The sequence below is a fragment of the Vibrio xiamenensis genome (genome assembly GCF_900100015.1).
Classification (GTDB): domain Bacteria; phylum Pseudomonadota; class Gammaproteobacteria; order Enterobacterales; family Vibrionaceae; genus Vibrio; species Vibrio xiamenensis.
The window spans coordinates 1-57,262 of sequence record NZ_FNDD01000024.1 but is presented as its reverse complement, the minus strand read 5'-3'; the positions used below and the strand labels follow the sequence as shown (position 1 = coordinate 57,262).

Annotated in this window: 59 protein-coding genes (1 of these 59 cut by a window edge); 44 read left to right on the top strand and 15 right to left on the bottom strand. The window is 47.2% G+C overall.

The window, feature by feature from the left end:
• From frsA to pgpA, 12 genes are all read left to right on the top strand, one after another.
• A protein-coding gene (gene frsA / locus BLS03_RS17530) for an esterase FrsA (RefSeq protein ID WP_093276916.1) crosses the window boundary here: on the top strand, positions 1-349 show its 3' end. Its footprint begins 899 nt before the window's first position; 349 of the gene's 1,248 nt are visible here — the last part of the coding sequence; the start codon falls outside the window, past its left edge; it ends in the stop codon at positions 347-349.
• A gap of 102 nt (positions 350-451) precedes the next feature.
• The gene (gene crl / locus BLS03_RS17525) at positions 452-841 is read left to right on the top strand and encodes a sigma factor-binding protein Crl (protein WP_093276913.1); all 390 of its coding nucleotides are present in this window, start codon (positions 452-454) and stop codon (positions 839-841) included.
• Between the two features lie 130 nt (positions 842-971).
• Positions 972-2,105: a glutamate 5-kinase gene (gene proB, locus BLS03_RS17520; protein ID WP_093276911.1), complete on the top strand. Its 1,134-nt coding sequence runs from the start codon at positions 972-974 to the stop codon at positions 2,103-2,105.
• 23 nt (positions 2,106-2,128) lie between these two features.
• The gene (locus BLS03_RS17515) at positions 2,129-3,379 is read left to right on the top strand and encodes a glutamate-5-semialdehyde dehydrogenase (RefSeq protein ID WP_093276909.1); all 1,251 of its coding nucleotides are present in this window, start codon (positions 2,129-2,131) and stop codon (positions 3,377-3,379) included.
• Between the two features lie 124 nt (positions 3,380-3,503).
• The gene (gene nrdR / locus BLS03_RS17510; RefSeq protein ID WP_093276906.1) at positions 3,504-3,953 is read left to right on the top strand and encodes a transcriptional regulator NrdR; all 450 of its coding nucleotides are present in this window, start codon (positions 3,504-3,506) and stop codon (positions 3,951-3,953) included.
• Between the two features lie 20 nt (positions 3,954-3,973).
• A complete protein-coding gene (ribD, locus tag BLS03_RS17505) occupies positions 3,974-5,068 on the top strand; it encodes a bifunctional diaminohydroxyphosphoribosylaminopyrimidine deaminase/5-amino-6-(5-phosphoribosylamino)uracil reductase RibD (protein WP_093276905.1) in 1,095 nt (364 codons plus the stop codon).
• Between the two features lie 7 nt (positions 5,069-5,075).
• Complete coding sequence (locus BLS03_RS17500) at positions 5,076-5,732, top strand: riboflavin synthase (RefSeq protein ID WP_093276902.1); 657 nt, start codon at positions 5,076-5,078, stop codon at positions 5,730-5,732.
• Positions 5,733-5,784: 52 nt separating this feature from the next.
• Entirely contained in the window at positions 5,785-6,897 is a 1,113-nt protein-coding gene (ribBA, locus tag BLS03_RS17495) for a bifunctional 3,4-dihydroxy-2-butanone-4-phosphate synthase/GTP cyclohydrolase II (protein WP_093276900.1), read from the top strand.
• A gap of 147 nt (positions 6,898-7,044) precedes the next feature.
• Entirely contained in the window at positions 7,045-7,515 is a 471-nt protein-coding gene (ribH, locus tag BLS03_RS17490) for a 6,7-dimethyl-8-ribityllumazine synthase (protein ID WP_093276899.1), read from the top strand.
• Positions 7,515-7,982, top strand: a complete 468-nt coding sequence (gene nusB / locus BLS03_RS17485) for a transcription antitermination factor NusB (RefSeq protein WP_093276897.1) — start codon at positions 7,515-7,517, stop codon at positions 7,980-7,982. The genes ribH and nusB overlap by 1 nt, the downstream gene beginning before the upstream one ends.
• Before the next feature lie 130 nt (positions 7,983-8,112).
• Positions 8,113-9,084, top strand: coding sequence for a thiamine-phosphate kinase (gene thiL, locus BLS03_RS17480; RefSeq protein ID WP_093276895.1), 972 nt, complete (start codon positions 8,113-8,115; stop codon positions 9,082-9,084).
• Between the two features lie 59 nt (positions 9,085-9,143).
• Positions 9,144-9,659: a phosphatidylglycerophosphatase A gene (gene pgpA / locus BLS03_RS17475; protein WP_093276894.1), complete on the top strand. Its 516-nt coding sequence runs from the start codon at positions 9,144-9,146 to the stop codon at positions 9,657-9,659.
• 61 nt (positions 9,660-9,720) lie between these two features.
• On the opposite strand, the gene BLS03_RS17470 is transcribed toward pgpA, so the two are convergent.
• The 3 genes from BLS03_RS17470 to map form a co-directional block, all read right to left on the bottom strand.
• Positions 9,721-10,104: a DUF3461 family protein gene (locus BLS03_RS17470; RefSeq protein ID WP_093276891.1), complete on the bottom strand. Its 384-nt coding sequence runs from the start codon at positions 10,102-10,104 to the stop codon at positions 9,721-9,723.
• Positions 10,105-10,222: 118 nt separating this feature from the next.
• On the bottom strand, positions 10,223-12,847 hold the full coding sequence (gene glnD / locus BLS03_RS17465) for a bifunctional uridylyltransferase/uridylyl-removing protein GlnD (protein ID WP_093276997.1): 2,625 nt from the start codon (positions 12,845-12,847) through the stop codon (positions 10,223-10,225).
• A gap of 108 nt (positions 12,848-12,955) precedes the next feature.
• Positions 12,956-13,834, bottom strand: coding sequence for a type I methionyl aminopeptidase (gene map, locus BLS03_RS17460; protein ID WP_093276890.1), 879 nt, complete (start codon positions 13,832-13,834; stop codon positions 12,956-12,958).
• Positions 13,835-14,199: 365 nt separating this feature from the next.
• Here map and rpsB point away from each other — a divergent pair, with 365 nt between their 5' ends.
• The 21 genes from rpsB to BLS03_RS17355 all read left to right on the top strand — a co-directional run bounded on the left by rpsB (position 14,200) and on the right by BLS03_RS17355 (position 36,774).
• Positions 14,200-14,928: a 30S ribosomal protein S2 gene (rpsB, locus tag BLS03_RS17455; protein ID WP_093276889.1), complete on the top strand. Its 729-nt coding sequence runs from the start codon at positions 14,200-14,202 to the stop codon at positions 14,926-14,928.
• Between the two features lie 130 nt (positions 14,929-15,058).
• Positions 15,059-15,901 (top strand): translation elongation factor Ts, encoded by an 843-nt coding sequence (gene tsf / locus BLS03_RS17450; protein ID WP_093276887.1) that lies wholly within the window; start codon positions 15,059-15,061, stop codon positions 15,899-15,901.
• A gap of 201 nt (positions 15,902-16,102) precedes the next feature.
• The gene (gene pyrH / locus BLS03_RS17445; protein ID WP_093276886.1) at positions 16,103-16,834 is read left to right on the top strand and encodes a UMP kinase; all 732 of its coding nucleotides are present in this window, start codon (positions 16,103-16,105) and stop codon (positions 16,832-16,834) included.
• A gap of 102 nt (positions 16,835-16,936) precedes the next feature.
• Positions 16,937-17,494, top strand: coding sequence for a ribosome recycling factor (gene frr, locus BLS03_RS17440; RefSeq protein ID WP_093276884.1), 558 nt, complete (start codon positions 16,937-16,939; stop codon positions 17,492-17,494).
• A 99-nt stretch (positions 17,495-17,593) separates the two neighbouring features.
• The gene (locus tag BLS03_RS17435) at positions 17,594-18,346 is read left to right on the top strand and encodes an undecaprenyl pyrophosphate synthase (RefSeq protein ID WP_093276881.1); all 753 of its coding nucleotides are present in this window, start codon (positions 17,594-17,596) and stop codon (positions 18,344-18,346) included.
• A gap of 16 nt (positions 18,347-18,362) precedes the next feature.
• Positions 18,363-19,205: a phosphatidate cytidylyltransferase gene (locus BLS03_RS17430; RefSeq protein WP_093276878.1), complete on the top strand. Its 843-nt coding sequence runs from the start codon at positions 18,363-18,365 to the stop codon at positions 19,203-19,205.
• A gap of 50 nt (positions 19,206-19,255) precedes the next feature.
• On the top strand, positions 19,256-20,464 hold the full coding sequence (ispC, locus tag BLS03_RS17425) for a 1-deoxy-D-xylulose-5-phosphate reductoisomerase (RefSeq protein WP_093276994.1): 1,209 nt from the start codon (positions 19,256-19,258) through the stop codon (positions 20,462-20,464).
• Positions 20,461-21,819, top strand: coding sequence for a sigma E protease regulator RseP (rseP, locus tag BLS03_RS17420; protein WP_093276877.1), 1,359 nt, complete (start codon positions 20,461-20,463; stop codon positions 21,817-21,819). Before ispC ends, rseP begins: the two co-directional genes overlap by 4 nt.
• 39 nt (positions 21,820-21,858) lie before the next feature.
• A complete protein-coding gene (gene bamA, locus BLS03_RS17415) occupies positions 21,859-24,270 on the top strand; it encodes an outer membrane protein assembly factor BamA (RefSeq protein WP_093276874.1) in 2,412 nt (803 codons plus the stop codon).
• Positions 24,271-24,284: 14 nt separating this feature from the next.
• Positions 24,285-24,794, top strand: coding sequence for an OmpH/Skp family outer membrane protein (locus BLS03_RS17410; protein WP_093276871.1), 510 nt, complete (start codon positions 24,285-24,287; stop codon positions 24,792-24,794).
• 3 nt (positions 24,795-24,797) lie between these two features.
• Positions 24,798-25,829 carry a UDP-3-O-(3-hydroxymyristoyl)glucosamine N-acyltransferase gene (gene lpxD, locus BLS03_RS17405; RefSeq protein WP_093276868.1) on the top strand — a complete coding sequence of 344 codons (1,032 nt, stop codon included), beginning with the start codon at positions 24,798-24,800 and terminating at the stop codon, positions 25,827-25,829.
• A 100-nt stretch (positions 25,830-25,929) separates the two neighbouring features.
• Positions 25,930-26,382 carry a 3-hydroxyacyl-ACP dehydratase FabZ gene (gene fabZ, locus BLS03_RS17400; protein ID WP_093276866.1) on the top strand — a complete coding sequence of 151 codons (453 nt, stop codon included), beginning with the start codon at positions 25,930-25,932 and terminating at the stop codon, positions 26,380-26,382.
• A gap of 1 nt (position 26,383) precedes the next feature.
• Positions 26,384-27,172 carry an acyl-ACP--UDP-N-acetylglucosamine O-acyltransferase gene (lpxA, locus tag BLS03_RS17395; protein WP_093276864.1) on the top strand — a complete coding sequence of 263 codons (789 nt, stop codon included), beginning with the start codon at positions 26,384-26,386 and terminating at the stop codon, positions 27,170-27,172.
• A 110-nt stretch (positions 27,173-27,282) separates the two neighbouring features.
• Positions 27,283-28,422: a lipid-A-disaccharide synthase gene (lpxB, locus tag BLS03_RS17390; RefSeq protein ID WP_093276862.1), complete on the top strand. Its 1,140-nt coding sequence runs from the start codon at positions 27,283-27,285 to the stop codon at positions 28,420-28,422.
• A gap of 7 nt (positions 28,423-28,429) precedes the next feature.
• Positions 28,430-29,047: a ribonuclease HII gene (gene rnhB, locus BLS03_RS17385; protein ID WP_093276859.1), complete on the top strand. Its 618-nt coding sequence runs from the start codon at positions 28,430-28,432 to the stop codon at positions 29,045-29,047.
• Positions 29,048-29,127: 80 nt separating this feature from the next.
• Positions 29,128-32,604, top strand: coding sequence for a DNA polymerase III subunit alpha (gene dnaE / locus BLS03_RS17380; protein WP_093276856.1), 3,477 nt, complete (start codon positions 29,128-29,130; stop codon positions 32,602-32,604).
• Positions 32,605-32,647: 43 nt separating this feature from the next.
• The gene (accA, locus tag BLS03_RS17375) at positions 32,648-33,607 is read left to right on the top strand and encodes an acetyl-CoA carboxylase carboxyl transferase subunit alpha (protein WP_093276853.1); all 960 of its coding nucleotides are present in this window, start codon (positions 32,648-32,650) and stop codon (positions 33,605-33,607) included.
• Between the two features lie 117 nt (positions 33,608-33,724).
• Positions 33,725-35,056 (top strand): tRNA lysidine(34) synthetase TilS, encoded by a 1,332-nt coding sequence (tilS, locus tag BLS03_RS17370; RefSeq protein WP_093276850.1) that lies wholly within the window; start codon positions 33,725-33,727, stop codon positions 35,054-35,056.
• Positions 35,057-35,095: 39 nt separating this feature from the next.
• Positions 35,096-35,410, top strand: coding sequence for a c-type cytochrome (locus tag BLS03_RS17365; protein WP_093276847.1), 315 nt, complete (start codon positions 35,096-35,098; stop codon positions 35,408-35,410).
• Between the two features lie 115 nt (positions 35,411-35,525).
• Positions 35,526-35,864, top strand: a complete 339-nt coding sequence (gene glnB, locus BLS03_RS17360) for a nitrogen regulatory protein P-II (protein WP_093276845.1) — start codon at positions 35,526-35,528, stop codon at positions 35,862-35,864.
• Between the two features lie 58 nt (positions 35,865-35,922).
• Complete coding sequence (locus BLS03_RS17355; protein WP_093276842.1) at positions 35,923-36,774, top strand: endonuclease/exonuclease/phosphatase family protein; 852 nt, start codon at positions 35,923-35,925, stop codon at positions 36,772-36,774.
• On the opposite strand, the gene BLS03_RS17350 is transcribed toward BLS03_RS17355, so the two are convergent.
• The 3 genes from BLS03_RS17350 to gloB all read right to left on the bottom strand — a co-directional run bounded on the left by BLS03_RS17350 (position 36,756) and on the right by gloB (position 39,845).
• A complete protein-coding gene (locus tag BLS03_RS17350) occupies positions 36,756-37,442 on the bottom strand; it encodes a YIP1 family protein (protein ID WP_093276990.1) in 687 nt (228 codons plus the stop codon). The genes BLS03_RS17355 and BLS03_RS17350 overlap by 19 nt on opposite strands.
• Positions 37,443-37,444: 2 nt before the next feature.
• Positions 37,445-39,016 carry a LysM peptidoglycan-binding domain-containing protein gene (locus BLS03_RS17345; protein WP_093276840.1) on the bottom strand — a complete coding sequence of 524 codons (1,572 nt, stop codon included), beginning with the start codon at positions 39,014-39,016 and terminating at the stop codon, positions 37,445-37,447.
• Positions 39,017-39,086: 70 nt separating this feature from the next.
• Entirely contained in the window at positions 39,087-39,845 is a 759-nt protein-coding gene (gloB, locus tag BLS03_RS17340) for a hydroxyacylglutathione hydrolase (protein WP_093276838.1), read from the bottom strand.
• Positions 39,846-39,897: 52 nt separating this feature from the next.
• Between gloB and BLS03_RS17335 the strand changes: the two genes are divergently transcribed.
• Entirely contained in the window at positions 39,898-40,635 is a 738-nt protein-coding gene (locus BLS03_RS17335; RefSeq protein WP_093276836.1) for a class I SAM-dependent methyltransferase, read from the top strand.
• Here the strand turns inward: BLS03_RS17335 and rnhA are convergent.
• Positions 40,632-41,099 (bottom strand): ribonuclease HI, encoded by a 468-nt coding sequence (gene rnhA, locus BLS03_RS17330; protein WP_093276834.1) that lies wholly within the window; start codon positions 41,097-41,099, stop codon positions 40,632-40,634. The two genes, BLS03_RS17335 and rnhA, sit on opposite strands and share 4 nt — an antisense overlap.
• Positions 41,100-41,155: 56 nt before the next feature.
• Between rnhA and dnaQ the strand changes: the two genes are divergently transcribed.
• A complete protein-coding gene (gene dnaQ, locus BLS03_RS17325) occupies positions 41,156-41,896 on the top strand; it encodes a DNA polymerase III subunit epsilon (protein ID WP_093276831.1) in 741 nt (246 codons plus the stop codon).
• 13 nt (positions 41,897-41,909) lie between these two features.
• Positions 41,910-43,160, top strand: coding sequence for a TIGR03503 family protein (locus tag BLS03_RS17320; protein ID WP_093276829.1), 1,251 nt, complete (start codon positions 41,910-41,912; stop codon positions 43,158-43,160).
• 72 nt (positions 43,161-43,232) lie between these two features.
• Here the strand turns inward: BLS03_RS17320 and fadE are convergent, their stop codons facing one another.
• Positions 43,233-45,686, bottom strand: a complete 2,454-nt coding sequence (fadE, locus tag BLS03_RS17315; protein WP_093276827.1) for an acyl-CoA dehydrogenase FadE — start codon at positions 45,684-45,686, stop codon at positions 43,233-43,235.
• 307 nt (positions 45,687-45,993) lie between these two features.
• Here fadE and lpcA point away from each other — a divergent pair, with 307 nt between their 5' ends.
• Complete coding sequence (lpcA, locus tag BLS03_RS17310) at positions 45,994-46,572, top strand: D-sedoheptulose 7-phosphate isomerase (RefSeq protein ID WP_093276825.1); 579 nt, start codon at positions 45,994-45,996, stop codon at positions 46,570-46,572.
• Positions 46,573-46,616: 44 nt separating this feature from the next.
• On the top strand, positions 46,617-47,462 hold the full coding sequence (locus BLS03_RS17305; protein WP_093276822.1) for a class II glutamine amidotransferase: 846 nt from the start codon (positions 46,617-46,619) through the stop codon (positions 47,460-47,462).
• Between the two features lie 82 nt (positions 47,463-47,544).
• Here BLS03_RS17305 and BLS03_RS17300 read toward each other — a convergent pair whose 3' ends face one another.
• Together BLS03_RS17300 and tsaA are read right to left on the bottom strand one after the other, a co-directional pair.
• Positions 47,545-49,260, bottom strand: a complete 1,716-nt coding sequence (locus BLS03_RS17300) for a proline--tRNA ligase (protein WP_093276820.1) — start codon at positions 49,258-49,260, stop codon at positions 47,545-47,547.
• 104 nt (positions 49,261-49,364) lie between these two features.
• On the bottom strand, positions 49,365-50,060 hold the full coding sequence (gene tsaA, locus BLS03_RS17295) for a tRNA (N6-threonylcarbamoyladenosine(37)-N6)-methyltransferase TrmO (RefSeq protein WP_093276818.1): 696 nt from the start codon (positions 50,058-50,060) through the stop codon (positions 49,365-49,367).
• Positions 50,061-50,214: 154 nt separating this feature from the next.
• On the opposite strand from tsaA, the gene BLS03_RS17290 reads away from it, so the two are divergent.
• The 3 genes from BLS03_RS17290 to BLS03_RS17280 all read left to right on the top strand — a co-directional run bounded on the left by BLS03_RS17290 (position 50,215) and on the right by BLS03_RS17280 (position 52,417).
• A complete protein-coding gene (locus BLS03_RS17290) occupies positions 50,215-50,475 on the top strand; it encodes a type B 50S ribosomal protein L31 (RefSeq protein WP_093276817.1) in 261 nt (86 codons plus the stop codon).
• A gap of 4 nt (positions 50,476-50,479) precedes the next feature.
• The gene (gene ykgO / locus BLS03_RS17285) at positions 50,480-50,605 is read left to right on the top strand and encodes a type B 50S ribosomal protein L36 (protein ID WP_093276815.1); all 126 of its coding nucleotides are present in this window, start codon (positions 50,480-50,482) and stop codon (positions 50,603-50,605) included.
• Positions 50,606-50,830: 225 nt separating this feature from the next.
• Positions 50,831-52,417: an AbgT family transporter gene (locus BLS03_RS17280; RefSeq protein WP_093276812.1), complete on the top strand. Its 1,587-nt coding sequence runs from the start codon at positions 50,831-50,833 to the stop codon at positions 52,415-52,417.
• 86 nt (positions 52,418-52,503) lie between these two features.
• Here BLS03_RS17280 and BLS03_RS17275 read toward each other — a convergent pair whose 3' ends face one another.
• Positions 52,504-52,953 (bottom strand): YaiI/YqxD family protein, encoded by a 450-nt coding sequence (locus BLS03_RS17275; protein ID WP_093276810.1) that lies wholly within the window; start codon positions 52,951-52,953, stop codon positions 52,504-52,506.
• The gene (locus BLS03_RS17270) at positions 52,953-53,240 is read right to left on the bottom strand and encodes a hypothetical protein (protein WP_093276807.1); all 288 of its coding nucleotides are present in this window, start codon (positions 53,238-53,240) and stop codon (positions 52,953-52,955) included. The genes BLS03_RS17275 and BLS03_RS17270 overlap by 1 nt, the downstream gene beginning before the upstream one ends.
• Positions 53,241-53,989: 749 nt before the next feature.
• Between BLS03_RS17270 and BLS03_RS17265 the strand changes: the two genes are divergently transcribed.
• Complete coding sequence (locus tag BLS03_RS17265; RefSeq protein ID WP_093276803.1) at positions 53,990-54,487, top strand: GNAT family N-acetyltransferase; 498 nt, start codon at positions 53,990-53,992, stop codon at positions 54,485-54,487.
• Here BLS03_RS17265 and BLS03_RS17260 read toward each other — a convergent pair.
• Positions 54,456-54,755 (bottom strand): DUF3301 domain-containing protein, encoded by a 300-nt coding sequence (locus BLS03_RS17260; protein ID WP_093276799.1) that lies wholly within the window; start codon positions 54,753-54,755, stop codon positions 54,456-54,458. The two genes, BLS03_RS17265 and BLS03_RS17260, sit on opposite strands and share 32 nt — an antisense overlap.
• A complete protein-coding gene (locus BLS03_RS17255) occupies positions 54,752-55,792 on the bottom strand; it encodes a DUF3549 family protein (RefSeq protein ID WP_093276795.1) in 1,041 nt (346 codons plus the stop codon). The genes BLS03_RS17260 and BLS03_RS17255 overlap by 4 nt, the downstream gene beginning before the upstream one ends.
• A 79-nt stretch (positions 55,793-55,871) precedes the next feature.
• Here BLS03_RS17255 and BLS03_RS17250 point away from each other — a divergent pair, with 79 nt between their 5' ends.
• Positions 55,872-56,186 carry a YqcC family protein gene (locus tag BLS03_RS17250; RefSeq protein WP_093276987.1) on the top strand — a complete coding sequence of 105 codons (315 nt, stop codon included), beginning with the start codon at positions 55,872-55,874 and terminating at the stop codon, positions 56,184-56,186.
• Positions 56,180-56,908 carry a tRNA pseudouridine(65) synthase TruC gene (gene truC, locus BLS03_RS17245; RefSeq protein WP_093276792.1) on the top strand — a complete coding sequence of 243 codons (729 nt, stop codon included), beginning with the start codon at positions 56,180-56,182 and terminating at the stop codon, positions 56,906-56,908. Before BLS03_RS17250 ends, truC begins: the two co-directional genes overlap by 7 nt.
• A gap of 91 nt (positions 56,909-56,999) precedes the next feature.
• On the opposite strand, the gene tnpA is transcribed toward truC, so the two are convergent.
• Positions 57,000-57,262: IS200/IS605 family transposase (gene tnpA / locus BLS03_RS17240; RefSeq protein ID WP_143015647.1), on the bottom strand; the 263-nt coding region annotated here is incomplete at its 5' end.

Below are 57,262 nucleotides of genomic sequence, written 5' to 3'. Positions count from 1 at the left end.
TGATGTATTGTCATCGCCAAACAAGCTCAAGCAGATGAGTAAGATGTATCTCGACATTTTGGCCAATCGCTTAAACAAGAATGTGGTGGATATCGATAGCCTAGCAGGTCAGTTGGTTGCTTGGTCTTTGAAAGTGCAGGGCTTTTTATCTGGGCGTCGCACCAAAGTGCCGATTTTATCATTGAGTCTTGAAGGTGACGCGATATCTCCTTATTCAGACAATCAACTTGTTGCATTGTTTAGTGAGCACGGTCAAGCAAAGAAAATCAGTTCTCAATCGATTACAAAAGGATATGAGCAATCCCTCGATTTAGCGATAAAGTGGCTAGAGGACGAGCTATTTAGATGACAAATCTCCTAAATTAGTCAAGAGTGATATATAGAAGGTGTGAATAACTTTCTGATAAATAATAATAATTGTCATTCTTAACATTCGAAATGGAGAGTCAATATGTCAGAGATAATCAAACCGCCCACTCATTATCGCTTGTTATCAACATTGCGTGCGATTGGGCCTTATCTGCGTGAGGCTCAATGCCAGGAAGGGTTCTATCTATTTGATTGCTTGTCCGTGTGTGTGAATGATAAAAAATCACCGGAAGAGCGAGAGTTCTGGGGCTGGTGGTTGGAACTAGAGCAACAAGGGACACACTGTATCGCCAAATATCATATCGGCTTGTACAACGATGTCGGGGATTGGGAACCCTGCGATATTTCGGCAAAAGCGTTAAAAGAGGTCAAACGGACTCAAGAAGCGTTTCACAACAAGCTTGTACAGACACTACAAGAAAAGTTTGAAACGAGTGTTGGACTTCATCAGGATTCATTTGAATTTGTTTAATTTTGGTTAGTGAATCTTGTCGATAATGAAAAAGGTGCGTTTACGCACCTTTTCTTCTTGTTAATTCCTCGTTTGATTGATAAAACATCAGCTCTTACCCATCTATTATTTCAATATTGTTATCTCGAACATGAATCAAAAAAGCGGAAAAAACTCACAGTCGCAAATCGTGGTTGTGAAGTTAGGAACCAGTGTGTTAACCGGTGGGACTTTGGCTCTGAATAAAGCTCATATGGTTGAGCTTGCACGCCAATGTGCTGTGTTACAAAAATTAGGCCACTCTGTGGTGTTAGTCTCGTCAGGCGCGATTGCAGCTGGGCGAGAGCACTTAGGTTACCCCGCATTGCCCAATTCCGTTGCCAGTAAGCAGTTACTTGCCGCTGTTGGTCAAAGCCAGTTGATTCAAGTTTGGGAGTCGCTGTTTGCGATTTACGGCATCAAAATTGGTCAAATGCTATTAACTCGTGCAGACCTTGAAGATCGCGAGCGCTTTTTGAATGCGCGCGACAGCATCAATGCGTTGGTCGACAACGACATCATTCCTGTTGTGAATGAAAATGATGCCGTAGCGACTAATGAAATCAAAGTCGGTGACAATGATAATTTATCGGCTTTGGTGGGCATTTTATGTGGCGCGGATAAGCTGCTGCTTTTAACTGACCAAAAAGGTCTGTTTACTGCCGATCCACGCAAAGACCCGAATGCCGAACTGATCAAAGAAGTCACCACCATTGACGACACTTTACGACAAATTGCTGGCGGCAGCGGTACGACATTAGGTACCGGTGGTATGGCGACTAAACTGCAAGCGGCAGACATCGCGCGCCGAGCGGGTATTGAAGTGATGATTGCTGCAGGCAGCGCGCCAAATGTGATTGTTGATGCCTTGAGTGATACGCCAAATGGCACCAAATTTCTGCCGTGTACCGAGGCTCTTGAAAATCGTAAACGCTGGATTTTAGCGGGCCCTTCGGCATCAGGAGATCTTGTTATCGATGCTGGCGCGGTTAAAGCGGTGGTGGCAAAAGGCAGCAGTTTACTGGCTAAAGGCGTATTGGAGACTCGCGGCAAGTTCGCTCGTGGTGAGGTTGTGCGTGTCTGTGACTCTGACGGTCATTTGATTGCACGCGGCATTTCTGCTTATTCCAGCCATGATCTGGGAAAAATTATTGGTAAACACAGTAAAGATATTCAAGCGATTTTGGGCTACGACTACGGCTCAGAAGTGATTCACCGCGACGATATGGTCGTCATCCAAGAATAATAACGATAAAAGAGGGAAGGATTGTGGATTTAACAACCATGGGCAAAGCGGCCAAACAAGCGGCTTTTACTCTTGCTACTGCATCAACCAGACAGAAAAATTTAGCGCTATCACTGATTGCCGATGAGTTAGAAGCCAATGCGGCAGATATATTGGACGCCAACAAAAAAGACATCGAACTGGGGCGCCAAGCAGGGCTCAGTGAAGCATTGCTTGATCGTCTGCTACTGAATGAGTCTCGCCTTGCGGCGATCGCTGGCGATGTGCGTAATGTGATCAGTCTTAACGACCCAGTTGGCAGTGAAATCGATCATAAAGTACTGGAAAACGGTATGTCTTTGGCGCGTCGCCGAGTACCACTTGGCGTGGTTGGTGTGATTTACGAAGCGCGTCCTAACGTGACCATTGATATCGCGGCACTGTGTTTGAAAACCGGCAATGCCAGTATTTTACGCGGCGGTAAAGAGACCTTTTATTCCAATATGGAACTGGTCAAAGTGATTCAAAATGCACTGGCGAAAGCCGATTTGCCAGCCGCCTGCGTTCAGTACATTGAAAAGCCCGATCGTGAACTTGTTAGCCAACTACTCAAGCTCGATGAGTACGTCGATATGATCATTCCGCGCGGTGGCGCGGGTTTGCATAAAATGTGCAAAGAAAACAGCACCATTCCTGTAATCATCGGTGGTTTTGGGATTAGCCATATTTTTGTCGACCAAAGTGCAGATCTCGCTAAGTCTGTCGATGTGGTTGAGAACGCCAAAACTCAGCGTCCTTCGGCATGTAACTCATTGGATACGCTATTAGTCCATCAAGATGTAGCGGCAGAGTTTCTGCCACTGCTGGTTGAGCGCCTCAATGACAAGGTGAGCTTTGTGGCCGCCGATAACGCCATGGAATATTTGGCTCAGGCTAAGCAGCTGCAACAAGCGAAAGCCGGGGATTTTGATACTGAGTGGCTAAGTTATACGTTGGGCGTCAAAGTGGTGGCAGGCATTGACCAAGCGCTTGAGCACATGCAAGTACACAACGCTAGCCATTCCGATGCGATCATGACTAACGATCTACTCAGTGCGGAGCGTTTTATTAACTCGGTGGGTTCTGCCGCTGTGTATGTTAATGCATCGACGCGTTTTACCGATGGCGCACAATTTGGTTTGGGGGCGGAAGTTGCGGTATCGACGCAAAAACTTCATGCGCGCGGCCCGATGGGGCTTGAAGAATTAACCAGTTATAAATGGGTTGGTAAAGCGGATTACTTGTCGCGTAGTTAACAAAAACATCGCATGATTGAGCGAAAAAGGGGCGAATAGCCCCTTTTTCTTTTCTTCGCATTCTCAATTCCGGTAAACTAGTTGCGCCTTGTGAAAACAGGCTTTTGCATCATGTGGAGGTGATATGCATTGTCCTTTTTGTTCTGAAAATGATACCAAAGTGATCGACTCACGCTTGGTCGCTGACGGTCATCAAGTACGCCGTAGGCGTCAATGTTTGGCGTGTAATGAACGTTTTACCACGTTTGAAACCGCAGAGTTGGTGATGCCAAAAGTCATTAAGTCGAATGGCAATCGCGAACCGTTTGATGAAGATAAAATGGCTGGCGGTATTCAGCGCGCGCTAGAAAAACGCCCGGTCAGCGCCGATGCCATCGAACTGGCTATCAGTATGATCAAATCGCAGCTACGAGCCACGGGTGAACGTGAAGTGCCGAGTAAAATGATTGGTAACTTGGTGATGGACCAGCTTAAAGAGTTGGACAAAGTTGCCTACATTCGTTTTGCTTCGGTTTACCGCAGTTTTGAAGATATTCGTGAGTTTGGCGAAGAGATTGCCAAGCTTGAAGATTAGTTAAGGATTGAGCGCTTTCGATGGCAACACGCTTTGATTTTGAAATGATGGCTTACGCGCTGAAACTGGCGAACAAGGGCCGTTTCACTACTGCGCCAAACCCCAATGTGGGGTGTGTGATTGTTCAAGGTAATCAAATCGTCGGTGAAGGTTATCATTTTCGCGCTGGAGAGCCTCATGCTGAAGTTCATGCGCTTAGAATGGCGGGTGAAAACGCGCAAGGTGCCACTGCGTATGTCACTCTTGAACCTTGCTCTCATTATGGCCGAACCCCACCGTGCGCCAAAGGCTTAATCGATGCCAAGGTCGCCAAAGTTGTGTGTGCGATGCAAGATCCGAATCCACAAGTCGCAGGTAAAGGTATTCAAATGCTGCGAGAGGCGGGTATCGAAGTAGAAGTTGGCGTTCTAGAGCCGCAGGCATATCAGCTAAATCGCGGTTTTTTCAAACGTATGGCAAGTGGAATGCCATTTGTTCAGCTTAAGATGGCCGCCAGTTTGGATGGGCAAACCGCGCTCGCGAATGGCAAAAGCCAGTGGATCACCTCCCCACAGGCTCGACAAGATGTGCAGCAATTTCGCGCTCAAAGCGGTGCGATTCTTTCAACGCAGAAAACCGTCATTGACGATAACGCCTCGCTCAGCGTACGTTGGAACGAGCTGCCAAAGAGCATTCAAAGTGAATATTCTGAATCTGACTTGCGCCAACCGCTGCGGGTAATTCTCGACCGCCGCGGCCTGCTGACCCCTGAGCTCAAGCTGTTTCATTCCGATGGTGATATTCTCCAAGTTGGTTGCCAAGGTCAGCTTGAAGCGCCAATCGATGCTAACGGCCAAGTGTGTTTGCCAACATTGTTTGCCACGCTGGCTAAACAGCATAACCTGCAACATATTTGGGTTGAAGCCGGAGCCACTTTGGCCAGCAGTTTGCTCAAGCAGGGGTTAGTGGATGAATTGGTGCTATATTTGGCGCCAAAACTGATGGGAAGTGATGGTAAAGGGCTGTTTTCTCATTTAGGCTTTACCCAGATGGACCAAGTTCCACAACTCGACATTCAAGATGTTCGCCAAGTCGGGCCGGACATTCGTATTATCGCCACTATTAAACACGCGTAGAATCACTATGTTTACAGGAATTATTGAAGCCGTAGGGCACTTAAAAGCCATTACCGCGAAAGGTGAAGACATCACCATTACTGTTGACGCCAGCAATCTCGATATGTCTGACGTGCAGCTTGGCGATAGCATCGCGACAAACGGCGTGTGCCTAACCGTTATCGAATTTAACGATAGCAGCTACAGCGCTGATTTGTCGTTAGAAACCATGAACAAGACGGGGTTTACTCACTACAAAGTTGGCGATGCGGTTAATCTAGAAAAAGCCATGCTGCCGACCACACGTTTTGGGGGCCATATTGTGTCTGGACACGTTGACGGTGTCGGCGAAATTGTCGAGCGCAACCACGTTGGACGTGCGATTGAATTTTGGGTTGCGATGCCCACTGAGATCAGCAAATACGTTGCGGAAAAAGGCTCGATTACGGTCGATGGTATCAGTCTCACCGTGAATGATTTACGTAAAAATGCGTTTAAGTTGACGATTGTGCCTCACACCTCTCAAGAGACCACCATTGACCATTTTCAGGTTGGTCGCAAAGTCAATTTAGAAGTCGATGTTCTAGCTCGCTATATGGAGCATTTGCTTGATTCACGCCGCGAGGAATCGACGCCACAATCGCGTTTGACGATGGAATTCTTACAACAAAATGGCTTTGCTTAATTAGCTCACTGCATTGATGTCATTTTGATTTTCCAAGCATAGGAAACTTAGTATGCCAATTAGTACGCCGAAAGAGATTATTGAAGATATTCGCCAAGGAAAAATGGTCATTCTGATGGATGACGAAGATCGTGAAAACGAAGGCGATTTGATCATGGCGGCGGAGTGCGTTACTCCTGAAGCCATCAACTTTATGGCCACTCATGGCCGCGGGCTTATTTGCCTGACCATGACCAAAGAGCGTTGTGAGCGTCTTGGTTTGCCGCCGATGGTGCAAGATAACAACGCCCAGTACACGACCAATTTCACCGTTTCTATTGAAGCGGCGGAAGGGGTCACGACGGGCATTTCTGCTGCTGATCGCGCTCGCACAGTTCAAGCTGCAGTTGCCAAAGACGCCAAAGCGTCTGACTTGGTTCAGCCAGGGCACATTTTTCCACTTGCCGCCCAAGATGGCGGAGTATTAACTCGCGCCGGTCACACAGAAGCTGGCTGCGATTTAGCGCGTTTAGCGGGGCTTGAGCCTGCAGGCGTGATCGTTGAAATTCTCAATGCAGATGGCACCATGGCGCGTCGTTCAGACTTAGAAATTTTTTCTGAGCAGCACAATGTCAAACTCGGCACCATTGCCGATTTAATTGAGTACCGTAACAATACCGAAACCACCATTGAGCGCGTTGCAGAATGTAAGTTGCCGACTGAGTTTGGTGAATTCAACTTAGTGACTTATCGCGATGTGATCGATAACCAGATCCACTACGCGATGTGCAAAGGTGACCTGCAAACCCAAACTGCGCCGCTCGTGCGTGTTCATCTGCAAGATACTTTTACCGATTTATTGCGTAGTGACCGCAACGCTGAGCGTAGCTGGACTTTAGAAAAAGCCATGCGACGTATTGGTGATGAAGGTGGTGTATTAGTGGTACTGGGCAATGAAGAGTCGACCGAGTTATTGATTCACCGCGTGAAAATGTTCCAAGCTCAAGATAAAGGTGAAGCGCCAACACTGGCGAAAAAACAAGGCACTTCACGCCGAGTTGGGGTTGGCTCGCAGATTCTTGCGGATCTTGGTATTAGCGACATGCGTTTATTGTCGTCAACCAACAAGAAATACCATGCCCTTGGTGGCTTTGGTCTTAATGTCGTAGAGTACGTCTGCGAATAATCGAAAGGAAGCGTTGCGCTTCCTTTTCCATTTCTAAATCGCCGATGTATACGCCTTGTAGATTGGCAAATACCATTAGATATTGCTCACAAATTTGTGCTAGAATCCGGCGATTCTCACTTGATGAACATAGTTAAAGGAAAGCTTATGAAAGTGATCGAGGGTGGCTTCCCAGCGCCAAACGCAAAATTTGCTATCGTTATTTCTCGTTTCAACAGTTTTATTAACGAAAGTCTATTGTCTGGTGCAATCGATACTTTAAAGCGTCACGGTCAAGTCAGTGACGACAATATCACTGTGGTTCGTTGTCCTGGTGCAGTTGAATTGCCACTTGTTGCGCAACGTGTCGCAAAAACGGGCAAATTTGATGCTATCGTTTCTTTGGGTAGCGTAATCCGTGGTGGTACACCACACTTTGATTATGTTTGTAGTGAAATGAATAAAGGTCTAGCGCAAGTGTCTTTGGAATTTAGCATTCCAGTTGCATTTGGTGTTTTGACCGTAGATACCATAGATCAAGCTATCGAGCGCGCAGGAACCAAGGCTGGTAATAAAGGCGCAGAGGCTGCACTAAGCGCACTCGAAATGGTTAATGTTCTTTCAGAAATTGATTCCTAATGGGGGCCAGTGTGAAACCAGCCGCACGTCGTAATGCACGTCGATTCGCTTTACAAGCGATCTATTCTTGGCAAATTACTAAAGAAAATGTTGCCACAATTGAAGAGCAGTTCTTATCTGGTGGTAAGTACGATGAAGAAGAGAACCATGCTTCTGAACCGGCGTTATCAGAGCCAGAGACTGACGTTGCATACTTCCGTGATCTGTTAACCGGCGTGGTGCTTAGTCACACTCAGCTTGACAGCAAAATTCGTCCATACACTTCACGTCCAATGCAAGACTTAGACATGATGGAGTTGGCGTTGTTGCGCTTAGCCATGTATGAAATGACGCGTCGCGAAGATGTCCCTTACAAAGTGGTCATCAACGAAGCGATTGAACTTGCTAAAGTTTTTGCCGCTGAAGAGAGCCATAAGTTTGTTAACGGTGTTCTCGATAAAGCCGCACCTCATGTGCGTAAGAAGTAAGCTTATTTCGATGAAAAAGGTCAGCAATTGCTGGCCTTTTTTGTGATAATACTTTTTAACTAGCGAGTAACCTTACTCACTCTTAATTTACCTTTTCAGGCCTATAATCTGTTTATTTTAGGACTCAACAATGTCCAGTGAATTCAACCTGATTGAAAAGTATTTTGTTGGCCGTCAGGCTCAGCGTAAAGATGTTGTGCTTGCCGCCGGTGATGACTGTGCAATCGTGACTTCTCCCGCCAATGTTTCTATTGCGATTACTACGGACACATTAGTGTGTGGCACGCATTTTTTAGCCAGCGCCGATCCTGCTTGGGTTGCGCATAAAGCACTGGCTGCCAATATCAGTGATTTAGCCGCGATGGGCGCAACGCCAAGTTGGGCTTCATTGGCTTTAACGTTACCTGATGTCGACGAAGCTTGGCTTGAAGCCTTCAGCGACGCCTTTTTCCAACTGTCAGATTATTTCGGTATTCAGTTAATTGGTGGTGACACCACCAAAGGTCCATTGAGTATTACCCTGACGGTGCAAGGCACTATTCCTGAGGGAAAAGCACTTACGCGTAGTGGTGCTAAAGTTGGCGATTGGATTTATGTGACGGGCCAACTTGGCGATAGCAAGGCAGGGCTTGATGTGATTTTAGAGGCGCACAATCGCACCAAACCTTTTGCCGAAGTACTAGAGCAGCGCCATTATCGCTCGACGCCGCGAGTATTGGCTGGGCAAGCTTTGCTCGGAATCGCCAATTCCGCAATAGATATTTCTGATGGTTTAGTTGCTGATCTGCAACATATTTTGAAGCGCTCCAACGTCGGAGCGAACATTGATGTTGCTTTACTGCCTATCTCTCAAGAGTTAATTCAATTTGTTGGTGGCACAACTCAAGCGCTGCAATACGCATTAACCAGCGGTGAAGAGTACGAGCTGTGTTTTACGGTACCAGAAGAGAACAAAGGAACCATCGAGAGCGCACTTGCGCATTGCGGCGTAAAGGTCACTTGTATTGGCCAAATTCGTCCGACAGGCGTATTTGAACTCGATTATCAAGGACAACCCATCGATTGGGATCTAGAAGGCTTTGACCATTTCAAAGCGAAATAGCCGATTCAAAACGACATCACTAATTTAAAGCGAAATCACTAACTGAAAGCGTAGTAACTATGAATTTTTCGACTTCGGAAAACCCAAAACAGCGACTCAAACTGAGTAACCCGTGGCATCTACTGGCTACCGGCTTTGGCAGCGGTTTGTCGCCAGTGGTGCCTGGCACGATGGGGACGTTAGCCGCGGTGCCATTTTATTATCTGCTCGCTAGCCTGCCATTTGTGCTCTATTTGCTGGTGGTGTTTGTTGCCTCGATTGTGGGGATTACGATTTGCCAGAAAACCTCAGATGATATGAAAGTGCACGATCACGGCTCAATCGTTTGGGATGAATTTGCGGGCTATTGGTTGACGATGCTTTGTGTCCCTTTGCTGCAAGTACCGCTTAATGATTGGCGTTGGCCATTGGCAGGTTTTGTGATCTTTCGCTTCTTCGATATGCTAAAGCCTTGGCCAATCAGCTGGTTTGACAAAAACGTTCACGGTGGCTTCGGCATCATGGTCGACGATATTGTCGCTGGGATTGTATCTGGAATCGTGCTGTATGGCGTGGGTGTTTACTTTTGGATTTAAGTAACAACCTATTGAACTATAAATATGAAAGGCTCCCTAGGGAGCCTTTTTACACATAAACTTATTTGAGTTTTTCAAGATCCGCTTCGATCTCGGCGATCTTATTCGACACCACGTTTTCAAGGTGGCTTAAATCGGCTAAGATTTTTTGTTTGATGTCCGCATCTGAGAGTTGCTCAGGTTTGGTTATCTTGTTTAGCTCATCAATGATCAAGGTTAAACTACGACTGATCTCGGTGATCTCACGGTATTGATTGCTCCCACCGTCAACCAGCACATTTTTGATTTGTCGTGGAAATTTAAATTTGACACTTTTGGCAAACAACTCCCCTTTCTGTTTCAGGAAGTAAACTTTCAACACGTCCTTATGTGCTTCTTGGCGCAGACTATAACGCTCAATTTGTTGCGGATCTTGAATCCCAAGAGCCGTGAGGTGTGGAAACATAGGCGACCTCGTCGTTGAGTGATTAAACAATCTTCAATAACCTTACTTTAGCAGCCTATATTCCCACTAGATAGCTGATTTTACGTGCGACACGGGAAGTTTGTGGACAAGATCCCGCTTAATTCGGTTCCAGTTCCGCGACGTTATCGATCAACAGTTCACGCAAGCGATTTTGTTGCTGCTCATCAAGTTTAAGTCCTTGATCATTCGTAATAATAAATAAGTCTTCTGCGCGTTCGCCCATAGTGGTGATTTTGGCGCCGTGAAGATGAATACCAAGATCAGCAAAGGTACCACCCACAGTGGCTAACAGCCCCGGAGTATCAAGCGCGACAAATTCGAGCAGCGAATGTTTTTTACTTTTGGTCGGTAAGAAATCCACTTGAGTTCGTACTTTAAAGTGTTTCAACTGGCGAGGCATTCGACGCGTGCGTAGCTCTTTTGAGTGACCTTTTTTCAGTGCCGCTTGCAGCTGCTTAATCAACAGTTCATGGCGGCTCGGTTCAATAAAATCACCTTGTTGGTCAAGGACTAAGAATGTATCGAGGACGAAGCCATCTTTACTGGTCATAACTTGGGCGTCATGGACGTTGAAGTTGCGACGGTCAAGCTCGGCAACCACAGTGGTAAAGAGTGCATGTTGGTCGGGGCAGTAAACGAAAACTTCTGTGCCGCCTCGCGTCGCTTTTTTACTTACCAGAATCAGAGGTTCCTCTGCGGTGCCGTGACTAAGAATATGACTGCAATGCCAAGCGATTTGCTTGTGCGTATGACGTAGGAAGTAATCCGCTTTGAGGCGTTTCCACAAACGTTCAATATCATGCAGCTGAAAACCTTCTTTGCGCAGCAGTGCAGACGCCATTTGCTGGTTGTGGCGAATGCGATCTCGTACATCGACTGGGTTTTCAAGCCCGCGGCGCAGAGCGCGCTGCGTCGAATAGTAAAGCTCAGCCAACAAAGTCCGCTTCCAACTGTTCCACAGTTCAGGGTTGGTTGCGCAGATATCAGCAACGGTTAAGCATACGAGGTAATCGAGATATTCTTCATCACGCACTTGCTGGGCAAATTCAGTGATCACTTCTTGGTCATAGATGTCGCGGCGCTGAGCGGTCACGGACATCAACAAGTGATGGCGCACCAACCACGACACCAATTTGGCTTCTGGTTTTGACAAGCCATGTTCGATACAAAAATCATAACCTTCTTCTGCGCCGATTTCCGAGTGGTCGCCACCGCGACCTTTGCCGATGTCATGGAAAATAGCCGCTAGTATCAGAAGCTCTTTTTTCTGCATTTTGGGGTAGATTTCGCAGCAAATCGGGTGCTTTTCATGGTTGCTTTCGTAGCCAAACATGTTGATATGTTTGAGCAGGCGCATGCTGTGCTCATCCACGGTGTAAACATGGAACAGGTCAAACTGCATTTGGCCGACAATTTGGCTCCATTGCGGAAGATAAGCAGCCAATACGCCGAGATTGTGCATCAAACCAAACGCGCGATTGAGCGCATTAGGGTGGCGGCATAGCGCCATAAATTTTTCGCGCGCAGCAGGAATGGTGTGCAGGAATTTGTTCAGGCGTCGGCGCGCAGTGCGCAGCTGACGCAGCGTTGCTGGCGAAACGCCTTCAATGCTGGAGTCATTAGCGATATGCAAAAACATATCGAGAATCGTTTCTGGTCTTGCTTGGAACAGGGCAGGTTTGCGCGCCTCAATCAAATGGCCGCGACGCAAAAAGTCTTCGCTCAGTAGTTCTGGTTCTTCTTCAACATGGTTATCCAAAATGGCTTGGTCAAACAATTTGATCAGCATTTTGTTGAGTTCAGCAACGCGGCGCAAAGTGCGGTAGAACTCTTTCATCATCATTTCAACGCCGCGATTGCCTTCACCGACAAAGCCTAAATGCTCTGCCACTTTGGCTTGGTGTTCAAAGGTGAGGCGGTTGTCGTAGCGTTTGAGCTCAATGTGCAGAGCAAAACGTACTCGCCAAAGAAAGTCCTGGCACTCACCCAGTTCACGATATTCGGCATCGGTCAAAAATCCAAAGCGGCTCATTTCAAACAGCGACGTCGCGCCAAAATGGCGGCGAGCTATCCAACTTAGGGTGTGAATGTCGCGAAGCCCCCCTGGGGTAGATTTGATGTCCGGTTCGAGGTTGTATGTGGTGTCATGATAGCGGGCATGACGCTCGACTTGCTCTTGTACTTTGGCCTTATAGAAGGTTTCGCTGGGCCAAAAGGATTCAGAATGGATCTGCAGCTTAAGTTGATGAAAAGTCTCTTCGCAGCCACACAGCAAACGCGCTTCTTGTAAATTGGTTGCGACGGTTAAGTCTTCGCGACCGATTTCAGCGCACTGTTTAACGGTGCGTACGGCATGGCCCACTTCCAAACGCAGATCCCACAGCAGCGTTAAAAACTCGCTGATTTTTGCCGCGACAGCTTCAGACAGGGTATTACGCGACACCACTAAAATGTCGATGTCTGACAACGGGTGCAGTTCGCTGCGTCCGTATCCGCCGACCGCGACCAAACTTAAGTAGGGCAGCTGATTAAACTCGAAGTGATCCCATAATCGATTGAGCAGCATATCGATGTATTCTGAGCGGCCATAAACCAGGTCCGTCACAGAATGATGGTTGAGAAATGCGTGTTTTTGATAGTTCGCAAACTGTTCAAGTTGGGATTTCAACTCACTGACAGTAAGTTGTTGCTGTGAAAAAGTTAAAGGTGCTTGATATGGCATAATACGACTGTCGTCCATGCGTTTACTTCCGTTGTAATGCAGTGGCTCTCACTCTAGCAAATTGGTTGAGATAAAAAAATATCCCCGCAAGCGGGGATATTAAAATCGTTAAGCGTTGTTCATAAAGCGTGGAATGCTTTCTTCGCTGCGTAAGGTCAGCACTTCGCAGCCGTCTTTGGTCACCACAATGGTGTGCTCATACTGAGCGGAATTTTTACCGTCACCGGTGTAAACCGTCCAATCGTCCTGAGCATCAACCGTGACACCAAATTTACCCGCGTTGATCATCGGCTCAATGGTGAAAATCATGCCTTCTTTGAGGACGCGGCGATCGGCGTTGCGATAGTGTACGACTTGCGGTTCATCGTGGAATTCCGCGCCGATACCGTGACCACAGAAATCTTTCACGATAGAGAATTTGTGGCGAGGGTTTTTCTTATTGTTCTCTTTGATGTATTTCTCGATAGCCGTGCCGATATCACCCACGGTTGAACCTGGCTTCACGGTACGCATGCCGACGTAAAGTGCTTCTTGAGTCACCATACATAGGCGTTTGTCTGCTGGAGAAACATCGCCAACCAAGAACATTTTTGAGGTATCGCCGTGATAACCTTCAGGGCGCACGCTTAAATCTGCATCGGGATCGTTAGGTACGATAACGGTGATGTCGAGGTTAACGATGTCGCCGCTTTTAAGTACGGCAGGTTTGATTTGACCATTGCTGCCCACCTCGTCTTGTGACGCTGGAATGCCGTGGCAAACGATGTGGTTGATCGAGGTACAAATCGACTTTGGAAAACCATGGTAATCAAGTGGCGCTGAATACGCGCCTTTTTCTAGGGCGTAATCATGGCAGATCTGATTGAGCTCTTCGGTGGTGACACCTTCTTTAATATAAGGTTCGATCATCTCAAGAATTTCGGCGGCAAGTGCACAAGCAATGCGCATGCGTTCGATTTCTTCTGCAGTCTTAATTTTGATGGACATATGGCTTTCTCTACTAATTCTATTACACAGGCTTGGTGTGATTGCGCGCATTCTATCAGGAAGCGATGAGAATGTGTATTTGTCTTGTTTTTAACAAGTCAGTTAAATCGACGGCTTAGCGGGTTAATATTGGCTAAGGTTGGACTGAAGGCGCAAACTTTTTCTAGCCAGTTCTAGTGAAAATATGATATAAAGCGCGCCGGAACTTTGGTCCGTTTTTCTTCCGTAAGGGCGATGCGGCTCAATTCCAACGAACTTATTCTTTAAATCACACACATTCCGACACATGTTCCGGGGTGCCCGTCTGATAGGCAGGGTCGGATTCATGGGGAATGTGGAGGCCTAACCCCATAGAGGATTTTAAAATGGCAACTGTATCAATGCGCGATATGCTGAAAGCTGGTGTTCACTTCGGTCACCAAACTCGTTACTGGAACCCAAAAATGAAACCATTCATCTTTGGCGCTCGTAACCGCGTTCACATCATCAACCTAGAAAAAACTGTACCTATGTTCAATGACGCTCTAGCTGAGCTTCACAAAATTGGCGACAAAAAAGGTAAAGTTCTTTTCGTAGGTACTAAACGCGCTGCATCTGAAGCTGTTAAAGAAGCTGCTATCGCTAGCAACCAATACTACGTAAACAACCGTTGGTTGGGTGGTATGCTGACTAACTACAAAACTGTACGTCAGTCTATCAAGCGTCTTAAAGATCTTGAAGCTCAATCTCAAGACGGTACTTTTGATAAACTAACTAAGAAAGAAGCTCTAATGCGTACTCGCGAAATGGAGAAGCTAGAGAAATCTCTTGGTGGTATCAAAGATATGGGCGGTCTACCTGACGCTCTATTCGTTATCGACGCTGATCACGAGCACATCGCGATCAAAGAAGCGAACAACCTAGGTATCCCAGTTTTCGCTGTGGTAGATACTAACTCTAACCCAGACGGCGTTGACTACATCATCCCAGGTAACGACGATGCGATCCGTGCAGTACAGCTTTACCTAAACGCTGCTGCATCTGCAGTAACTGAAGGTCGTAACAACGACGTAGCAGAAATTGCTGAAAAAGACGGTTTCGTAGAAGCTGAATAATAGCGGCTCTGTGTCAAACTTAGTCTGTGTGAAACCGAGTTGTAGCATAAACTAAGTATAGTTAGCATCAGGGGCCGATAATGTAGGCCCCTGATTTTTACCCCGTACAGAATAAACTGAGGAATAGAGAATGGCTGTTACTGCTGCTCTAGTAAAAGAACTGCGCGAACGTACTGGCGCAGGTATGATGGAATGTAAGAAAGCGCTTGTTGAAACTGACGGCGATATCGAACTTGCAATCGAAAACATGCGTAAATCAGGTGCTGCTAAAGCTGCTAAAAAAGCAGGTAACGTAGCGGCTGAAGGCGCAATCATCATCAAAGACGCTGACGGTGTTGCAGTTCTTCTTGAAGTAAACTGCCAAACTGACTTCGTAGCAAAAGACGCTAACTTCACTGCATTCGCAGACCAAGTTGCTGATGCTGCTCTAGCTTCTAAAGCATCTGTTGAAGAGCTACAAGCTCAATTCGAAGAAACTCGCGTTGCTCTAGTTGCGAAAATCGGTGAAAACGTGACTATCCGTCGCGTATCTTACGTTTCTGGTACTGCACTGGCTTCTTACCGTCACGGTGAGAAAATCGGTGTTGTTGTTGCTGGTGAAGGCGACGCAGAGACTCTAAAACACGTTGCAATGCACGTTGCGGCTTCTAAACCTGAATACGTAAACCCAACTGACGTACCAGCTGACGTTGTGGCTAAAGAGCGTGAAGTTCAAGTTGAAATCGCTATGAACGAAGGTAAGCCAAAAGAGATCGCTGAGAAGATGGTTGAAGGCCGTATGAAGAAATTCACTGGCGAAATCTCTCTAACTGGTCAAGCGTTCGTAATGGAGCCAAAGAAATCTGTTGGCGAAATCCTTAAAGAACGTGGTGCATCTGTAGTGAACTTCGTTCGCCTAGAAGTAGGTGAAGGCATCGAGAAAGGCGAAGCAATGAGCTTTGCTGAAGAAGTTGCAGCAGCGCAAAAAGGTTAATCCCTAACGGCGTTGTATAACAATTAGACCGTGGCAATCGCTACGGTCTTTTTGTGAATACAAACAAATAAAATTGATAATTGTGATCAATGATGGCTCATTTCCTGCTTGTCGATTGCACTAATGAGACACAAAAGGCGTTAGAGTCTAAGCCATCATTTATGACTGTTAATAAACAATTCACTTTGGAAGGTAAGCTCCATGACTACGAACCCTAAACCAGCGTATCAACGTATTCTGTTAAAACTGAGTGGCGAAGCGCTGCAAGGCAATGAAGGTTTTGGTATTGACCCAGCAGTTCTAGACCGCATGGCTCAAGAAGTAAAAGAATTGGTTGAATTGGGTGTTCAAGTTGGGGTTGTTATCGGTGGTGGTAACTTGTTCCGCGGCGCTGGTCTAGCTGAAGCGGGTATGAACCGCGTAGTGGGTGACCACATGGGCATGCTAGCAACAGTAATGAATGGCCTAGCAATGCGTGATGCTCTGCACCGTGCATATGTAAACGCTCGCGTAATGTCTGCGATTCCACTACAAGGTGTATGTGATGATTACAATTGGGCGGATGCGATTCGCGAATTGCGTCAAGGCCGCGTGGTTATTTTCTCTGCAGGTACGGGTAACCCATTCTTTACTACCGATTCTGCTGCATGTTTGCGCGGTATTGAAATCGAAGCTGACGTGGTTCTGAAAGCGACCAAAGTCGATGGCGTATTTAGTGCAGACCCGGTAGCCAATCCAGACGCAGAGCTGTATGATAAGCTCTCTTACAATGCAGTTCTTGAAAAAGAGCTCAAAGTGATGGATTTAGCGGCATTTACATTGGCTCGTGACCATAAAATGCCAATCCGCGTATTTAATATGAATAAACCAGGCGCACTACGTCGCGTGGTAATGGGTGAAATCGAAGGAACTTTGATCAGCACTGCTGAGTAAGGTTTTTTACTTGCCGCAATACAGATGCACGTGTTGCGGTAAGCTTCCCATGACACCCATCTAGGCCTGAGCCTAAAAATAATCATACATTAAGGTGATATTGTGATTAACGAAATTAAAAAAAGTGCTCAAGAGCGCATGGATAAAAGTGTAGAAGCACTAAAAAATAACCTTTCAAAAGTTCGTACAGGCCGTGCACACCCAAGCCTACTTTCTGGCATCAACGTTGAATACTACGGCGCACCAACTCCACTAAACCAAGTAGCTAACGTGGTTGCAGAAGATGCTCGTACTCTTGCTATCACCGTATTTGATAAAGAGCTTACTCAGAAAGTGGAAAAAGCCATCATGCAATCTGATTTGGGTCTAAACCCAATGTCTGCAGGCACTATCATTCGCGTACCACTTCCACCGCTAACAGAAGAACGTCGTAAAGACCTAGTAAAAATCGTTCGTGGTGAAGCTGAAGGCGGTCGTGTTGCGATCCGTAATATTCGCCGTGATTCAAACAGCGAATTGAAATCTCTTCTGAAAGACAAAGAAATTTCTGAAGATGAAGATCGTAAAGCGCAAGACGAAATCCAAAAAATCACTGATGCAGCGATTAAAAAAGTGGATGAAGCTCTAGCGTCTAAAGAAAAAGAGTTGATGGAAGTTTAATATTTCATACACTCCATCAATATGAAAAACGCTGTGCTCGCAGTCCAGCGTTTTTTTATGCTACGCTTTGTCCCTTGCTGTTATCCAGACTAACCTCTTATGCCAAACTCACAACTCTCACCTGAACAATTACCACAACACATCGCGATCATTATGGACGGCAATGGCCGTTGGGCAAAAGCTCGGGGAAAGCCAAGGGTTTTCGGTCATAAAAACGGGGTTAGTGCGGTAAGAAAAACCATCTCTTCTTCAGCAAAGTTGGGAATTAAAGCCGTGACACTGTTTGCGTTTAGCAGTGAAAATTGGCGCCGCCCAGAAGACGAAGTGGGCATTTTGATGGAGCTCTTTATTTCAGTGCTTTCAACGGAAGTGAAGAAACTGCACAAAAATAATTTAAGGCTGCGTATTATTGGCGACACATCTCGCTTTAGCCGACGTTTACAAGAAAAAATCGCGCACGCCGAAGAGATGACGGCGAGTAATACTGGCATGGTCATCAATATCGCGGCAAACTATGGCGGTAAATGGGACATTACTCAAGCTGCTAAGCGCGTTGCTGAAGACGTTAAGCGTGGTCAAATCGCGCCAGAAGACATTGAAGAGAGTACCATTGCTCAATATTTAACAATGTCGGATCTACCGGAAGTTGATTTATTAATTCGTACCAGTGGTGAGTGCCGAATCAGCAACTTTATGTTGTGGCAAATGGCCTATGCGGAGATGTATTTCACCCCGATATTTTGGCCTGAATTTGATGAGGCAAGCTTGATTGAGGCGGTCACTTGGTATGTCAATCGCGAACGACGATTTGGCTGCACGGGTGAGCAAATCAAAGCGCTAATGGAAGATTAAACAAGGACTACACCATTTGAAGCAAAGAATAATAACAGCCGTAATCTTGGCTCCTTTAGTTGTTGCAGGCATTTTTTTATTACCGTTACCTTCGTTCATCATAGCGTTAGCTATTATTGCTCTTATCGGTTTCTGGGAATGGACACAGTTTGTAGAACAGCCCTCAAGGCTACTTAAATTGATTCCAGGAGTCGCGGTTGGTGCACTCAGTTTTTATTTACTCCCTTTTGACAGCATTAACCTCGATACCGTGGTCGACAGCCATTTCGCGATGTTATGCCTTGGCGCAGTTTGGTGGGTAGTGGCGAGCATTCTCGCGATCACCTATCCGCGTTCAGCCGATTTGTGGCGTTCATCAAGCATTTTACGTCACGCGTTCGGAATCTTAACGATTTTGCCATTCTTTTGGAGTGTGGTATTGCTTCGTGCCGAAAACATGACAACCGATGTGTACCACGGCGCTAAACTGGTGTTGTTTGTATGTATTCTTGTTTGGGTTGCAGACAGCGGAGCCTACTTTGCTGGTAAAAGTTTTGGCAAACATAAGATGGCGCCAAGAGTCAGCCCAAATAAAACCATTGAAGGGTTAATTGGCGGTGTTATCGCGGCTTTGATCGCTGGTTGGTTTGCGGCCAAATGGTTTGATATTCAATTCTCAAGTTATGCAGCGCTGTTTATCACGACTTTACTCACCGTGGTAATTTCAGTGTTGGGTGATTTGGTTGAAAGCATGTTTAAGCGCGTTTCAGGCATTAAGGACAGTGGCAATATCATTCCAGGACATGGCGGCGTATTGGATCGGATAGATAGTTTAACGGCAGCGTTTCCTATTTTTACCCTTCTTTATTTTAGTTTCTAAAGTGTCAGGCATGCGAGCGCATGCCTGATTCATCAGCGGTTCCTTATTTTATGCGTAAGTTAACAATTCTTGGTGCGACCGGTTCAATCGGCGCTAGCACTTTCAAAGTGATTGAGCAAAATCCTGACGCTTTCTCTGTTGTCGCCTTAGTCGCTGGGCGAAATGTATCCCAAATGCTCGCGCTGTGTGTGCGCTGGAAACCGGAATACGCAGTGATGGCAACGGCAGATGCCGCAAAGCAACTGGAAGTTGAGTTACGAACGCAAGGATTGTCAACGCAAGTGGGTTATGGCGTAGATGCCATGTGTGAAATGGCCTCGCTGAGTCAAGTTGATACCGTGATGGCGGCGATTGTCGGTGCGGCGGGGCTACTGCCCACTATGGCTGCGGTAAAAGCGGGTAAGCGAGTCTTGCTGGCCAATAAAGAAGCGCTCGTCATGTCTGGGCAGTTGTTTATCGATGCGGTTGAACAATCTGGCGCTGAACTGCTTCCTGTTGACAGCGAGCACAATGCGATTTTTCAGTGTTTACCGAGCGAGATTCAGACCCAAATGGGGCGCTGCGATCTTAACGCCCATGGCATCAACCATATTTTATTGACCGGTTCTGGTGGGCCGTTTCGCTATGCCGATATCGCCAGTTTACAAAACGTGACGCCGGAGCAGGCCATTGCGCATCCAAACTGGTCTATGGGGCCGAAAATTTCGGTCGACTCAGCCACTATGATGAACAAAGGCTTGGAGTACATTGAAGCCAAGTGGCTGTTTAATGCCGCTCAGTCGCAGCTTAAAGTGCTGATTCATCCGCAATCCGTTATCCACTCTATGGTGCAATACCGCGACGGCTCTGTACTTGCGCAGATGGGTGAACCCGACATGGCGACGCCGATCGCCCTGGCCATGGCGTATCCTAATCGTGTTGATGCGGGCGTTGCGCCGCTTGATTTCACCAAAGTCGGCGAACTGACGTTCCTTGAACCCGACTATGCTCGTTATCCGTGCCTTAAACTCGCGATTGAAGCGTGTTATTTAGGCCAGCATGCGACGACGGCTTTAAATGCAGCCAATGAGATTGCGGTTGCTGCATTTTTAAATCGTCAGCTTCGTTTTACCGATATCGCCGCGGTCAACGAGCAGGTGATGTCACAAATTGTCGCCCAGAACACCCAGTTACAAAACCATGACTTGGAAAGCTTAATTGAGCTGGATAGAATGGCCCGATTAACCGCTGAGAACGTAATAAGTGAGCGAAAACTATGACAGGCATTCTATGGAATCTGGCATCCTTTATTGTTGCCTTAGGTATTCTGGTGGCCGTCCACGAGTTTGGTCATTTTTGGGTAGCCCGTAAATGCGGCGTAAAAGTCGAAAAATTTTCGATTGGATTCGGTAAGTCAATCTGGAGCCGTGTCGGCCAAGATGGCACTGAATACAGCATCTCCATGATTCCTCTCGGTGGTTTCGTCAAAATGCTTGATGGCCGAGTCGATGACGTTCCTGCCGATCAGCAGCAATTTGCTTTTGATAAGAAACCACTATGGAAACGCACTGCGATTGTTTCCGCGGGGCCTGTGTTTAACTTTCTATTTGCGATTTTTGCTTATTGGGTGGTGTTCATCATCGGTGTACCTGCGGTTAAGCCGGTCATTGGTGAGGTCGCCCCGAGTTCGATTTCGGCTGAGGCGGGTTTAACGCCGGGAATGGAACTTAAAGCGGTGTCTGGCGTCAAAACCTCGGATTGGGAATCGGTCAATATGGAACTTGTCTCTCATATTGGTGATGACCAAATGACGATCACTGTGGTTCCAGAGCAAGGCATTGGTGTTGAAGAGAATCGAGTATTAGATCTCACAAATTGGAACTTTGACCCAGAAAAACAGTCTGCTATGGAAGCGCTTGGTTTTCAGCCATATACGCCGGCGGTTTCAACCGAGCTCTCTACGGTTTCGGAGCAAGGTGCTGGGTACGAATCTGGGCTGCGGGCTGGCGACAAATTGCTTGAAATGGACGGGGTAAAAATCACGTCTTGGCCACAAGTAGTTGAAAAAATTCAAGCGAGTGCGAATACGCCGATTAAAACCTTGGTAGAGCGCGATGGTCAGCAAGTCTCGTTGACTTTGACCCCAAGCAGCAAGCAAGGTCTTAATGATGAACAAATCGGCTTTGCAGGTATTGCACCGCAAGTGGCGGAGTGGCCTGCAAACTATCGTTTTGAGCTTCAGTATGGTGTGTTTGAATCGATTGGCAAAGCCATCGACAAAACCGGACAGGTGATCGGCCTGACGGTCGGCATGTTGAAAAAATTGGTGGTTGGCGATGTGGGTTTGAATAACCTCAGCGGGCCAATTTCTATTGCCAAAGGAGCGGGTGCCACTGCCGATTATGGCTTGGTGTATTTTCTAGGCTTTCTCGCTTTGATCAGCGTGAACCTTGGTATTATCAATTTAGTTCCATTACCTATGCTCGATGGCGGTCATTTACTGTTTTTCGCGATCGAAGCCGTCATTCGACGTCCTGTCTCTGAGCGAGTTCAGGAGATGGGATACCGCTTAGGTGGTGCGATTATTTTTTCACTGATGATAATAGCGATATTCAATGACTTTGCGCGCCTTTAAGCAGGGCATAGGTTGTAGTAAGGAATAACTAAAACAAATATGGCGATGAAAAAACTTCTGCTAGCGACGCTTTTAGCGACCAGCGTAACTGCACACGGTGCCGAGAACTTCGTAGTTCAAGATATAAAAATTGAAGGTCTGCAGCGCGTCGCTCTTGGTGCCGCGTTGCTTAAAATGCCAGTACGCGTTGGAGATACCGTCGATACCAAAGACGTTTCAGATATCATCAAGGCGCTGTATGACTCAGGTAACTTTGAAGATGTAAAAGTGCTGCGCGATGACCACACTTTGATCGTGAAAGTCAAAGAGCGTCCAACCATTGCCAGCGTGTCTTTTTCTGGTAACAAAGCCATTAAAGAAGAGCAGTTACAAGAGAACTTAGACGCCTCTGATATTCGAGTGGGTGAAGCGCTTGACCGCACCACTTTGTCGAATATCGAGAAAGGGTTGGAAGACTTCTACTACAGCGTGGGTAAATACAACGCGACGGTGAAAGCGGTGGTTACTCCGCTGCCACGTAATCGTGCTGACCTGAAGTTCGTGTTTACCGAAGGCGTATCAGCCAAAATCCAACAGATTAACTTTATCGGTAACAGCGTGTTTAGCGATGAAGAACTGCTTAGCCGTTTTAACCTCAACGTCGATGTTGCTTGGTGGAACTTCCTTTCCGATGATAAATACCAGAAGCAAGTACTGGCTGGTGATATTGAGTCACTGAAGTCTTACTACCTTGATCGCGGCTATCTAAAATTCAAAGTCGATTCGACTCAAGTAGCCATTTCTCCAGACAAGAAAGGTGTCTACATCACCCTTGGTCTGGATGAAGGCGAAAAATATACCGTGAAAGACGTTAAGTTTCGCGGTGAGCTGATCGGTAAAAACGCAGAATTTGAAGCTCTAGTACCGTTTAAACCCGGTGATACCTACAACGGTTCTGAAGTGACCAGCCTTGAAGAAGGTGTGAAGCGTATTTTGGGTGAAGCGGGTTACGCGTACCCACAAGTTCGTACCATGCCTGAGTTTGACGAAGACACCAAGCAAGTGTCGCTGGTGGTCAATGTTGAAGCGGGCAAACGTATTTATGTGCGTGATATTCGTTTTGTTGGTAACACCATCACTAAAGACGAAGTACTGCGCCGTGAAATGCGTCAAATGGAAGGCAGCTGGTTAAACTCGAAAGCGATTGATACTGGTAAGAGCCGCCTAAACCGTTTAGGTTATTTCGAAACCGTTGATGTACAAACTGTGCGTGTACCAGGCAGCGATGACCAAGTTGACCTTGTTTACAGCGTTAAAGAGGCGAACTCGGGCAGCGTGAACTTTGGTGTCGGTTACGGTACTGAATCTGGTGTGAGTTTCCAAGTTGGTCTACAACAAGACAACTTTATGGGCACCGGTAACCGTGTTGGTATCAACGCGATGACCAACGATTACCAGAAAAACATCAGCTTAGAATATCGCGACCCGTACTGGAACCTTGATGGCGTTAGCATGGGTGGTAAAGTCTTCTACAACATGTATGAAGCGTCAGAAGCCGGTATTATCGACTATACCAACGAAAGTTATGGCGCAGATTTAACATGGGGCTTCCCGTTTGATGAACTTAACCGCTTAGAGTTTGGGTTGGGTTACACCCATAACCGTATCGGTAATGTACCGACTTACGACCAAGCGAAACAGTTTGCGGAAAGTATCGGTCAAGGCGATCAAAACGAAATCCTGACCAGCGACTTTGATATTAACTTGACTTGGACGCGAAATAATCTTAACCGAGGTTACTTCCCAACAGCGGGTAACTATCAACGTGCATCGGCGAAGATGACAGTACCAGGCTCTGATGCTCAGTACTTCAAATTGCAATACGATGTGCGTCAGTACTTCCCATTAACTGAAAAACAAGACTTCACTTTGTTGATGCGTGGTCGCCTAGGTTACGGTAACGGCTACGGTAAATCGGGTGACAGTGATAACTTGTTCCCATTCTACGAGAACTACTATGCTGGTGGTTTCAGTACTTTGCGCGGCTTCAGCTCAAACAGCGCTGGCCCACGTGCAGTATACACCAGCCATAATGGCTCTTGTGGTAACAATGGTTGTGTATCGGCAACAGATGACTCGGTTGGTGGTAACGCGATGGCCTTGGCGAGTATGGAACTGATTGTTCCGACGCCATTTGCATCAGAAGAGGCCAGAAGCCAAATTCGTACCAGTGTATTCTTAGATGCAGCAAGCGTTTGGGATACCGAATTTGATTACAACGGCAGTGCACAATATGGTGTTGAGTACTACGATGACTACTCTGACCCAATGAACTATCGCGCGTCATACGGCGCCGCATTGCAGTGGATGTCACCAATGGGACCATTAGTGTTCTCAGTGGCACGACCTATTAAGAAATACAAAGGTGACGATGAGGAATTCTTCACTTTCACTATCGGTAAAACCTTCTAAAAGAGGAATTAATTTTGAAAAAAATCGTCAAAGCGGCTGGTGTTAGCCTAGTTATCTTGGGTACTTCAATGTTTGCAAACGCTGCGAGCGCAGCGCAAAAAATTGCTTATGTGAACACTGCTCAAGTTTTTCAAGCATTGCCGCAGCGCGAAGCCGTTCTTCAAAAAATGCAAAGCGATTTTAAAGATCGCGCCGACGAGTTGAAATCAATTCAAGCGCAAGCGAAAACGAAAATCGAAAAGCTTAAGCGTGATGGCGAGCTGATGAGTGAAGATCAAGTTGAAAAACTGCGTATCGAGATCGGCCAGCTAGACAGCAAGTACAAAGTGAAAGCTCAGGCGCTGGATCAAGCTTCAAAACGTCGTGAAGCAGAAGAAAAAGCTAAACTGTTCCAAGTTATTCAAGCTGCAGTTAAGAAAGTGGCAGAAAAACAAGGCTATGATATGGTTATCGACATTCAAAGTCTTCAGTATGGCAAACCTGAATACAACATTTCTGAGCAAGTAATTAAAGAAATCAAATAACTTATGGCAACATTGACATTAGCCGAATTGGCAAAAATTACCGGTGGTACCTTGCATGGTGATAACCATGCTGAGGTGACTATGGTCGCTCCGATGGATAAAGCAACGCAAGGTCATGTTACCTTCTTGTCGAATCCGAAATACGCAAAGCATTTGGCGTCTTGCCAAGCGACAGTCGTAATGGTGAAAGAAGCCCAGAAATCATTGTTTGACGGCAATGTGCTAGTGGTTGACGATCCTTACGTTGCGTTTGCGCGCGTTGCTCAAGCTCTGGATACAACGCCCGCTCCGGCGCAAGGTATTGCTCCATCAGCAGTGATTGCAGACGATGCGAGCCTAGGCATTAATGTTTCGGTTGGTGCTAACTCGGTGATCGAATCGGGTGTGGTACTGGGCGATAACGTGATTATCGGCGCAAACTGTTTTGTCGGTAAAAATGCTTCGTTAGGTAGCAATAGTAAGCTTTGGGCTAATGTCAGTATTTATCATGATGTTGTGATTGGCGAAGATTGCCTAGTGCAATCGGGTACCGTGATTGGCTCTGATGGCTTTGGTTATGCGAACGAGCGTGGTGAGTGGATCAAAATTCCTCAGCTTGGCAGCGTACGTATTGGCAACCGAGTCGAAATCGGTGCGTGTACTTCAATTGACCGTGGTGCACTGGACGATACTATCATTGAAGATAACGTCATCCTTGATAATCAGATGCAAATTGCCCACAACGTGCACATCGGATATGGTACAGCCATGGCTGGTGGTACGATTGTTGCTGGTAGTACTCGCATTGGTAAGTACTGCATTATCGGTGGCGCATCGGTCATTAATGGCCATATCGAAATCGCCGATGGTGTCACCATCACCGGTATGGGTATGGTGATGCGCAGTATCGAAGAAAAAGGGGTGTACTCTTCAGGTATTCCTCTGCAACCGAATAAAGAGTGGCGTAAGACAGCAACACGTGTTCATCGCATTGACGAAATGAACAAACGCTTGAAAGCGGTTGAAAAGCAGCTAGAACAGAAAACGGAATCTTAATTCAATTTCTGCTTTAAAAGGCTCGCGAAACGCGGGCCTTTTTCGTCTATAATGCCTGCCATTAAACAAAGTTTTTAAATTTTTATATAGGAATACGACTTTGACTACTGAAAATAAAATGATGGATATTACTGAAATTCAGGAATTGCTGCCTCACCGTTATCCGTTTTTGCTGATTGATCGCGTGACCGACTATCAAGAAGAAAAATACCTGAAAGCCATCAAAAACGTTTCAGTAAACGAGCCTCAATTTACCGGCCATTTCCCTCAGTTACCGGTTTTTCCTGGCGTACTCATTCTTGAAGCGATGGCCCAAGCAACTGGTCTTTTGGCGTTTAAATCGTTTGGTGCGCCTTCTGGCAACGAACTTTACTACTTCGCGAGCGTTGATGGTGCTAAATTCCGCAAACCAGTAACACCAGGCGATCAGTTAGTTATTGAAGTACAATTTTTAAAAGAGCGTCGTGGTATCGCTGCATTTAGCTGTGAAGCGAAAGTGGACGGCGACGTGGTTTGTTCTGCTGAATTGAAATGTGCTCGTCGAGAATTTTAAGATGATTCATGAATCTGCCCAAATCCACCCGGCAGCGGTGGTCGAAGAAGGCGCAAAGATTGGCGCTAACGTAACGGTTGGGCCATTCACTTATATCACCTCAACGGTAGAGATTGGTGAAGGCACCGAAGTCATGTCGCATGTGGTGATTAAAGGTCACACTAAGATCGGTAAAGACAACCGTATTTTTCCTCACGCAGTGATTGGTGAAGAAAACCAAGATAAGAAATACGGTGGTGAAGACACAACCGTTGTGATCGGCGATCGCAATGTGATTCGTGAAGCGGTGCAAATTCATCGTGGTACGGTGCAAGATCGCGGCGAAACCGTGGTGGGTGATGACAACCTGCTGTGTGTTAATGCCCATATTGCTCACGATGTGATTGTTGGTAACCACACTCATATTGGCAACAACGCTATTTTAGGCGGCCATGTAACGGTTGACGATCACGCGGGCGTGATGGCACTTTCAGCGATTCACCCGTTTTGTACCGTTGGTGCGTACGCCTACATTGGCGGTTGCTCTGCCGTGGTTCAGGATGTATTGCCTTACGTATTGGCTCAAGGTAACCACGCTGCGCCATTTGGTTTGAACAAAGTTGGCCTGCAGCGCAACGGGTTTGAAAAGGCGGATTTACGCGCTTTGATGAAAGCGTATAAAGAAATCTATCGCTCAGGCAAAACGCTGGCCGAAGTGATTCCTGCATTGCAAGAGATGGCGACTGAGTTCCCGTCGATCGAACGTATGATCAAAATGCTGGAAACCACCGAGCGTGGCATTATTCGCTAAATGGTTTGTTAATGTCTTGAAAAAGATCGCTGGTCGCTCCTGCGGTCTTTTTGTGTTTTTATCTTAGCCACTTTTACGCTCTCTCTATTTAGACTCAATCAAGGAATTTCATGGAACAGCCATTACGTATCGGTATTGTGGCAGGCGAATTGTCTGGTGACACCTTAGGCGAAGGATTTATTCAAGCCATCAAGCAGCGTTATCCCAACGCTGAGTTTGTTGGTATTGGTGGACCGAAAATGATCGCTCAAGGCTGCCAAAGCTTGTTTGATATGGAAGAGCTTTCAGTGATGGGGTTGGTCGAAGTGCTTGGGCGTTTACCTCGTCTGCTTAAAGTCAAAGCCGAACTGGTTAAGTTCTTTACCGATAATCCGCCAGATGTGTTTGTTGGTATCGATGCACCCGATTTTAACCTTCGTCTTGAGAAAGATCTCAAAGATGCTGGGGTCAAAACAGTTCATTATGTTAGTCCGTCGGTTTGGGCGTGGCGTCAAAAACGCATTCACAAGATAGCCGCCGCTACCAATCTAGTGCTGGCATTTTTGCCGTTTGAAAAAGCGTTTTACGACAAGTTTAATGTGCCGTGTGAGTTTATTGGTCACACCCTTGCTGACGCGATTCCTCTTGAATCGCCAAAAGCACCTGCGCGCGAATTGCTTGGCTTGGACGTTAACAAACGTTGGCTAGCGGTGCTTCCGGGCAGCCGAGGCGCCGAGCTCAAAATGTTGGCTCAGCCGTTTATTGAAACCTGCAAGCGCCTGCATCAACATCATCCTGAGGTTGGTTTTGTTGTCGCTTTGGTCAATCAAAAGCGCCGTGAGCAATTTGAGCAAGCGTGGCAAGAGTTCGCGCCGGAATTGGATTTCAAACTGGTGGATGACACCGCGCGCAATGTGATTACGGCATCAGACGCTGTGATGCTCGCATCGGGCACTGTCGCGCTTGAGTGTATGCTACTTAAGCGTCCGATGGTGGTGGGTTATCGTGTCAACGCATTCACCGCTTTCTTAGCGCGCCGCATGCTTAAAACCAAATATGTCTCGCTGCCTAATATTCTTTCCGACAGTGAGCTGGTGGCGGAGCTGCTGCAGGAAGAGTGCACGGTTGATAACTTATACGCTGAGGTCAGCAAGTTGCTTGAGACCGATAATCACGCCATGTTGGATAAGTTTACCGAGATGCATCATTGGATTCGCAAAGATGCCGACACACAAGCCGCTACGGCGGTGTTGTCTCTTATCAATAAATGAGATGTTTATGACGAAGGAAAAAGCGCCACTGCCGCCATTTGAATACCCACAAGGTTATCGCTTGATTGCGGGAGTGGACGAAGTGGGCCGTGGCCCATTAGTGGGCGATGTGGTTACTGCTGCGGTTATTTTGGACCCCAATAATCCGATCGCAGGTCTTAACGACTCAAAAAAACTGTCTGAGAAAAAGCGTTTGGCGCTGTTTCCTGAAATTCAGCAAAAAGCCTTAGCTTGGGCGGTTGGACGTTGTTCACCAGCTGAAATTGACCAGTTGAACATATTGCAAGCAACGATGGTTGCGATGCAGCGTGCGATTGCCGGGCTTGGCATCGAACCGGATTTAGCACTGATTGACGGTAATCGTGTACCGCAGCTAACGATGGCGGCGCAAGCGGTGGTCAAAGGCGATTTACGCGTCGCCGAAATCAGCGCAGCCTCTATCATTGCCAAAGTCGTGCGTGACAGTGAAATGGAAGAGTTGGATGCCCGGTATCCACAATTTGGTTTTGCACAGCACAAAGGTTATCCAACCAAAGCGCATTTTGAAGCGATCGAAAAGCACGGTGTTATCGACCAGCATCGCAAAAGTTTTAAGCCGGTACGCAAAGCATTAGGGCTAGATTAATCCAGCCCTTTATTCCCTTGATGAATTCCGTAAAATAGACGTCTCGCTGGTTTTTATCATGTTTAACTCGGAACCTACCCATGTCTGATCCTAAGTTTGTCCACCTTCGCATCCACAGCGATTTTTCCATGGTCGATGGCCTGTCAAAAGTGCCACCCTTGGTAAAAAAGGTGGCCGAAATGGGAATGCCTGCGATGGCACTGACCGATTTCACCAACTTATGTGGTTTGGTGAAATTCTATGACAACGCACATAAGAACGGCGTGAAGCCGATTATCGGCGCCGATTTCGCGATGCAGTCGGAAGCGTTTGGTGACGAGCTGACCCGTATCACCATTCTGGCGGCAGATAACGAAGGTTACAAAAATCTTACCTTATTGATTTCAAAGGCTTATTTGCGCGGTCATGTTCAGCATCTTCCGGTGATTGACCGTGATTGGCTGCTTGAGCATTCGCAAGGCATTATCATTCTATCCGGCGGCAAAATTGGTGAAATTGGCCGAGCTTTACTCAAAGGTAATCAGCGCTTGGTCGATGAGTGTGTTGAATTTTATCAAACCCACTTCGCTGACCGTTTTTATCTTGAACTGACGCGTACCGGGCGTAGCGACGAAGAAACCTATTTGCACTTTGCGCTTGAAGTCGCTGAGCAAAACCAGCTTCCAGTGGTTGCGACTAATGATGTGGTGTTTCTCAGTGAGGAGCTGTTTGATGCTCATGAAATTCGCGTTGCGATTCACGATGGTTACACCTTAGAAGATCCTCGTCGCCCGAAAAACTACAGCCCGCAACAGTATCTTCGCAGTGAAGATGAGATGTGCGAGCTGTTTAAAGACATTCCAGAAGCGCTGCAAAACAGTGTTGAAATCGCCAAGCGCTGTAACGTCACCGTTCGTCTTGGCGAATATTTCTTGCCAGCTTTCCCAACCGAAGGGATGGAAGAGACCGAATTTTTGGTCAAGAAGTCGCTAGAAGGCTTGGAAGATCGGCTAGAATTCCTCTTTCCGGATGCGGATGAGCGGGCGAAACGCCGCCCTGAATACGATGAGCGCTTGCAAGTCGAGCTTGAAGTTATCAACAACATGGGGTTTCCCGGTTATTTCTTGATCGTAATGGAGTTCATCCAGTGGTCAAAAGATAACGACATTCCTGTTGGTCCAGGACGAGGTTCCGGTGCGGGCTCTCTGGTTGCCTATGCGCTTAAAATTACTGACCTCGATCCTTTGGAATACGACCTACTATTCGAACGCTTTCTGAACCCAGAGCGGGTGTCGATGCCCGATTTCGACGTTGACTTCTGTATGGATAAGCGTGACCGAGTGATTGATCACGTGGCGGAAATGTATGGCCGTGATGCGGTATCGCAGATCATTACCTTTGGTACCATGGCTGCCAAAGCGGTTATTCGCGATGTTGGCCGAGTGCTTGGTCATCCGTTTGGCTTTGTTGACCGTATTTCCAAACTGGTGCCACCTGATCCCGGAATGACGCTTGAAAAAGCGTTTAAAGCCGAGCCCGCACTCCCTGAGCTCTATGACGCTGATGAAGAAGTCAAAGAGCTTATCGACATGTGTCGAATTCTCGAAGGTTGTACTCGAAACGCCGGTAAACACGCGGGTGGGGTGGTGATTTCACCGACTACCATCACCGATTTTGCGCCAATCTACGCCGATGCGGAAGGCCATTTCCCCGTAACTCAGTTTGACAAAAACGATGTCGAAACCGCGGGTTTGGTTAAGTTTGACTTCTTGGGGCTGCGTACCCTGACCATCATTGACTGGGCGCTGGGTTTGATTAACCCGCGTTTAGAGCGTGAAGGTAAAGACCCCGTTCGCATCGAAGCGATTGACTTAGCCGATAAAGCATCGTTTAACATTCTGCAAAACTCTGAAACCACTGCGGTATTCCAGCTCGAATCACGCGGTATGAAAGAGCTGATTAAGCGTCTGCAACCCGACTGTTTTGAAGATATCATCGCACTGGTGGCGCTGTTTCGTCCTGGCCCGCTGCAATCGGGCATGGTAGATAACTTTATCGACCGTAAGCACGGCCGTGAAGCGGTGTCTTACCCAGATGAAAAATGGCAACACGAGTCACTTAAAGAAATTCTCGACCCGACTTACGGCATTATTCTGTATCAAGAACAGGTAATGCAGATCGCTCAGGTGCTGTCTGGCTACACTCTAGGCGGCGCTGACATGTTGCGCCGTGCGATGGGTAAGAAAAAGCCGGAAGAGATGGCCAAGCAGCGTGCGACGTTTGAAGATGGCGCGGTGAAAAATGGCATCGACGGCGAGCTGGCGATGAAAATCTTTGACTTGGTAGAGAAATTTGCCGGTTACGGATTTAACAAATCGCACTCCGCCGCGTATGCGCTGGTGTCTTATCAAACCTTGTGGCTTAAAACCCACTATCCGGCCGAGTTTATGGCTGCGGTAATGACGGCGGATATGGACAACACCGAGAAAGTCGTTGGCTTGGTCGATGAATGTATTCGTATGAAGCTCAAGGTGTTGCCACCTGACATTAACTCTGGTTTGTATCGATTTAACGTTGATGAAGATGGTGCGATTGTTTACGGTATCGGCGCTATTAAAGGTGTCGGTGAAGGGCCAATTGAAGCGATTCTTGAAGCGCGTAAAGACGGCTATTTCAAAGACTTATTTGATTTTTGTGCACGCATTGACCTGAAGAAAGTCAATAAGCGTGTGATTGAGAAATTGATTTACGCCGGCGCGCTGGATCGCCTTGGTCCGCACCGCGCAGCGCTGATGGCTTCGCTCAACGATGCGGTGAAAGCAGCAAGCCAACACCACCAAGCGGAAGCGTTTGGTCAGACCGACTTGTTTGGTGTTCTCACTGAAGCGCCGGAAGAAGTCGAAAACAAATATACCAAAGTCGATCCGTGGCCAGAGAAAGTCTGGTTGGAAGGGGAGCGTGATACTTTAGGTCTATATTTGACGGGGCACCCAATTAATGCTTACCTCAAGGAACTAACCAAATACACCAGTTGTCGATTAAAAGACGCCACGCCAACGCGTCGCGACCAATCGGTAACGGTTTCTGGTTTGGTGATTGCAGCCAGAGTGATGACCACCAAGCGCGGCAGCCGAATCGGAATCATGACTTTGGATGACCGAAGTGGTCGTATGGAAGTCATGTTGTTTTCTGATGCCTTAGACAGGTACGCAGAATTGTTAGAAAAAGACAGAATTTTGGTGGTTTCTGGACAGGTCAGCTTTGATGATTTCAATGGCGGTCTTAAAATGACCGCCCGCGAGGTGATGGATCTCGGGAGTGCACGAGAAAAATATGCAAGAGGCTTATCGGTCTCTATCCATCAATCTCAAATAAATGACCAATTTTTTGAGCGCTTTAGCCAAATATTGGAGCCTCATAAAGCAGGGACTATACCTGTCAATGTATATTACCAACGTAGCGATGCGAGAGCGCGATTAACGCTTGGTACCGAGTGGCGGGTGACGCCAAGCGATACATTATTAGACGAATTGAAGCAATTACTTGGCAAGAGCCAGGTAGAACTCGAATTTAACTAAATTCGGCACAAATACAATCAGCCGAGTCAAAAAGGATCCATAGATGAGCCTGAATTTTCTAGAATTTGAAAAACCGATTGCAGAACTTGAAGCGAAGATTGAAGCGTTACGCGACGTTTCTCGTCATGGCGGAAATGCAGGGGTCGATCTAGATAAAGAGATTGAACAGCTGGAAAAGAAGAGCCTAGAGCTTAAAACGAAAATCTTCAGTAACTTAGGTGCATGGGAAACCGCTCAATTGGCGCGCCACCCACTGCGTCCATACACCCTTGATTACATTGAACACGTATTTACCGAGTTTGATGAATTGGCGGGCGATCGCGCTTTTGCCGATGATAAAGCGATTGTCGGTGGTATTGCGCGTTTGAACGACCGCCCAGTGATGGTAATTGGTCATCAAAAAGGTCGTGAAACCAAAGAAAAAGTACGTCGTAACTTCGGTATGCCAAAGCCAGAAGGTTACCGCAAAGCGCTACGTTTAATGCGTATGGCTGAGCGTTTTAATATGCCAGTGATTACCTTCATCGATACTGCGGGTGCATACCCAGGTGTTGGCGCTGAAGAGCGTGGTCAATCAGAAGCGATCGCCATGAACTTAAAAGTGATGGCAGGTCTGAAAGTGCCGGTTATCTGTAACGTCGTTGGTGAAGGCGGCTCAGGCGGTGCATTGGCTATCGGTGTCGGCGACTATGTCAACATGCTGCAATACTCAACTTATTCGGTGATTTCACCAGAAGGTTGTGCGTCGATTCTATGGCGTGATTCTGATAAAGCGCCACAAGCGGCAGAAGCGATGGGTTTGATTGCCCCGCGTCTGAAAGAGCTTGAGCTAATCGATGAAATCATTGAAGAGCCACTTGGTGGTGCGCATCGTGATTACCCAGCCATGGCTGAAAATATCAAAGCGACGCTGACCAAGCAGCTTGAAGAGCTTGAGCCCCTTGAGTCGGATGATTTGCTTGAGCGTCGTTACCAGCGTCTGATGAGCTACGGTTACTGTTAATTAGCCCATTAATCGCTGAAAAGGGTTGGTCATTGACCAGCCCTTTTTTATGGTTAACGCTCAAGCGATTATTCAGTAAACTAAGCCAAATTTATCTTGCACTCACACGCCAATCCAATGACTGATTTATATCACCAACTGATCACTAAACTCGACACTTTGGTCGCTGACAAGCCCAAACGTTGGGTGGTGGCGCTTAGTGGCGGCGTTGATTCCTGTGTTCTCCTTGATTTGCTTGCACGCTACCAAACCCAGTTTGGCGGTCACTGTGTTGCGGTGCATGTTCACCATGGTTTGAGCCCAAATGCCAATGCTTGGGCGAGCCGGTGTCAAAGTGTGTGTCAGCCGCTAAACGTTGAATTTAAGCTGGAAAAGGTCGATTTGGGCGACATTCAAGGCGAGAGCGTCGAGGCTCGCGCCAGAGACGCGCGCTATCAAGCGTTAGCCAAACATGTCCAAGCGGATGATGTGCTACTCACCGGGCAGCACAGTGACGACCAAGTGGAAACTTTTTTGCTGGCTCTGCGCCGTGGCAGTGGGCCCAAAGGGTTGTCTGCGATGGCGGAAAAAATGCCATTTGGCCAAGGGCAATTGGTTAGGCCGCTATTGAACGTTTCACGCCACGCCATTGAACTCTATGCGAAAGAGCGAAATCTCACTTGGGTGGAAGATGAGAGCAATCAAGATACACGTTATGACCGCAATTATTTGCGTCATCAAGTGGTACCCAAACTCACAAAGCGCTGGCCGACGATTGATGCTGCGATTAACCGCAGCGCACGTTTGTGTGCCGAGCAAGAGTTGTTGCTCGATGAACTGCTGCAAGCGCCATATGAGCGCGCTCTTGCTGACGATGGCAGCCTAGAGATTGGCGAACTAGAGCAGCACAGCGAGGCGCTGCGTATTCGATTACTGAGAATGTGGCTTGAGCGTCAAGGGGCGTTAATGCCGAGCCAAGCTCAGATGTCGCAACTTTGGCATCAAGTGGCACAGGCGAAATTGGATGCCAATCCACAACTTATACTTAATCAAGGTCAAATTCGCCGCTACGCAGATAGGTTATATTGGCTTAATAAACATCAGGATATCAGTTCATGGCGTGGGGGCCTTAGCCTAAATACGCCACTGACACTGCCCGATGGTCTTGGTGAATTAGAACTGATTGAAAGTGAGAACGGTTCGCTGGCTTTGCCTCATGGTGCCTGTTTGGAAGTCAGCTTTGAACCACAAGGTTTGATGGCGCATCCAAACCAGCGCGGACATCGTCGTAAGCTGAAAAAACTGTTTCAGGAATACGGGGTTCCAAGTTGGCTTAGGCGCCGAACGCCGATTATTTTGTGTCACGATGAAGTCGTGGCTGTGGCCGGATTATTTGTTACTCGAGCTTATGCAGGTCAACAATTTGAGCTCGTGTGGCACCAAAAGCACGTATTTGTGCCAAAATCTTAGAATAAAGACTCGTTATTCATAAGGATGAAAGGGGAAGCAATGAAAACGCGACTGATTGGACTGTCACTATGCGCTGCGATGTTTGCAAGCCAAGCTTTGGCTGGCGGCGATGTTGATGCGGGGAAAACCAAAGCCGCGGTGTGCGCAGCATGTCATGGCATTGATGGCATAGCGGTCATTCCGGGGTATCCAAACCTCAGAGGCCAAAATGAGCAGTACATTGTTTCCTCGCTCAAAGCGTACAAAAATGGTCAACGTACCGGTGGCTTAGCTGCGGTGATGAAGGCTCAAGCAGGGATGTTAAACGATCAAGATATCGAAAACTTAGCTGCGTATTTTTCAAGTTTGAAGTAAATTTGAGCTTGACGTAAAACCTTGTGAAATGAGAACTTGGTTCTCAGGCTTTTATTTGATTGTTGAAAGTAGCTGTTCGATAATAGCGTAATTGATTGAAGTGTAAGGGAAGAACATGAAGAAGATTGAAGCCATTATCAAACCGTTTAAGTTAGATGATGTTCGTGAAGCTTTGGCTGATGTCGGCATTACTGGTATGACGGTATCTGAAGTCAAAGGTTTTGGTCGTCAAAAAGGCCATACTGAGCTTTACCGTGGTGCTGAATACATGGTCGATTTTCTACCAAAAGTAAAAATCGAAATCGTAGTGACTGATGATGTCGCCGAAAAATGTGTTGATAGCATTATTGAAACCGCTCAAACTGGCAAAATCGGTGATGGTAAAATATTCATTACTGAAGTCGAACGCGTAGTTCGCATTCGTACTGGTGAAGAAGACGACGACGCGATTTAATTAAGCGAATCTGTTGTTGAATAAGGAGCCAGTTGGCTCCTTTTTTATTGTTGTTGCTATGAAAAAAAGATTTTTTTTGTTTCCCGCTTTTGCTGGGGTTGCCGCTTATTTTAGTTTTTCCCAAGTATTCACAATGAGCGATGAGCCTCTGCTCACGAATATCAATCATCAGACAATTTCTCCGCCGCATCTGCACTGCTTTCGCTCTGAAGGCGATGTCGCGCTCGATGTCGATGGTCAGATTGATATGTTGGTTTGGAATATTTATAAGCAAAATCGTGACCAGTGGCAGCAAGCACTGACAACGCTTTCTCGGGGCAAACAATTATTGCTGTTGCAAGAAGCCAGCATGACGCAAGACATGAAGCAGTGGATCATCGATTCTGGTTGGTATGGTAATCAAGCCAATGCATTTAAAGCCTTTGATACCCCTGCAGGTGTGCTTAATCTTAGCAAGGATACCCCGCTGCTTGCTTGCGCATATATGAAGACCGAGCCTTGGCTGCGGTTGCCCAAATCGGCGATCTACGCCCGTTACCCGCTTTCTAACGGTGAAACCCTCGCGGTGGTGAACGTGCATGCCGTGAACTTCACACTTGGTGTCAAAGCGTATCGCCAACAGTTACATGAATTGGAAGTGGAGCTAAGCCAGCATCAAGGGCCCATTGTGATCGCTGGGGATTTTAACTCGTGGAGTGAAAAGCGTTTAACTGCGTTGCGACAAGCCTTGTTGCCGCTGAAACTTCAGGAAGTGAGTTATGCACCCGATGAACGTAAGCGTTTTATTACTGGCTATCCGTTAGACCACGTATTCTTTCGCGGCTTAACTCTGAAAAGCGCAGAAGCGCCGATAAACGACGCCTCTGATCATAATCCGCTGGTGGTTCGGTTTCAGGTAAAGGCTAAGTAGAGTCCCCAAGCGAGGTAATAGCCCACCCAAGGCAGCGCTGCGATCGCCAGCGCTTGTCCACGCTCTAAAGTCGTCCAAGCTCCAACTGCCGCATATCCCAGCACAATGTACCACGGCATCAGCAGTGGCAATGAACGGGCAAACTCGGACCAATGATGATCCATTGGCAATTTGATCAGCCCGTTTAAAGTATTGAGGTCCGCGGCGTAAGTCATCACATGGCCGTGGTTCAATATCAAGCTTACAAAGCTTGCGATATCCCCCAGTACGGCAGGAAACAGAATCGCACACGATGCGGCAACCCAGCGCCAATACCCGTGTTGCTGTTCGCTGCCTTTGGTTGCGAGCAAGAACCACAGTCCAAGCATCAGAACCGCGACTAAACGGCCCACAGTGTCGGTAATGATTTCGGTGGCCATCAAAGCATCAGCATTGATGTGAGCAAGCTGCTGAGCCGCCGAGGCTGGCATTTGCTGCATCAAACCCGCTTTTAGCCACTCAAAGTCGACCATATCAAAATAATTACCCCAGAATAGAAATGGCGTAATCATTAGCACAATAAACGGCTGCCAACCCCATAACCCGCGTTGATAGAGGGCAAGAAAGCACGATGTCGGCGAGCGGAAAATGTCCAACAGCATGCTGAGTGGATTAGAGGAAGCGGAAATCGTCATACACTGACCTTAGTAATATCGACATACAGTTTTAGCTGCTGTCCAGGTTGAAGGTATTTGCTGTGGCTTAAATCATTCCACTTGACGATATCATGACTTTTAACTCGAAACTTGTTGGCAATACCACTAATGGTGTCGCCGTTGCGAACTTTATACAGGACTGTACGAATGATGGCGCCTTCGCTGCTCTTCTTCCAAATCACCAGTTTTTGGCCGATACGTAGCGTATCGCGCGGGCTCATGCCGTTCCATTTTGCCAACGACTCGTAAGAGACTTTGTGGTCACGGGCAATGGTCCATAAGCTTTCACCGTTTTCAACTTGGTGATAAACCTTGTATTGACCGCGGGCAATAGACTGTTTTTTCGCCAGACGATTCGCAGCGCTTAAAATGTACGCTTTATCATCTTTGACTGAGGTTGGGATCAATAAATATTGCCCAATTCGAATTTCGTTATTGTCGAGATTATTTGCCGTGCGAATCACTTTACTGCTGGTATTGTATTGCACAGCAAGTGTGCTCAACGTGTCGCCCGATTGCACTTTATAGCGAATGGTTTTCAGACCTTTACCGCGGTTTTCGTCCAATTGCTGGTTAAACTTCGCAATCGAATCTATCGGTAGTAGTAGCTGATGTGGACCTTCCGGTGCCGTTGACCACTTGTTGTATGCAGGGTTTAAGCTTTGCAGTTCTTTAACGCTAATGCCAGCATAGCCAGCAGCAATGGCTAAGTCGAGCTGCTCTTTCGGGTCAACCAGTTCGACGCTTGGCTGGTTTGGAATGGCTGGAATTTGAATGCCGTATTTATCTTGGTGGGCAACAATATCCGCCAGCGCTAACAATTTTGGTACATAACCACTGGTTTCGTTGGGAAGATCCAGTGAGAAAAAGTCGATAGGTTTACCGGCCTTACGGTTTTTTCGAATTGCACTGGATATACGACCGCCGCCACTGTTGTATGCCGCAATCGCATGTCCCCAATCGCCATCAAAACGTTTGGCAAGGTTATCCAGGTATTCCAAAGCAGCGTCGGTAGCAGCGTCGACATCACGTCGTCCGTCGTACCAGTAATTTTGCTTCAAACCGTACATTTTCCCGGTTGCTGGCACAAACTGCCATAAACCGGCAGCGCTACCGTGAGAGTAGGCGAAAGCGTCAAACGAACTTTCGACGATCGGCAACAGTGCAAGCTCGAGCGGTAAGCCTTTTTGCTCAATTTTTTCGGTAATCAGATATAAAAATGGCGCAGCGCGCTGCGATACAATCGCAAGGTGGCCAGGATGCTTTAGATACCAATTGCGATAGTAATTAACGCGTTTGTTATCTGGCACAGGTAGGGAGAGTTGCATTCCGATACGACGCCAAACATCTTGTTGAGATTGAGGCGTAACAACAGGCTTCTTTACAACTTTTTCACCATTTAAATCAGCAGGTTCAATCTTTTCTTCTGCTACTTGAGGATGATTGGTTTCATCAATCGAATTGGTGTCTGTTATCTCTTCTTGGGGCTGGGTAAGTTGACATCCAGCGATAAAAAGCGCCAACACCCAGCTGTATCTTACTCGCATCATACAGCCCTTTTTCTAAACGGCTGCTGATAATACTTGTCACCCCGTGTAGGTGACAAGTAAGAAATCGTTAAAATTCGTTCTTCCACTCACGTAAAGCAGTAAAAATTGAAAGAGGATCTGTTTTCAAGGTGCGATTGGAGACAGATTTCATCACACTTGGCTGATCCACTCGTAGGAAAGGATTAATCCATTTCTCTTGACGTATGGTGGTTGGTAACGTCGAGCGGTTTTGGGCACGTAGACGGTTTACCTCATCACGGTACTTATGGAGGAGATCATTGTCTGGCTCAACGGCAAGTGCAAAAGCAACATTGCTCGCGGTATATTCGTGGGCGCAATACACCTCGGTTTCTTCTGGTAACGCGACAATTTTTGCAAGCGAGGTATACATTTGTTCCATGGTACCTTCAAATACGCGGCCACAACCCGCCGAGAACAGCACATCACCGCAAAACAGTTTACCATCGCCGACATAGCCAATATGTCCGCTGGTGTGGCCTTCTAGGTCGAGAACAAAGAACACTTCACCAAACAGTTCAATTTGATCGCCGCCGGATACCGACAAATTTAACGATGCGACTGGGTCGTTGGCAGGCCCCACAACATCCACTTTTGGAAAGTGGCGCACCAGCTCAGCAACGCCGCCAGTATGGTCATTGTGGTGGTGAGTAATTAAGATCGCTTCAAGCGTCAAGTCGTGCTGCTCTATGTACTCCAGAACTGGTTTGGCATCGCCTGGATCAACGACAGCACACGACCGTTCGTTATTTTGAATCAGCCAGATGTAATTGTCGTTAAATGCAGGTATGCTTTTGATATCTAACATTGTTGAGTCTCCAGTTATTAGGGCATAGACCCTTAAGTGAAGCAGGTTATCCATGAAACCAGCACGCAGCAAAAAAAAGCTTGAAAAGCCGCATTCTTGGTCTCAGCTAAAAAATGGTCAGTGGGTGAGTGAGTCGATTCAAACTCGCCTTGACGAGTGGTGCCCAAAACTATTTGGTTACCATATGCTCAAGCTCGGAGGCTTGAGTTGTGAACTTTCTACGTGCAACTCTACCATTCAACATCAAGTTAACATAGACATCCACAACCCTTTGCATAATGTGATAGCAAATAGTTACGATTTGCCATTATTGGAAAAAAGTATCGATGTTGTGATTTTGTCTCATCAGTTGGACTACGTGGACGACCCACACCGCTTATTGCGCGAAGTGGACAGAGTGATGATTGATGATGGATATTTGGTGGTGACCGGATTTAATCCGGTAAGTTTAACTGGTTTTGCCAGTTTAATGCCGTGGCGCAAAAACAACTTTCCTTGGAGTGGGCGGATGTTTACGCCAAATCGTATCAAGGATTGGCTTAGCGTGCTCAACTATCAGGTTGTGGCAGCAGATAGTTACGCCTTGTTTCCTTTCCAGCGCAATCGCACCTTTTGGACCTGGTTTGAGAACGGGATTGGCGAATGGGCTTCGCCGTTTGGCAGTTTGTATTTCATCGTGGCGCGTAAGCGTACTTATCCGCTTAAACCGATTAAGCCACATTGGAAGGTCAAACGAAAATTGACGCCGGTGAGCGTCAATTACAAGTTAAGTGAACGAGTGCAAGATTAGTTCGCGGCCAGATAACCGTGATCGTCTAAGGTTGGGTTTTCAGCCGCGCTGCGAGCCAGTTCGTCACACATTTCGTTTTCGCGATGACCTGCATGGCCTTTGACCCATTTCCAGTCGATTTGATGGCGCTGGGTTTCGGCGTCGAGCGCTTTCCACAGGTCGGCGTTTTTAACTGGTTTTTTATCCGCGGTTTTCCAGCCGCGTTTTTTCCAGTTATGAATCCACTGGGTAATACCCTGGCGCACATATTGGCTGTCGGTGGTGAGAGTGACGTGGCAAGGCTCCTTTAACGCTTTTAATGCTTCAATGGTTGCCAGCATTTCCATGCGGTTGTTGGTGGTGAGTTTAAACCCTTTGGCGAAGGTTTTTTCAACTTGCTTGTAGCGCATTACAATACCATAGCCACCCGGGCCTGGATTTCCTAAACAGGAACCGTCAGTGAAAATTTCCACCTGTTTCGTCATGATTTGATACTATTGGGTTAAGCACATTATTGGCATAGTCTGACACAAAATTTGTTATGAATACCAGCAACAATTCCAAGCAGCACCGCATCATCGTTCTCGATACCGAAACCACAGGTATGAACTTAGAAGGCGGTCCACATTATCAAGGTCACCGCATTGTCGAAATCGGCGCGGTTGAAATCATTAACCGTAAATTGACCGGGCGTCATTTTCACGTCTACATCAAACCGGATCGTAAAATCCAAGAAGAAGCGATTGAAGTTCACGGTATTACCGATGAGTTTTTGGTCGACAAACCCGAATACCGAGATGTGCATGATGAATTTTTAGACTTCATCAAAGGCGCAGAATTGGTTGCCCACAATGCACCGTTTGACGTCGGTTTTATGGATTACGAGTTTTCGATGCTCAATGCCAACATTGGCAAAACCGAAGACTTCTGTCACGTTACCGATACCCTTGCCATGGCGAAGAAAATCTTCCCGGGTAAGCGCAATAACCTCGATATTTTGTGTGAACGCTACGGCATTGATAACTCACACCGAACCTTGCACGGCGCTTTGCTCGATGCGGAGATCCTCGCTGACGTCTATCTGATGATGACCGGTGGTCAAACTTCGATTCAGTTTGGCGGCGGCAATAGCGAGGGCGAAACCGGAGGTGAGTCAATAAAACGTGTGGCTGCAGGGCGAAAAACATTAAAGGTTATCGCTGCTTCTGCCGATGAACTAGAAGCGCACGATGCGCGTTTAGATATAGTGGCGAAAAGCGGAAGCTGTTTGTGGCGACAATGATGTAGGAGAAACAATGCTGAGGATGATGTTACCCATATTGGGATTACTGTTTAGTGCTTGGGTATTCGCCAGCCAAGAGTCCTCAATGTCGTTACTGGATAATCGCTTTCGCGTCGATCCTTCCGTAAAGCAAATGACGTTTGTGATTTACCGTGCCGAAAACTCTCAGCCAGTCGTGCTGGTACGTCCGGACGGAAAAAAATATTACGCCACCCGTTTTCCTGACAATGTCCGTTGGTATCAAGAGCCATCAATGGACATCATTTCGGTTGATAATCCAATGCCCGGGCCTTGGCAGGCGATTGGTAAAGTCACGCCCAAAAATAAGATCAAACTGATTTCAAACCTCAAGCTTTCTTCTGAAGCCTTGCCAATGCGCTTGTTCGAAGGTGAAGAAATTAAGTTTACGTCGCGCTTAACGTCAGATGATCAACCGCTGGTATTGCGCGACTTTCTCGATCGGGTAAAACTCAAAGTAACGTTTACCAAATATATCGAGAACGCTGACACGCTGGCCAAAGAAGCGCGGCCGATTCCTCTTGAACTCGGGGAGTTTGAAGATAACGGTCAAGGGCTAGATGAGCAAGCGGGAGATGGCGTGTTTACTGTGTCGCTGCCCATCACCGCGCAGCCGGGTAAATATCGCGTGCGAATTACATCTGGGAACGGGGTGTTTTTACGCGCGATTGAGCAAGAAGTGCTGGTGTATCCGCCGCCAATGGAGAGCACCTTCATTCAATCACGCAATGAAGGGACGCCGCATCAAATCGTCTTTTCTGGTGAGCAAGGTATGATTGAACCGGGCTCCGTTGCGGCTCATATCGAACATAAGTCTCCTGACGGTGGCGATTTAGTGGTCGAAACTCGCGCTGAAAAAGGGTCACTTAAGGCGCAACTGGAAATTCCTTATGATGGCAAGCTCGGTAATTACTCATGGGCTGGTGTGATGTACGCGACCGATTTAGCCAACCAGCGACCGCTGGTGTTTCCGATTTCAAAGCATACTTACAGTGTGGTTGAAGAGTTAGATATCGCCGAAAGTCGCCGTTTACAGGAAGAAGAGCGGGTTAAGCAAGCCAAGCGTCTTGAAGAAATCCGTATTATTCAGGCGCGTGAAGATGCTCGTAAACGCAATATGATGATCATTGTAATCGGCAATATTGTGGCACTGATTTTGGGGTTAGTGATTTGGCTGGTGGTGAGAAAAGTCAGAGCTAGCCGAGCGAAAGTGCCGGAAATGCAGCTTGATATGCCCAAGAATTAAACGAAAAAAAGACTGCCTCGGCAGTCTTTTTTGTAGCTGTTCAGCTATAGGGCTGATGAATTTTGAAATGAGTTACGCGACATCATCCATATTGTGCTTATGCGCATCAAAAGGTTGAGCCGCCAGAGCTTGAGGGTCAAAATCATCAACGTTGATTACGTATAGCCTGTGCTCTTCGGCGCGAGTCAGCAGCGCGGCTTCAGTTTGGTCAATCAGCTGATTATCGAGTCCTAACTGAGCAATGAGATCCAAGCGCATAAAGGGTTTACGCTTGCCAAGCCCATGGCAGACTTTGTCAAACACCGGCTCGGCTTGCAAAATAACCTCAAGCGCCTGCTCAATTTTACCCACCGTATTGTGCTCGGTAGGAGCAAGATATTGACCGCGACCAATACGCGAACGGGTGGCACTTGGCGTTTGAATGATTTGGGCCACTTTACTATCTAAACGATCACTTGGCATTTTACGTACGCGACCAAATGGCAAGATAATCAATTTAAGCATCCGTCCTATCCAGCGGTTAGGGAAGTTGGTTAGGAAAGTTTCAATCGCATGCTCGGTTTGATACAAGCTATCTTGCAATCCCCAATGCAGTAGCGGTAAGTCTTCATTTACTCGGCCTTCTTCGTCAAAGCGTTTTAAGGTGGCAGAGCTTAAGTACAGCTGGCTTAGAATATCGCCAAGGCGCGCCGATAAACGCTCTTTCCGTTTCAGGGAACCACCTAAAACCGCCATTGAGATGTCGGCGAGCAGCGCAAGGTTAGCACTGTATCGATTGAGCTGCTGGTAGTAGCGTTTGGTTGAATCATTTACTGGAGCCGAAGAGCCAAAACCATCGCTCCAGCCGAGCCATAAGCTTCTGGCTAAATTACTGAGTGTAAAACCGATATGACCGACGAGTGCTTGGTCAAATTGAGCAGTCGCGTCACTGGCATCTGAATACGCGGCTTCCATCTCTTTGAGAACGTAAGGATGGCAGCGAATCGCGCCTTGGCCAAAGATGATCATCGAGCGAGTTAAGATGTTGGCGCCTTCAACGGTAATCGCGATTGGCGAACCTTGATAGCTACGAGCCAAAAAGTTCGACGGTCCCATACAGATACCTTTACCACCGACGATGTCCATGGCATCAATCACCGCATGCTGGCCGCGGTGAGTACAGTGGTATTTGACGATGGCGGAAATAACGGACGGTTTCTCACCGCTATCAATTGCCGCGACAGTCAAGCTGCTTGCTGCGTCCATCACGTAGGCATTACCGGCAAGGCGTGCCAGAGGCTCTTCCACCCCTTCCATTTGCCCAATGGGCTGTTTGAATTGGCGACGAATACGCGCGTAAGCACCGGTTGCCATTGCGGCGGTTTTGGTGGTGCCGGTTGAGTTTGAGGGCAGGGTAATGCCACGTCCAACCGAAAGACACTCGACCAGCATTCGCCAGCCTTGGCCAGCCATTTTCGGCCCACCGATGATGAAATCGAGCGGTACAAAAATATTCTCTCCGCGTGTTGGGCCATTTTGGAACGGAACATTGAGCGGAAAGTGGCGGTTGCCAATTTCAACACCTTCAAGGTCGGTTGGGATCAGTGCGCAGGTGATCCCTACATCTGGTGTGTCCCCGAGTAAACCGTCTGGGTCTTGGAGTTTAAACGCCAGCCCAAGCACCGTCGCCACAGGGGCAAGCGTGATATAGCGTTTATTCCAAGTTAGGCGCATACCAAGGACTTCTTTACCTTGCCATTGACCTTGGCACACCACGCCGTAATCCGGAATTGACCCCGCATCTGAGCCGGCTTCTGGGCTAGTCAGGGCAAAACACGGGATTTCTTTTCCTGCGGCTAAACGCGGTAGATAGTGATTTTTTTGTTCGTCGGTGCCGTAGTGTTGTAGCAGTTCACCTGGGCCAAGTGAATTTGGCACACCCACGGTTGAGGAAAGCACTCCCGACACACCGGTCAATTTTTGCAGCACCAGTGATTGCGCATAGGCGGAAAACTCCAAGCCGCCGTATTGCTTTTTGATGATCATGGCAAAGAATTTGTTCTCTTTGAGAAATTGCCACACTTCAGGCGGTAAGTCGGCCAGTTCGTGAGTGACTTGATAATCACTGACCATGGCGCAAACTTGATTTACCGGACCGTCAAGAAACGCCTGTTCCTCTTGGCTTAATTTAGGTTTGGCAATGCGATGCAGTTTTTGCCAATCGGGTTTGCCTTTAAATAGGTCCGCTTCCCACCAAACGGTGCCTGCTTCCAAGGCCTCTTTTTCGGTTTGCGACATCGCAGGAAGAACGGATTTGAACAGCTTTAAGGCTTTCGCGCTGATAAGTGTTTGGCGGATCGGAGCCAGGCTAACCACCGCAGCTAAGGCAACGAAGAGCAGCCAACTTACACTGCCGACGAGGCCGAGAACGCTGAGTACCAGCATGGTGGCGGTTAGCGAAGCTAGACCGCTAAGCAATGAGGTTCGATGGTAGAGGCAGACTCCTAATACCAAAATCATTGCGAGGGTAGAGAGCAGAATGTCCATAACAGTATTCCTTCTTTGGACTCATTATTGTTGTTATACGTAGCGGTTAATAAAACAGGTCAGACCAGAAGATTGTAAGCAAATTATTAATGGTTTGTAAAACAATCAACAGTCTAAAAAGTGAGCTCGGTAGAGTTATTGTTCTAATTTGAGTGGTCGCTGTGATGCTTTTCGCAGCGAAAAAGCCAGATAGGTACAAATCTTGAGGCTTTGCTATCGACAGATGTACGGGTTCGGGTAAACTCAATTGATAAAACCGCCTCAATAATGAGAGGCTTTTGTACATCGATAACTAGAGACATTAGCTATGTACCATGACTTAATTAAGAACGAATTAACTGAAGCTGCAGAAGTACTTAACGCATTTTTAAGCGATGACAATAACATCGCGCAGATTGAGAAGGCGGCCAAGGTCATCGCTGACTCATTTAAGCAAGGTGGCAAAGTCCTCTCTTGTGGTAATGGTGGTTCTCATTGTGATGCGATGCATTTTGCTGAAGAGTTGACAGGTCGCTATCGTGAAAATCGCCCTGGCTACCCTGGTATTGCGATTTCCGATCCAAGCCACTTATCGTGCGTGAGCAACGATTTTGGCTACGATTTTGTGTTCTCACGCTACGTTGAAGCGGTTGGTGCCAAAGGTGATGTATTGTTTGGTCTGTCGACGTCAGGCAATTCAGGCAACATTCTTAAAGCGATTGAAGCCGCGCAAGCAAAAGGGATGAAAACCATCGCTTTGACGGGTAAAGATGGCGGCAAAATGGCCGGTATCGCAGATGTTGAAATTCGCGTTCCTCATTTTGGTTATGCGGATCGAATTCAAGAAGTGCACATTAAAATCATCCATATCGTGATTCAGTTGATTGAAAAAGAAATGGAAAAATAAGCGTTTGTTGAAAGTGTCGTTTTTTGTAAGGAGATGGTTAGCCCATGTGTGAGTTGCTCGGAATGAGCGCCAATGTGCCGACAGACATCTGTTTTAGTTTTACCGGGTTGATGCAACGCGGCGGTAAAACTGGCCCGCACCGTGATGGGTGGGGGATTACGTTTTACGAAGGCAAAGGGTTTCGTAACTTTAAAGACCCAGCGCCAAGTTGCCAGTCGAAAGTTGCCGAATTGGTACAGAATTATCCAATTAAAAGCTGCGCGGTGATAAGCCATATTCGTCAAGCCAATCGCGGAGCCATCAACTTGGAAAATACTCACCCTTTTACACGTGAGTTATGGGGTAAGTACTGGACGTTTGCGCACAACGGTCAGTTGACCGACTATCAAACGTTGGAGACGGGGCGTCACCGCGCTGTTGGGCAGACTGACAGTGAGCTGGCGTTTTGTTGGTTGCTGAAAAAATTGGAAGATAAGTACCCAACGCCACCGACCAATATGGTCGAAGTGTTGAAATACTTAGCCGATTGCTGTACTCAACTGCGTGAAAAAGGCGTGTTTAACATGCTGATGTCGGATGGGGAGTACGTGATGAGTTACTGTACTAATCATCTGTATTGGATAACGCGCCGCGCGCCATTTGGCAAAGCGACGTTGATTGACGAAGATGTGACGATCAATTTTCAGGAAGAGACCACGCCAAATGATGTGGTATCGGTCATTGCGACGCAGCCTTTGACGGATAACGAAGATTGGCACCGAATGAAGCCTGGTGAATACGGTATCTTTCATTTTGGTGAGTTGATTGCAGGCAATGCGAATGCGCTTGAGCATATTCCATTTGCTGCGCCGAAACCGGGTAACCAAGCACCGAGCGAGCCTTTAGTTTAATCAGTGTAAAGATGTCAATGTTCAGATATAAAAAAGGTTGATGCATGCATCAACCTTTTTTTCGCGATGGTTCAAGCCAAGATTAGGCGAGTTGCGACTTGATGTGAGCGAGAATGTCGTCGATAGCAACGGCAGATTTCTCGCCATTACGACGGTTCTTATACTCAAAGTTACCTTCATCCATGCTGCGATCGCCAATGATCACAGTATGCGGTACACCGATAAGCTCCATGTCGGAGAACATCACACCTGGGCGTTCTTTACGGTCATCAAACAATACGTCGATGCCTGCTGCTGTCAGTTCTGCGTAGAGTTTTTCAGCCGCTTGTTGAACGCGCTCAGATTTGTGCATGTTCATTGGCACAATCGCAACCTGGAATGGCGCAATGGCATCTGGCCAGATAATGCCGTACTTATCGTTATTTTGCTCAATCGCGGCGGCAACCACGCGAGAAACACCGATACCGTAACAACCCATCTCTAGAGTGACGTTTTTACCATCAGGACCTAATACGCCGCAGTTCATTTTCTCAGAGTAGTTGGTTCCCAATTGGAAAATATGGCCGACTTCGATACCACGTTTAAGTTGTAGGACACCTTTACCACATGGGCTTGGATCGCCTTCAACCACGTTACGAATGTCTTCAACTTGACCAAGTTCCACATCACGACCCCAGTTGATTCCGAAGTAGTGTTTGTCATCGATGTTGGCACCTGCGCCAAAATCGCTCATTACTGCAACTGTGCGGTCAACGATAAGTGGCAGTTTCAAACCTACAGGGCCTAGCGAGCCAGGGCCTGCGCCAACAAGAGCACGGATTTCTTCTTCGCTTGCCATTTCAAGCGGCGCCGCTACTTGAGGTAAGTTTTCAGCTTTCACTTCATTCAGCTCATGATCGCCACGCACCATCAGTGCGATGATCGGAGCGTCAACTTGATCCGACGCTTTAAAAAACAGAGTTTTGACTGTTTTCTCGATAGCTAAACCGTGTTGCTCAACCAGTTCGGCGATGGTTTTCGCATTTGGCGTATCAACCAGCGTCATTTCTTGAGTTGGGGCTGCAGGCGCATCAGCAGGAGCGATGGCTTCCGCTTTTTCCAAGTTCGCCGCGTAGTCAGATTCGCTGGAAAACGCGATAAGGTCTTCGCCGCTTTCTGCTAAAACGTGGAACTCTTGTGAACCGCTACCGCCGATTGCGCCGCTATCCGCAAGCACTGGGCGATAATCCAGACCCATGCGGTCAAACGCTTTACAATAAGCGTCATGCATCGCATCGTAAGATTTTTGCAAGCCATCTTTATCGATGTCAAAGCTGTAAGCGTCCATCATCGAGAATTCACGTGAACGCATTACGCCAAAACGTGGGCGACGTTCATCACGGAATTTAGTTTGAATTTGGTACAAGTTAAGCGGCAACTGTTTGTAAGAGTTCACTTCGTTACGCACTAGCGCAGTGATCACTTCTTCAGCAGTTGGGCTTAGCACAAACGGACGCTCATGGCGGTCAGTAAAGCGAAGTAGCTCGGGGCCCATTTTTTCAGAGCGACCTGTCTCTTCCCACAGTTCAAACGGTTGCACAACGGGCATTAAGGTTTCAACTGCCCCGGCATTGTCGATTTCTTGACGAACGATGTTTTCGACTTTACGCAGCACGCGCAGACCAGTAGGTAGCCAAGTGTAAAGACCTGAAGCTAACTTACGGATCATACCTGCACGTAGCATGAGCTGGTGGCTCACTACTTCTGCGTCGTTTGGAGTCTCCTTCAGAGTTGAAAGAAGATAGTTACTGGTACGCATTTATGGTATCCGTTCATTATGGTGGTAATAAATCGCCAAGTGATATGTGATATCCTGGCGGAAAATTTGTGATAGCCGCTAATAATATCAGCCAATCGCGTTTGTCAAAAGCCTTCTATTGCGGTAACCGTCGCTAAGTTGCCTGTCACAATAAACTTAACGTTAAAATCGAACAAATTCACCGCATATTGTTTGTCGTCTTGCTGGCGTTTTTTATAAGCCGGACGTGGGTCTTGTGCCAATACTTGCTCAATGACGCTCTTCAAGGTTTGTGGATCGTCGGCGGTTAACAGCGTTGATGTTGCTTGCGAAGAAAATTGCACCGCTATGGTTTTGGGTTCTTTGTCGGCATAACCTCCTCGCGCGTCACTGATGGCATCGGAATAGGGGATATAAGGTTTAATATCAACGATTGGAGTGCGATCAACCAAATCGACACTGCCTACCACCAGTGATACCTGATCACCATTCACTTCTGTACCAAGCAGCTCCACTGCGGACATACCAATACCATTTGGGCGAAAGGTTGCCCGTGATGCAAATACGCCAATTCGTTCGTTGCCGCCAAGACGCGGTGGACGCACCGTCGGCTTCCAGCCTTGAGCTAGGTTTTTATCGAACAGAAACAGCAGCCACAAGTGGCTAAATTGCTCGATGCCACGAATCGATTCCCGGCAGTTCGCTTCGCCGGACAAGTGAATTTTTGCTCGGGCACTTGGCACTAAGCGGGGTTGGCGCGGAACAGCAAATTTTTCTTTGTATGGAGATTCGACGTAGCCAATTGGATCAAGGGTGTACATAGGAGATTCATCGGTTCAATTACTCTGGGGCATAAATTAGCACAAATTTCTCTTGCCAGGTTTATTGAGAATGATTAACATCTAAAATGTTATAACATAACAATTAAGTGATATGGCTGAGTTGTTATGTATAGATTGGTAAAGAGGTCGCGCAGTGAAAAACAATATCCATCCTAATTATCGCAAAGTCGTGTTTCACGACACCAGCGTTGATAAATATTTCGTCATCGGTTCCACGCTTGAAACGGATCGCACCATTGAATGGGAAGATGGCAAAACCTACCCGTATATGACGATAGAAGTTTCTTCCGAATCTCACCCTTACTACACCGGTAAGCAGCGTGTGATCCAAAAAGAAGGTCGTGTGGCGAACTTCAATCGCCGTTTTTCAAGATTCAGCTCAGAAGAGAAGTAACCCAATGAAAGTGCTTAAGTCGTTAAAAAGTGCCAAAAACCGCCATCCAGATTGTCAAATTGTTAAACGCCGTGGTCGACTTTACGTGATATGCAAAGCCAACCCACGCTTTAAAGCGGTTCAGAAATAGCAGTAAAACAAATGAATGCCACCAAAGTTATTTTGGGTGGTTATGCCATCTAATATTAATTATTTAGAGTTAAAATCTATACTTAGTAAATTTACTGGTTGTTTTTAGTTCTATTATAAACTTTTGTAACATTTAAATTTTACCGTACATCCTCCTTGTTTAGTATTCTTCCGCCTTCATGGAGCGGATGCCTTCATGGAAAGAATAACGACAAGGAGGAACTTGATGAGTTCATCAACTTCAATAAAACAAAATCCACCGAAAAAGCCGCTGTTTACGCGCTTTCTCGATTCGGTTGAATATTTAGGGAATCTATTACCCCACCCAATTACACTGTTTGCCATTTTCTGTTTAGCCATTTTAGTGTTGTCGGGAATTGCGGGTTACTTTGAGGTGTCAGTGGTTGACCCTCGCCCTGAAGGCGCCAAAGGGCGCGCTGCCGATGGCATGATCTATGTCGTCAGTCTTCTTAATGCCGATGGTTTGCGATTGATCGTTACCAGTTTGGTGAAAAACTTTGTTGGTTTCGCACCGCTTGGTACAGTGCTTGTCGCCATGTTAGGTGTTGCGATCGCTGAATATTCAGGACTTCTTTCTGCTGCGATGCGTGGTTTGGTGATGGGCGCTTCTAAGCGCATGGTAACCGTGACTGTGGTATTCGCTGGTATTATCTCCAACACAGCATCAGAGCTGGGTTACGTAGTCCTTATTCCACTTGCAGCGATGCTATTCCACTCGTTAGGTCGCCATCCTCTTGCGGGTTTGGCTGCAGCGTTTGCTGGTGTCTCTGGTGGTTACTCTGCCAACCTCTTGATCGGTACGGTTGATCCTCTGCTTTCTGGTATTACCGAAACAGCGGCGCAAGTGATTGACCCAAGCTATACCGTTGGTCCTGAAGCAAACTGGTACTTCATGTTTGTCTCGACCTTCTTTATTGCGGGGATGGGCGCGTTTGTTACCGAAAAAATCGTCGAGCCGAAACTCGGTCAATATCGCGACGAGGAAGCGTCAGAAGATCTGTCAAAAGATACCATGGGCAAACTCACCGCGCTTGAGAAGAAAGCACTGAAATGGGCGGGTGTTGCGGTTCTGGCTGTGTCTGCATTGTTGGCTTGGACGATTGTTCCAGAAAATGGTGTGCTTCGCTCTGAAGCCGGTACGGTTGCTGGTTCACCATTCTTGAAGAGTATCGTCGCGTTTATCTTCGTATTCTTCGCGATTCCAGGTTTCGTCTATGGCCGTATTGCCGGCACGATGAAAACCGACCGCGATGTGATTGATGCGATGTCAAAATCGATGTCTTCAATGGGCATGTACATTGTTCTCGTGTTCTTCGCTGCGCAGTTTGTTGCCTTCTTCAAGTGGACCAACTTTGGTCAAGTCTTTGCGGTAGCTGGAGCTGACTTCCTACAAAATGTCGGTTTAACTGGCCCAGGTTTGTTCTTTGCCTTCATTTTGATGTGTGGCTTTATCAACCTGATGATCGGTTCTGCTTCTGCGCAATGGGCGGTAACCGCGCCAATTTTTGTACCTATGCTGATGCTGGTGGGTTATGCCCCTGAAACCATTCAAGCGGCTTACCGTATCGGAGATTCGACCACTAATATCATCACACCAATGATGAGCTACTTTGGTCTGATTCTGGCGGTTGCGACGCGTTATATGAAGAACTTAGGTATCGGTACATTGATTGCGACCATGTTGCCTTACTCAATCTGCTTTATCGTTGGTTGGAGTGTGCTGTTCTACGTGTGGGTGTTCCTATTTGGTTTGCCAGTTGGTCCAGGCGCAGCCACTTACTACACGCCTTAATGGCTTGATTTAGAAACTAAAAAAACCTGCGCTTGCGCAGGTTTTTTTATGCTTTCAGTGTCGCGATATGGCTTGAAAGCCAGCGCCTAACGGTGATATTTCGCCAATAGACGGTCTAGGTGATTGGCAAATTCACGGCGCTCGGTTTGCGATAGGGCGCTTGGCCCGCCAGTTTGGATGCCGCTTGAGCGCATCGTATCCATAAAGTCGCGAATATTGAGCCGCGCTTTGATGGTGTCTTTGGTATACAGCTCGCCACGACTGCTCAGAGCAAAACCCCCTTTGGTGATAACTTCATCGGCCAGTGGAATATCAGACGTAATCACTAAATCGCCCGGCTCGGTGCGTTTGACGATTTCATTGTCGGCGATATCAAAGCCCGCTGGAACTTGCAAACTGCGTAAATTGTCGCGTTTAGGAATCGGAATAATATGGTTCGCAACGAAGGTGCACTCAATCCCCGTTCGCTCGGCTGCGCGCACTAAAGTGTCGCGAATCACTTTAGGACACGCGTCGGCATCAACCCAAATTTTCATTACGATTTCTCACTCAATTGGGCTTCAAGGATACTGACTCGCTCGGTAAGTGCAGCAATTTGCTGTTCAAGCTGAGCGATTTTGTCTGCTGGTTGAGCGTTGGCGGCAATTTCTACTTTAGGCACGCGTTTGACACTTTTCCAACTCTTAATGGTGGAGATAAGTGCAGGCATCGGCACTGGGGTCGATAAGCGCGCTTTGACCAGAGCAATGCTTGGCGTTTTTCCTTCATCGTGAAGGGCTTGCAGAACCGCTTCGAGTTCTTCTGTGACGTTTTTGGTTAGCATAGAACACCGTAGAAAGTCGAGGTTTTGACCATGATACTGGCTTGGTGAAGTTTATCGACATTTTTCTTGATATGGATGTTGTGCGATATCTCTCACAAGCACGTAAGATATTACGCTTTCGTTCTGCAGTATATGGTGGGATGTGGTTTTTAATTGGTTGAATTTTATAGATTTGTTTGGTTTTTTGTTATTTGATACCAAAAAACGTGAGCTAAGCAGGATTGTATCTTTTGGCCAATAAGGTAAATTTAACCGTGTCGGCAGGATGCTGAATCAGGAAACGAAAAACCAAGGATGTGGTGGCTTTAGGATGAAGGTTTGATGGCTCAGGATGGGCGGTCAAGCAGGAAGCATTTAACACTGACAGGATGGCAGTGTTTAGGAAGAATAAAGGAACAGTGCGCGGATCGCACAAGGGACACCGCTCAAGGAACAAGTGATGTCAGCTAACTAGGAACGTTAGCTATCAGGACGAACAGGACACTGCTAGGACGGCAAGGTTAGGATAGGGCACATGGACATGGCCACTATTATGGACGATGCATGGAGCATTATGATGTAGCCGGACTGCTGCGAGTAAGACTATAGCCCTGATACTCACGTGTCAGGGCTTTTCTTATTCTTACCACTTTTTTATTCAATACTAACAACATCAGAACAAACCAACTAAAACTTGGCGGCAAGATAAAATTGGCTTTATTGGCAGTAATTACAGATAAGTAATAATAAAACACAAGCAAGGATGTGGTGTGACAATAGCAACGAGGAGATTGCTCCTTATCCCTTATAATGAGTCGCTTCAATCTGATTTTTTAATGTTAAATTGCTGCGCTAAGAATCGCGCGGAGATGAATGGGCCACTGACGGTGTCCTCAGCTAAGCAGCTGTTTCATCAAGTGATGCATGATCCCACCTTATATGCCCTAGCGGTGCTCGACCAAGCCACGCGTGAGTACATTGGCCACGTGTTTATTTGCCATTTAGACAAAAAGCCTGAGTTGGGGTTTATTTTTGACAAATATTACTGGAATAAAGGCATTGGCAGCGAAGCGCTGAAAGCGTTTTTCCCCAAAGCCTTGTATGAGTGCCAACTAGAAGTGGTGAGTGCAACTGTCAATACCCATCACACCCCATCAATAAAGATTTTGCAAAAGCTCGGGTTCCACTTGGCTGGCGAACAAAACGATAGCTTTGGTCCGTTCTACGAATATGTGTTTACAGCCGATGTGGTGGCAAATCAAAACTGACAGGCTTAAAGCCGAGCATAGTCAGTTTGCCTTGATAGCAATCATCGCCCAGTGATGAAAATTCAAATTGATAGACCGTATGAAAACGCCAGAGTCCCTCTGGCGTTTTTAGTTTGTGACTGCCTAACGCGACACTCACAAGCTGCAGTTCGAGTTGTTGGCATTTGCGGGCGATAGCGGCTTTGGCAATTTCAGCCTGGCGCCGCTGCTGCCAAAACAGTAAACAACCAAAGCTAACCGCCAAGATTGCCAGCAGATCGGCAATCATGCGCTACCTTTGGCTGAGCGTTGCAGTGCGGTTAGGGCTTGGGCGAGCTCCGGGGACGGGCTGCTGTGTAAAAGCGGTAGCAGAACCATACGTAATTTAGGGATCATCACCAGATCGGCAAACAACTGATTGAACAGAGTCTGATTACCCGTTTCAGCAAGACGCACTAAAAAGCGCGTTGCAACGCCGGTGTCATCCAGTACTTGCCAAGCGCGCCCTGCGATGCCGATAAGCACTTCTTGATGGCTAAAGGTTGGACTGGCAAGAATGTCATCGACCAAGCTTCTAAGTGCGTTTGGCGCGCCAGAGAGAGCTCGTACGAGTGCGGACACCAGAAATAAATCGGCATCGCCGCTTTGCAGTTGCTGATTGGCCATATCCAGCAGGCGAGCGGCTAATTTTTCTGGCGTTTGGGTATGCTCTAATGCGCCAAGCAGTGCGTAAAGCGGCTCATTGGGCAGATGGTTAAGGGATTTTCTTAGTGTCACTTGGTTGTTGTCTTGACTCAGCCGCGCGCACATGTCGGTGATACCTTGCAAGCCGACGGTCTGCCAATTATCCCAACCCAATCCGCCTTGAAAGTAGTGCTGGGCGTGCTCGTAATATTGGCTAGTCGGCAGATTTAACGCCGCACGAATTTGGCTGTGGAACACCGCCATTTTGTCTTCAGACGGCTTATAGGTGTAGGGGTTATTAGCGAGCTTCTGTTGCTGCTCTTCGCTGATCTCTTGGCTCAGGCGGCTGCCCATCGCTTCCATGACGTATTTGAGGAATTGACCGATTTCCGCTTGTTTGAGCAGGCCGCGTTCGTCGAGCTCAAACTTTAAAAACCAAATCCAAGGTTGCTGCTGTTCATTCCAGTAGGCGATGGCAACATGGGCTTTGCGTTGCAGCGGATACGGGTAGGGAAGCAAGCCTTTTTCGACATCAAAAAACTCTTTGTGCTCGATAGGGCTGATGCGGCGACCTAAATCAAAAATACGGAACTCACAGCCACTGTTGGTCAATAACTGGCTTAAGGTGGTAATTGTTTCCATGGAAGAATTTGTCCTAACTTTCTTTCCCATATAAATGGTACTCTATGGCCCTTTTTCAAGGTCAACACCGAAATTATTGATGGTAAAAACAGAGAAAATTCGCCAATTGTTAGGTGAACTCGAAAATGCGCTGCGTATACAGGCCCTGTGGCAAAATACCGCGCCAACCAAGTCGGAGCTTGCGAGCCACATGCCGTTTGCTGTTGATACGCTCAGACCTGAGCAATGGCTGCAATGGATATTCATTCCTAGAATGATCGCGCTTATCGATACCCAGCAGGCGATCCCCAATCTTGAAATACACCCTTATTTTAGCCACGTGTGGCAGCAGCCAAGCCATGCTGATCTGCTTAGCTTGATTTTCCGTATCGATGAGGCCTGCAAGTCATGCTAGAAATTATCTATCAAGATGCTTATTTGGTTGCCGTCAATAAGCCTGCGGGCATGCTAGTCCATCGCAGTTGGCTCGATAAGCATGAAACGCAGTTCGTGATGCAAACCCTGCGCGATCAACTTGGTCAACACGTGTTTCCGCTGCACCGTTTAGACCGGCCAACCTCAGGCGTGCTGCTGTTCGCCCTTTCTCGTGAAGTGGCCTCGCAAGCTATGCCGATGTTTGCCAATCATGATATGAGCAAGACTTATCATGCAGTGGTGCGCGGCTGGGTTGAACAAGGCGATGTGCTCGATTACCCGCTCAAAGTCGAATTGGATAAAATTGCCGATAAATTTTCCAGTCAAGAAAAAGAGCCGCAGTCGGCAGTCACCGCATACCAACCACTGGCAAAAGTTGAAGTGCCATTTTCAACTGGGCGTTTTGCAACTAGCCGTTATAGTTTGCTCGAGATGAAACCGACCACAGGACGCAAGCACCAATTGCGTCGCCACATGCATCATCTTAGTCATCCGATTATTGGTGACACCACTCACGGGGATGGTAAGCATAACCGTTTGTTTCGTGAGAATTATGATGCGCACCGTTTGCTGCTTCATGCCACAGAGTTGACTTTTGAGCATCCCATTAGTGGTGAAACGCTGTGCATTCGCGCTGGATTTGATGACGTGTGGCAGGGTTTATTTAACGATTTTGGTTGGCAAAACCCGCTTAGTGACTGAGCTGATAAGCGCAATATCGAGCAGTAAAAATCCGCCTTCTTAGAAGGCGGCTTTGGTTTACAGCCCCCTAAAAGGGGGCATTCCTTCGCTGTTAGTTCATTTTCAACTCTAACTGTGCCTCATATTCTTGAGCTTTCTTGTCTTGATGCCTGACATACCGCCTGATGATCTCTTCATTTACACCGACTGTGTCAACAAAGTACCCTCTCGCCCAAAAATGATTACCCCATAATTTCTTTCTAATATGCGGGAATTTATTAAACAATCGGATAGCTGAACGCCCTTTCAATATCCCCATTAAAGTCGATATCGATACTTTCGGTGGGACTATCACAACCAAGTGAACGTGATCTG

Excerpts from the sequence above, each read along its gene's own strand:
- glnD (WP_093276997.1), bottom strand. The coding sequence starts at position 12,847 with ATGCCATATCAAGCACCTTTAACTTTTTCACAGCAACAACTTACTGTC.
- BLS03_RS17250 (WP_093276987.1), top strand. The coding sequence starts at position 55,872 with ATGGTAAAAACAGAGAAAATTCGCCAATTGTTAGGTGAACTCGAAAAT.
- BLS03_RS17305 (WP_093276822.1), top strand. The coding sequence starts at position 46,617 with ATGTGTGAGTTGCTCGGAATGAGCGCCAATGTGCCGACAGACATCTGT.
- ribD (WP_093276905.1), top strand. The coding sequence starts at position 3,974 with ATGGCAACACGCTTTGATTTTGAAATGATGGCTTACGCGCTGAAACTG.
- BLS03_RS17320 (WP_093276829.1), top strand. The coding sequence starts at position 41,910 with ATGCTGAGGATGATGTTACCCATATTGGGATTACTGTTTAGTGCTTGG.
- lpxD (WP_093276868.1), top strand. The coding sequence starts at position 24,798 with ATGGCAACATTGACATTAGCCGAATTGGCAAAAATTACCGGTGGTACC.
- dnaE (WP_093276856.1), top strand. The coding sequence starts at position 29,128 with ATGTCTGATCCTAAGTTTGTCCACCTTCGCATCCACAGCGATTTTTCC.
- accA (WP_093276853.1), top strand. The coding sequence starts at position 32,648 with ATGAGCCTGAATTTTCTAGAATTTGAAAAACCGATTGCAGAACTTGAA.
- BLS03_RS17345 (WP_093276840.1), bottom strand. The coding sequence starts at position 39,016 with ATGCGAGTAAGATACAGCTGGGTGTTGGCGCTTTTTATCGCTGGATGT.
- pgpA (WP_093276894.1), top strand. The coding sequence starts at position 9,144 with ATGAATTTTTCGACTTCGGAAAACCCAAAACAGCGACTCAAACTGAGT.
- lpxA (WP_093276864.1), top strand. The coding sequence starts at position 26,384 with ATGATTCATGAATCTGCCCAAATCCACCCGGCAGCGGTGGTCGAAGAA.
- BLS03_RS17270 (WP_093276807.1), bottom strand. The coding sequence starts at position 53,240 with ATGCTAACCAAAAACGTCACAGAAGAACTCGAAGCGGTTCTGCAAGCC.
- tsf (WP_093276887.1), top strand. The coding sequence starts at position 15,059 with ATGGCTGTTACTGCTGCTCTAGTAAAAGAACTGCGCGAACGTACTGGC.
- truC (WP_093276792.1), top strand. The coding sequence starts at position 56,180 with ATGCTAGAAATTATCTATCAAGATGCTTATTTGGTTGCCGTCAATAAG.
- BLS03_RS17260 (WP_093276799.1), bottom strand. The coding sequence starts at position 54,755 with ATGATTGCCGATCTGCTGGCAATCTTGGCGGTTAGCTTTGGTTGTTTA.
- crl (WP_093276913.1), top strand. The coding sequence starts at position 452 with ATGTCAGAGATAATCAAACCGCCCACTCATTATCGCTTGTTATCAACA.
- BLS03_RS17255 (WP_093276795.1), bottom strand. The coding sequence starts at position 55,792 with ATGGAAACAATTACCACCTTAAGCCAGTTATTGACCAACAGTGGCTGT.
- pyrH (WP_093276886.1), top strand. The coding sequence starts at position 16,103 with ATGACTACGAACCCTAAACCAGCGTATCAACGTATTCTGTTAAAACTG.
- nusB (WP_093276897.1), top strand. The coding sequence starts at position 7,515 with ATGGGGGCCAGTGTGAAACCAGCCGCACGTCGTAATGCACGTCGATTC.
- dnaQ (WP_093276831.1), top strand. The coding sequence starts at position 41,156 with ATGAATACCAGCAACAATTCCAAGCAGCACCGCATCATCGTTCTCGAT.
- gloB (WP_093276838.1), bottom strand. The coding sequence starts at position 39,845 with ATGTTAGATATCAAAAGCATACCTGCATTTAACGACAATTACATCTGG.
- BLS03_RS17355 (WP_093276842.1), top strand. The coding sequence starts at position 35,923 with ATGAAAAAAAGATTTTTTTTGTTTCCCGCTTTTGCTGGGGTTGCCGCT.
- tilS (WP_093276850.1), top strand. The coding sequence starts at position 33,725 with ATGACTGATTTATATCACCAACTGATCACTAAACTCGACACTTTGGTC.
- bamA (WP_093276874.1), top strand. The coding sequence starts at position 21,859 with ATGGCGATGAAAAAACTTCTGCTAGCGACGCTTTTAGCGACCAGCGTA.
- BLS03_RS17435 (WP_093276881.1), top strand. The coding sequence starts at position 17,594 with ATGCCAAACTCACAACTCTCACCTGAACAATTACCACAACACATCGCG.
- BLS03_RS17280 (WP_093276812.1), top strand. The coding sequence starts at position 50,831 with ATGAGTTCATCAACTTCAATAAAACAAAATCCACCGAAAAAGCCGCTG.
- BLS03_RS17365 (WP_093276847.1), top strand. The coding sequence starts at position 35,096 with ATGAAAACGCGACTGATTGGACTGTCACTATGCGCTGCGATGTTTGCA.
- ribBA (WP_093276900.1), top strand. The coding sequence starts at position 5,785 with ATGCCAATTAGTACGCCGAAAGAGATTATTGAAGATATTCGCCAAGGA.
- proB (WP_093276911.1), top strand. The coding sequence starts at position 972 with ATGAATCAAAAAAGCGGAAAAAACTCACAGTCGCAAATCGTGGTTGTG.
- glnB (WP_093276845.1), top strand. The coding sequence starts at position 35,526 with ATGAAGAAGATTGAAGCCATTATCAAACCGTTTAAGTTAGATGATGTT.
- nrdR (WP_093276906.1), top strand. The coding sequence starts at position 3,504 with ATGCATTGTCCTTTTTGTTCTGAAAATGATACCAAAGTGATCGACTCA.
- lpcA (WP_093276825.1), top strand. The coding sequence starts at position 45,994 with ATGTACCATGACTTAATTAAGAACGAATTAACTGAAGCTGCAGAAGTA.
- ispC (WP_093276994.1), top strand. The coding sequence starts at position 19,256 with ATGCGTAAGTTAACAATTCTTGGTGCGACCGGTTCAATCGGCGCTAGC.
- fadE (WP_093276827.1), bottom strand. The coding sequence starts at position 45,686 with ATGGACATTCTGCTCTCTACCCTCGCAATGATTTTGGTATTAGGAGTC.
- ribH (WP_093276899.1), top strand. The coding sequence starts at position 7,045 with ATGAAAGTGATCGAGGGTGGCTTCCCAGCGCCAAACGCAAAATTTGCT.
- ykgO (WP_093276815.1), top strand. The coding sequence starts at position 50,480 with ATGAAAGTGCTTAAGTCGTTAAAAAGTGCCAAAAACCGCCATCCAGAT.
- tsaA (WP_093276818.1), bottom strand. The coding sequence starts at position 50,060 with ATGTACACCCTTGATCCAATTGGCTACGTCGAATCTCCATACAAAGAA.
- rseP (WP_093276877.1), top strand. The coding sequence starts at position 20,461 with ATGACAGGCATTCTATGGAATCTGGCATCCTTTATTGTTGCCTTAGGT.
- rpsB (WP_093276889.1), top strand. The coding sequence starts at position 14,200 with ATGGCAACTGTATCAATGCGCGATATGCTGAAAGCTGGTGTTCACTTC.
- rnhB (WP_093276859.1), top strand. The coding sequence starts at position 28,430 with ATGACGAAGGAAAAAGCGCCACTGCCGCCATTTGAATACCCACAAGGT.
- BLS03_RS17300 (WP_093276820.1), bottom strand. The coding sequence starts at position 49,260 with ATGCGTACCAGTAACTATCTTCTTTCAACTCTGAAGGAGACTCCAAAC.
- BLS03_RS17335 (WP_093276836.1), top strand. The coding sequence starts at position 39,898 with ATGAAACCAGCACGCAGCAAAAAAAAGCTTGAAAAGCCGCATTCTTGG.
- map (WP_093276890.1), bottom strand. The coding sequence starts at position 13,834 with ATGTCCATCAAAATTAAGACTGCAGAAGAAATCGAACGCATGCGCATT.
- thiL (WP_093276895.1), top strand. The coding sequence starts at position 8,113 with ATGTCCAGTGAATTCAACCTGATTGAAAAGTATTTTGTTGGCCGTCAG.
- BLS03_RS17500 (WP_093276902.1), top strand. The coding sequence starts at position 5,076 with ATGTTTACAGGAATTATTGAAGCCGTAGGGCACTTAAAAGCCATTACC.
- lpxB (WP_093276862.1), top strand. The coding sequence starts at position 27,283 with ATGGAACAGCCATTACGTATCGGTATTGTGGCAGGCGAATTGTCTGGT.
- rnhA (WP_093276834.1), bottom strand. The coding sequence starts at position 41,099 with ATGACGAAACAGGTGGAAATTTTCACTGACGGTTCCTGTTTAGGAAAT.
- BLS03_RS17275 (WP_093276810.1), bottom strand. The coding sequence starts at position 52,953 with ATGAAAATTTGGGTTGATGCCGACGCGTGTCCTAAAGTGATTCGCGAC.
- BLS03_RS17470 (WP_093276891.1), bottom strand. The coding sequence starts at position 10,104 with ATGTTTCCACACCTCACGGCTCTTGGGATTCAAGATCCGCAACAAATT.